Annotated in this window: 46 protein-coding genes and 2 pseudogenes (1 of these 48 running past the window's edge); 8 read left to right on the forward strand and 40 right to left on the reverse strand. The window is 34.5% G+C overall.

Annotated features, from left to right (window positions below; translation table 11 throughout):
- From GKP30_RS14960 to GKP30_RS14990, 7 genes and pseudogenes are all read right to left on the reverse strand, one after another.
- Nucleotides 1–774 (reverse strand): annotated as a pseudogene (locus GKP30_RS14960) (hypothetical protein); the annotation flags it as partial.
- 142 nt (nucleotides 775–916) lie between these two features.
- On the reverse strand, nucleotides 917–2077 hold the full coding sequence (locus GKP30_RS14965) for a YhgE/Pip domain-containing protein (protein WP_216830264.1): 1161 nt from the start codon (nucleotides 2075–2077) through the stop codon (nucleotides 917–919).
- A 78-nt stretch (nucleotides 2078–2155) separates the two neighbouring features.
- Nucleotides 2156–2791, reverse strand: coding sequence for a TetR/AcrR family transcriptional regulator (locus tag GKP30_RS14970; RefSeq protein ID WP_216830265.1), 636 nt, complete (start codon nucleotides 2789–2791; stop codon nucleotides 2156–2158).
- Between the two features lie 93 nt (nucleotides 2792–2884).
- Entirely contained in the window at nucleotides 2885–3424 is a 540-nt protein-coding gene (locus tag GKP30_RS14975) for a hypothetical protein (protein ID WP_216830266.1), read from the reverse strand.
- A gap of 316 nt (nucleotides 3425–3740) precedes the next feature.
- Nucleotides 3741–3953 (reverse strand): hypothetical protein, encoded by a 213-nt coding sequence (locus GKP30_RS14980; RefSeq protein ID WP_216830267.1) that lies wholly within the window; start codon nucleotides 3951–3953, stop codon nucleotides 3741–3743.
- Between the two features lie 154 nt (nucleotides 3954–4107).
- Entirely contained in the window at nucleotides 4108–5532 is a 1425-nt protein-coding gene (locus GKP30_RS14985; protein ID WP_216830268.1) for an OmpA family protein, read from the reverse strand.
- A gap of 469 nt (nucleotides 5533–6001) precedes the next feature.
- Nucleotides 6002–6142, reverse strand: a complete 141-nt coding sequence (locus GKP30_RS14990; RefSeq protein WP_216830269.1) for a hypothetical protein — start codon at nucleotides 6140–6142, stop codon at nucleotides 6002–6004.
- Nucleotides 6143–6548: 406 nt separating this feature from the next.
- Here GKP30_RS14990 and GKP30_RS14995 point away from each other — a divergent pair, with 406 nt between their 5' ends.
- Both GKP30_RS14995 and GKP30_RS15000 read left to right on the forward strand, forming a co-directional pair.
- Complete coding sequence (locus tag GKP30_RS14995; protein ID WP_216830270.1) at nucleotides 6549–7106, forward strand: DedA family protein; 558 nt, start codon at nucleotides 6549–6551, stop codon at nucleotides 7104–7106.
- A gap of 275 nt (nucleotides 7107–7381) precedes the next feature.
- On the forward strand, nucleotides 7382–7537 hold the full coding sequence (locus tag GKP30_RS15000; protein ID WP_216830271.1) for a hypothetical protein: 156 nt from the start codon (nucleotides 7382–7384) through the stop codon (nucleotides 7535–7537).
- 124 nt (nucleotides 7538–7661) lie between these two features.
- Here GKP30_RS15000 and GKP30_RS15005 read toward each other — a convergent pair whose 3' ends face one another.
- The 4 genes from GKP30_RS15005 to GKP30_RS15020 all read right to left on the reverse strand — a co-directional run bounded on the left by GKP30_RS15005 (nucleotide 7662) and on the right by GKP30_RS15020 (nucleotide 12591).
- Nucleotides 7662–7862: a hypothetical protein gene (locus tag GKP30_RS15005; RefSeq protein ID WP_216830272.1), complete on the reverse strand. Its 201-nt coding sequence runs from the start codon at nucleotides 7860–7862 to the stop codon at nucleotides 7662–7664.
- Between the two features lie 150 nt (nucleotides 7863–8012).
- Nucleotides 8013–8534 (reverse strand): GNAT family N-acetyltransferase, encoded by a 522-nt coding sequence (locus GKP30_RS15010; protein WP_216830273.1) that lies wholly within the window; start codon nucleotides 8532–8534, stop codon nucleotides 8013–8015.
- Between the two features lie 506 nt (nucleotides 8535–9040).
- Nucleotides 9041–10963 (reverse strand): ribosomal protection-like ABC-F family protein, encoded by a 1923-nt coding sequence (gene abc-f / locus GKP30_RS15015; RefSeq protein WP_216830274.1) that lies wholly within the window; start codon nucleotides 10961–10963, stop codon nucleotides 9041–9043.
- A gap of 1157 nt (nucleotides 10964–12120) precedes the next feature.
- Nucleotides 12121–12591: a hypothetical protein gene (locus GKP30_RS15020; RefSeq protein WP_236035118.1), complete on the reverse strand. Its 471-nt coding sequence runs from the start codon at nucleotides 12589–12591 to the stop codon at nucleotides 12121–12123.
- Between the two features lie 488 nt (nucleotides 12592–13079).
- Between GKP30_RS15020 and GKP30_RS15025 the strand changes: the two genes are divergently transcribed.
- On the forward strand, nucleotides 13080–13898 hold the full coding sequence (locus tag GKP30_RS15025; RefSeq protein ID WP_216830275.1) for an ATP-grasp fold amidoligase family protein: 819 nt from the start codon (nucleotides 13080–13082) through the stop codon (nucleotides 13896–13898).
- A gap of 165 nt (nucleotides 13899–14063) precedes the next feature.
- Nucleotides 14064–14885: an ATP-grasp fold amidoligase family protein gene (locus GKP30_RS15030; RefSeq protein ID WP_216830276.1), complete on the forward strand. Its 822-nt coding sequence runs from the start codon at nucleotides 14064–14066 to the stop codon at nucleotides 14883–14885.
- 791 nt (nucleotides 14886–15676) lie between these two features.
- Here GKP30_RS15030 and namA read toward each other — a convergent pair.
- The 19 genes and pseudogenes from namA to GKP30_RS15125 all read right to left on the reverse strand — a co-directional run.
- Nucleotides 15677–16684, reverse strand: a pseudogene (gene namA / locus GKP30_RS15035) (NADPH dehydrogenase NamA); the annotation flags it as partial.
- Between the two features lie 108 nt (nucleotides 16685–16792).
- Complete coding sequence (locus GKP30_RS15040; protein WP_216830277.1) at nucleotides 16793–18109, reverse strand: TRAP transporter large permease; 1317 nt, start codon at nucleotides 18107–18109, stop codon at nucleotides 16793–16795.
- On the reverse strand, nucleotides 18106–18618 hold the full coding sequence (locus GKP30_RS15045) for a TRAP transporter small permease subunit (protein ID WP_216830278.1): 513 nt from the start codon (nucleotides 18616–18618) through the stop codon (nucleotides 18106–18108). The genes GKP30_RS15040 and GKP30_RS15045 overlap by 4 nt, the downstream gene beginning before the upstream one ends.
- Nucleotides 18619–18716: 98 nt before the next feature.
- Nucleotides 18717–19853 (reverse strand): TRAP transporter substrate-binding protein DctP, encoded by a 1137-nt coding sequence (gene dctP / locus GKP30_RS15050; protein WP_216830279.1) that lies wholly within the window; start codon nucleotides 19851–19853, stop codon nucleotides 18717–18719.
- A gap of 397 nt (nucleotides 19854–20250) precedes the next feature.
- Nucleotides 20251–20934, reverse strand: coding sequence for an EthD domain-containing protein (locus GKP30_RS15055; RefSeq protein WP_216830280.1), 684 nt, complete (start codon nucleotides 20932–20934; stop codon nucleotides 20251–20253).
- Between the two features lie 42 nt (nucleotides 20935–20976).
- Nucleotides 20977–21723, reverse strand: coding sequence for an SDR family NAD(P)-dependent oxidoreductase (locus GKP30_RS15060; protein WP_216830281.1), 747 nt, complete (start codon nucleotides 21721–21723; stop codon nucleotides 20977–20979).
- Between the two features lie 105 nt (nucleotides 21724–21828).
- The gene (locus GKP30_RS15065) at nucleotides 21829–22284 is read right to left on the reverse strand and encodes a MaoC/PaaZ C-terminal domain-containing protein (RefSeq protein WP_216830282.1); all 456 of its coding nucleotides are present in this window, start codon (nucleotides 22282–22284) and stop codon (nucleotides 21829–21831) included.
- 183 nt (nucleotides 22285–22467) lie between these two features.
- A complete protein-coding gene (locus GKP30_RS15070; protein ID WP_216830283.1) occupies nucleotides 22468–23256 on the reverse strand; it encodes an enoyl-CoA hydratase/isomerase family protein in 789 nt (262 codons plus the stop codon).
- A 177-nt stretch (nucleotides 23257–23433) separates the two neighbouring features.
- Complete coding sequence (locus tag GKP30_RS15075) at nucleotides 23434–25152, reverse strand: class I adenylate-forming enzyme family protein (protein WP_216830284.1); 1719 nt, start codon at nucleotides 25150–25152, stop codon at nucleotides 23434–23436.
- A 39-nt stretch (nucleotides 25153–25191) separates the two neighbouring features.
- Complete coding sequence (locus GKP30_RS15080) at nucleotides 25192–26739, reverse strand: acyl-CoA carboxylase subunit beta (RefSeq protein WP_216830285.1); 1548 nt, start codon at nucleotides 26737–26739, stop codon at nucleotides 25192–25194.
- Between the two features lie 198 nt (nucleotides 26740–26937).
- Nucleotides 26938–27894 carry a hydroxymethylglutaryl-CoA lyase gene (locus GKP30_RS15085; protein ID WP_216830286.1) on the reverse strand — a complete coding sequence of 319 codons (957 nt, stop codon included), beginning with the start codon at nucleotides 27892–27894 and terminating at the stop codon, nucleotides 26938–26940.
- 108 nt (nucleotides 27895–28002) lie between these two features.
- On the reverse strand, nucleotides 28003–28788 hold the full coding sequence (locus tag GKP30_RS15090) for a cupin domain-containing protein (protein ID WP_216830287.1): 786 nt from the start codon (nucleotides 28786–28788) through the stop codon (nucleotides 28003–28005).
- A 54-nt stretch (nucleotides 28789–28842) separates the two neighbouring features.
- Nucleotides 28843–29712 (reverse strand): fumarylacetoacetate hydrolase family protein, encoded by an 870-nt coding sequence (locus tag GKP30_RS15095; protein ID WP_216830288.1) that lies wholly within the window; start codon nucleotides 29710–29712, stop codon nucleotides 28843–28845.
- A 54-nt stretch (nucleotides 29713–29766) separates the two neighbouring features.
- Nucleotides 29767–30477 (reverse strand): GntR family transcriptional regulator, encoded by a 711-nt coding sequence (locus tag GKP30_RS15100; RefSeq protein WP_216830289.1) that lies wholly within the window; start codon nucleotides 30475–30477, stop codon nucleotides 29767–29769.
- A 1328-nt stretch (nucleotides 30478–31805) separates the two neighbouring features.
- The gene (locus tag GKP30_RS15105; protein WP_216830290.1) at nucleotides 31806–32981 is read right to left on the reverse strand and encodes an acyl-CoA dehydrogenase family protein; all 1176 of its coding nucleotides are present in this window, start codon (nucleotides 32979–32981) and stop codon (nucleotides 31806–31808) included.
- A 102-nt stretch (nucleotides 32982–33083) separates the two neighbouring features.
- On the reverse strand, nucleotides 33084–34223 hold the full coding sequence (locus GKP30_RS15110; protein WP_216830291.1) for a type 2 periplasmic-binding domain-containing protein: 1140 nt from the start codon (nucleotides 34221–34223) through the stop codon (nucleotides 33084–33086).
- Between the two features lie 41 nt (nucleotides 34224–34264).
- Complete coding sequence (locus GKP30_RS15115) at nucleotides 34265–35032, reverse strand: enoyl-CoA hydratase-related protein (RefSeq protein WP_216830292.1); 768 nt, start codon at nucleotides 35030–35032, stop codon at nucleotides 34265–34267.
- Nucleotides 35033–35353: 321 nt separating this feature from the next.
- On the reverse strand, nucleotides 35354–36973 hold the full coding sequence (locus GKP30_RS15120; RefSeq protein ID WP_216830293.1) for an AMP-binding protein: 1620 nt from the start codon (nucleotides 36971–36973) through the stop codon (nucleotides 35354–35356).
- A gap of 164 nt (nucleotides 36974–37137) precedes the next feature.
- Nucleotides 37138–37755, reverse strand: coding sequence for a TetR/AcrR family transcriptional regulator (locus tag GKP30_RS15125; protein WP_216830294.1), 618 nt, complete (start codon nucleotides 37753–37755; stop codon nucleotides 37138–37140).
- A gap of 355 nt (nucleotides 37756–38110) precedes the next feature.
- Here GKP30_RS15125 and GKP30_RS15130 point away from each other — a divergent pair, with 355 nt between their 5' ends.
- Nucleotides 38111–38860, forward strand: coding sequence for an SDR family NAD(P)-dependent oxidoreductase (locus GKP30_RS15130; protein WP_216830295.1), 750 nt, complete (start codon nucleotides 38111–38113; stop codon nucleotides 38858–38860).
- A gap of 462 nt (nucleotides 38861–39322) precedes the next feature.
- On the opposite strand, the gene GKP30_RS15135 is transcribed toward GKP30_RS15130, so the two are convergent.
- The 5 genes from GKP30_RS15135 to GKP30_RS15155 all read right to left on the reverse strand — a co-directional run bounded on the left by GKP30_RS15135 (nucleotide 39323) and on the right by GKP30_RS15155 (nucleotide 45271).
- On the reverse strand, nucleotides 39323–40102 hold the full coding sequence (locus tag GKP30_RS15135; RefSeq protein ID WP_216830296.1) for a hypothetical protein: 780 nt from the start codon (nucleotides 40100–40102) through the stop codon (nucleotides 39323–39325).
- Nucleotides 40103–40886: 784 nt separating this feature from the next.
- Nucleotides 40887–42503: an amidohydrolase gene (locus GKP30_RS15140; protein WP_216830336.1), complete on the reverse strand. Its 1617-nt coding sequence runs from the start codon at nucleotides 42501–42503 to the stop codon at nucleotides 40887–40889.
- An 81-nt stretch (nucleotides 42504–42584) separates the two neighbouring features.
- Complete coding sequence (locus GKP30_RS15145) at nucleotides 42585–44084, reverse strand: sodium:solute symporter family protein (protein WP_216830297.1); 1500 nt, start codon at nucleotides 44082–44084, stop codon at nucleotides 42585–42587.
- Nucleotides 44085–44300: a hypothetical protein gene (locus GKP30_RS15150; RefSeq protein WP_216830298.1), complete on the reverse strand. Its 216-nt coding sequence runs from the start codon at nucleotides 44298–44300 to the stop codon at nucleotides 44085–44087.
- Between the two features lie 95 nt (nucleotides 44301–44395).
- Entirely contained in the window at nucleotides 44396–45271 is an 876-nt protein-coding gene (locus GKP30_RS15155) for a nitrilase-related carbon-nitrogen hydrolase (protein WP_216830299.1), read from the reverse strand.
- 368 nt (nucleotides 45272–45639) lie between these two features.
- Here GKP30_RS15155 and GKP30_RS15160 point away from each other — a divergent pair, with 368 nt between their 5' ends.
- Nucleotides 45640–46929 (forward strand): hypothetical protein, encoded by a 1290-nt coding sequence (locus GKP30_RS15160; protein WP_216830300.1) that lies wholly within the window; start codon nucleotides 45640–45642, stop codon nucleotides 46927–46929.
- A gap of 719 nt (nucleotides 46930–47648) precedes the next feature.
- Here GKP30_RS15160 and GKP30_RS15165 read toward each other — a convergent pair.
- Together GKP30_RS15165 and GKP30_RS15170 are read right to left on the reverse strand one after the other, a co-directional pair.
- Complete coding sequence (locus GKP30_RS15165) at nucleotides 47649–49436, reverse strand: methyl-accepting chemotaxis protein (RefSeq protein ID WP_216830301.1); 1788 nt, start codon at nucleotides 49434–49436, stop codon at nucleotides 47649–47651.
- Nucleotides 49433–51496 carry an efflux RND transporter permease subunit gene (locus tag GKP30_RS15170; RefSeq protein ID WP_216830302.1) on the reverse strand — a complete coding sequence of 688 codons (2064 nt, stop codon included), beginning with the start codon at nucleotides 51494–51496 and terminating at the stop codon, nucleotides 49433–49435. The genes GKP30_RS15165 and GKP30_RS15170 overlap by 4 nt, the downstream gene beginning before the upstream one ends.
- A 157-nt stretch (nucleotides 51497–51653) precedes the next feature.
- On the opposite strand from GKP30_RS15170, the gene GKP30_RS15175 reads away from it, so the two are divergent.
- On the forward strand, nucleotides 51654–52223 hold the full coding sequence (locus tag GKP30_RS15175; protein WP_216830303.1) for a TetR/AcrR family transcriptional regulator: 570 nt from the start codon (nucleotides 51654–51656) through the stop codon (nucleotides 52221–52223).
- A gap of 501 nt (nucleotides 52224–52724) precedes the next feature.
- Here the strand turns inward: GKP30_RS15175 and GKP30_RS23550 are convergent.
- Nucleotides 52725–54047 (reverse strand): hypothetical protein, encoded by a 1323-nt coding sequence (locus GKP30_RS23550; protein ID WP_236035122.1) that lies wholly within the window; start codon nucleotides 54045–54047, stop codon nucleotides 52725–52727.
- Between the two features lie 244 nt (nucleotides 54048–54291).
- Entirely contained in the window at nucleotides 54292–54888 is a 597-nt protein-coding gene (locus tag GKP30_RS15185) for a hypothetical protein (RefSeq protein ID WP_216830304.1), read from the reverse strand.
- Between the two features lie 618 nt (nucleotides 54889–55506).
- Between GKP30_RS15185 and GKP30_RS15190 the strand changes: the two genes are divergently transcribed.
- Nucleotides 55507–56877, forward strand: a complete 1371-nt coding sequence (locus GKP30_RS15190; protein ID WP_216830305.1) for an MFS transporter — start codon at nucleotides 55507–55509, stop codon at nucleotides 56875–56877.
- 192 nt (nucleotides 56878–57069) lie between these two features.
- Here GKP30_RS15190 and GKP30_RS15195 read toward each other — a convergent pair whose 3' ends face one another.
- On the reverse strand, nucleotides 57070–57671 hold the end of the coding sequence (locus GKP30_RS15195) for a DNA cytosine methyltransferase (RefSeq protein WP_216830306.1). 700 nt of this gene lie beyond the right edge of the window; 602 of the gene's 1302 nt are visible here — the last part of the coding sequence; its start codon lies beyond the right edge, outside the window; the stop codon is at nucleotides 57070–57072.

Raw genomic sequence — 57671 nt, forward strand, 5'->3', positions numbered from 1 at the left:
AATGCTTTTGATTACTTGTTGCGGACCATTCTCATAATACTTGAATTGTACCGCGTCATTGGTGTTTAGGTTTTGTACTTGTTTTTGCGCCTCTTCTGTTAATTGATATGCCTCATAGCCTTTGCTCGTTTTGATTTCAACGGTGTGTGGATCGGCTAACCCGATATATGTCCCTGTTTCCGTTTTAGTTTCTTCTTTTTGTTGATTCTGCTTCTGTTTTGTAATGCTTTTGATTACTTGTTGCGGACCATTCTCATAATACTTGAATTGTACCGCGTCATTGGTGTTTAGGTTTTGTATTTGTTTTTGCGCCTCTTCTGTTAATTGATACGCCTCATAGCCTTTGCTCGTTTTGATTTCAACGGTGTGCGGATCGGCTAACCCGATAAATGTTCCCGTTTCCGTTTTAGTTTCTCCTTTGTCTTGATCCTGCTTCTGTTTTGTAATGCTTTTGATTACTTGTTGCAGACCCTTATCATAATACTTAAATTGTACCGCGTCATTGTTGTTTAGGGATTTTACTTGTTTTTGCGCCTCTTCTGTTAGTTGATATGCCTCATAGCCTTTGCTTGTTTTGATTTCAACGGTGTGCGGATCGGCTAACCCGATATATGTCCCCGTTTCTTGATGTAAATCCATCTCCTGTTTTTCTTGTTCTATATGGTGCGGTTGGTCACTTCCTGAAAATATATTACTTGAAGCGTTTACCACTCCTATTCCCCCAATAATTACTGCAGCACTAACACCTATAACAATGGATCTTATTTTTTTCATCTTCATGACCTCCTGTTGTTTTATGTCAACAACTATAGTGTAAGATTTCATTGTATCGGTGGAATTGTCGCTCTGTAACAATTTTGTTACTAAAAAAACGGGGTCTGACCCCCGCTGCGCTAACGCGTTAACACAATGGGGGTCAGACCCCCTGATTATCCATTCGCTTTTTCAAAGGACTCTTTGTTAAATCCTTTTGTCTTAAGGAAAAAATAGAAAGGGTAATAACTAGAAGAAAAGCTATCCCAATTCCCATAACAACACTTAACGATTGCTTAAACGTGCCCCCTCCATTAAAGAAGAGAATATCCTTAAACCCCTCCACATGAAAACGAATTGGAATCCAGGAATAAACTCCATAATAATAGCCATTAGATAACATTTCAGGCGGAACTTGAACTAAGGCGGGTCCAAAAAGCCAAATGATGATAAGAATTGGCCACCCTTTAAATCCAAACCAATTTAAAACTGAGCTTTGAATTAAGAAAAAAACGAATGCTGTCAATAAAATGAAAAATAAAAGAAGTCCTGCATTTGTCACCTCAAGTCCCATAAACACATTTACAATAATATAGGCTAAGATTGTTTGAAAGATTGATAGCACAAGACCAGAAACCAATTGTGTACTTACAAAAGAGCCAGGCTTTTGTGCAGGACGATGCATCCCAAGCCATACCATTAAAGCACCTATTAAACTACCAAGCCAAATCAATACAGTAAATATCATTGGAAGCTGCCCTTCTTTACTGCTGCTTGGAGCATGGATTTGAGTGGTGTTTGCTGTTACTAAGTTACCTATTAATAGAACATCATCTGGTGATACTTGAATGTCATTCGCAGCGTAACGAACAAGTAATTCATTTCTTATCTCGGCATTTTGTTTTGAAACAACGCCTTCAAGGATGGAACTAACTATCTGTGCTCCTTGAAGATTCATTCCTTCATTTATAAAAATGTCCATCGTTACAGGATGAAATGTTCCCTCCATTAAAGAACTTAAACTTGAAGTGAAATCCACTGGAATATGAAGAGCACCGTATACTTCTTTTTTCTCTAAGCCTTCCATCATCTCTTCATAGTTGGAATATAAGACCCATTCTACCTCTTTCATTTCTGTCGACATAATTTCAGACTCCACTTGCTCAAACATCTCTCCAGTGTCACTTGAAATAAATCCTATTGGTAAATTCTTAACTTCAGTAAATATGACTGGACCAAAGCTGGCATACGCTAACAACATTTGAATGACAAAGACAAATATAATCACACCAATAAAATTTTTACTTAAAATAAATTTTTTCATTTTCCTTCCTCCCTTTAGAGAATATATTTCATTGAACAATCAATGAATTAAACAAGTAAAATAATTGGTCTCCTCCTTTTATGACGGAGACCAAGTTTTTACTGTATGATCCACTAACATACGAATGTAATCTTCCTCTTCTTCCAATCCAAATATAAAATCTTTGTTCATAATTAATATTTGAACAATATATATGGTAATCGAGTTGGAAAATTGCATAAGCATCATTCTTGGATCGAGGTCCTTTACTTTATTTTCCGCAATATAATGGTTCAAAATGTCCACTGCAAAATCGATCGTCTCTTTAAATTGGTTAAAGAAGCTATTAACAGTATCTGACTCCAAAATATGACTTTCTCTAAATAGGATAAGAATGTATTCTTTGTCTTTCGTTGCATATTTAAATATAATTTTCGCGATATTAAACAAAAATTCGTCTACAGGCATTTCCTTATGAAGGGTAGACACAGCTTGTTGCATGCCAATAAGCTTTCTTTCGGATTCCTCTTCAATAAGAGTAAACAGGATTTGTTTTTTACCTTCAGGGAAGTAATGGTATATCAATCCGTCAGCCATACCGATAGATTGATTAATCGATCTTGTTGTAGTTGCATGATAGCCTTTTTCTGCAAACAATCGTTTGGCAGATTGAAGAAGCTCATTTCTCCGTTGTTGAGCCTGCTTTGCACGTTCTGTCATTTTCTTATCTGTCATTTCATTCACCGCCTGTTCAATGAAATAATATCACAAGAAAAAAATAAGTGCAATAAACGATCCTTACGCGTAGTCCAGTAACATTATACATCCCTATTCAAATACTACTTTAATCTCTGAAGCATTATATGTGTCTCTTTTAAGCTCAACCATGACATGCCACTCTGCCATATCATCTGTTGTGTATTGGGGGACAATTCTTTTGACACTAATATCAACAAGGCTTTTATTACGTTTGATGTCAGTAATAATATGGCGAATAGAACCGCTATCTTCTTGTAATAACACAAACACAACAACATTATCTCTGAAAAAAACATCGTCATATTTATCTACTGCATCCAAAAAACCAATGGTTGAATCAGAATATACTACTTCCTTTTTTTCTAAATCGTAGGCATCCTTGTTGTCGATATAATACGTGCTTAATTCTTCGGTTGAAGTAACCAAAGAAATGGTGGGATAGCTCTTTCCGTCTGTAAATGCATTTGTACGAATATACTGAACTTCAAAATCCAAATTTACTTCTTCATCCAAGTAATTTTGTTCATTTGTATCATGAGAGCAACCCGTAACTGTAATAGTGAATAATAATACTAACATTAACCCAAGAAAATAAATATTAAATTTCATTTAGCGTACCACCATTATTTTTTATTTTTTCACTACAATGTTTAAACGTTCATTCCTGTCTTCGCATGAATAATCTCTTTTTCTAAATCTTCATGAGTGATTTTAGTTCCATTATTACTAGAAATAGAGTTTTTGCACTAAAAGTTTGTTCATTACCCCTAAAATGACCGTCATAAAAATTCTAAATATTGCATGATCAGTATACACTTTAAAAATAAAAAAGTTTTACAAGTTGAACTCACCTTGCTCACAGTGAAAAAGCGTCCCTGCAACATTGCAGAAACGCCTTCAGAGGCCACCTCTAATTTAATTACACTTATACATTTCTATCTTTTTTCAGTCCTTCAATTTCTTTTTTCAACTCTTCAATTTCATTGTGTAATTCTTCGATTTTCAAGTCTTTTTCTTGGCTGGATTGTTTTCCTACAAACTTAATTACGTTGACAACCAATGCAATAACAAACATTAAAAAAAATAAAATAACTAAAAAAGTAACTAATAATCCGATATCTCCGTTAACAAATGACATAACAAATACTCCTATGACTTAAATTAGGGTCTCTCCCTTAGTATGCAAAATGAATTTGTTAATCTGATAGTACCATAACTTCATCATAAATTGAACGGGGTCTGACCCCCGCTGCGTTAACGCGTTAACACAATGGGGGTCAACACAATGGGGGTCAGACCCCCTGCGGATTAATAACCAATTCAACTCGACGGTTTTGCGCTCGACCTTTTTCATCTTCATTCGAAGCGATTGGTTTCGTTTCACCGTAACCTTCTACACGATACTCCAAATGATTGGTATCACCATTTTCCAAAATATAATTCATGACTGCAGATGCTCTTTCTTTTGATAAATTAAGGTTATAAGATGGATCTCCTTGACTATCCGTATGTCCTCTAATTTCAACTACAGTCCCAGCTTCCAGTGTCGCAAGTGTTTCTAGTAGACTATTTAGTACTTCTTTGGCTTCGGACTTTAATTCACTTTCATCAAAATCAAACAACATCTCATCTGAAACCGTCATCATCGTTTCTTCTTTGTCTGTCGTTAACGAGATATCTTCTGGCACATCTAATTCAGGGGTTTCTGGATATAAGATTAACTCAACACTATTGCTACCATCACGCCGCTGAACAACATAATCACCTTCTATGTTTTCAAATTTCTCTCCATAGACATTTATTAGTTGTGTTGTGAGTTTTGATCTCTCTGTATCTAAAGTGTAGATCTGTAAAAATCCTTCTTTTCTTAACGTGTTATAGTGAACCATAAAATCAAAACTACCATCTGGATTTACAAATGCATAAGGTCTTATGATTTGATTTTGTGACATATGATGTCTTTCTGAAGACCAGTATTCAGCTGAAAGTCTTGTTCCTTCTATAAGATTCGAACGACCCTTAACATAAATATATCGATGATCATTCGTTACGTCGGCTTCGATCCATATGTTTGTATCACCGTAATCTTCTGGCTTCTCTGCCCGTATTGGTACATCAAAAGAGTATTCAGTAACATCATCCTGCAGGAATACAGCTGTTTCAATTCTTGCTTCCTTAATAATGTCGCCATGGTAGCTTTCTTCAGTGTAAATGAGTGGTCCTTCCAATTTTGAATTGAATTCACCGTAATGTTCCTGTATATCGTCCTGCTGATTTGCTTCTAAACTAATAATTAACCTTAGATTATTATACCTTCCTGGCTTAAGTTCAGCGCGGAAGTTTCCATTCTCATCTACCGTTACCCGTTCACCTAATGGAACCTGGGTAATCGTACGTTGTATCGTTTCTGCATATAAACGAACCGCTGCACCAGGTATAATGTTACTACTTCCCTCAACAACAATATGATCACCTTCGATAAACGCATTTGCATTCATTTCAATCTGTAGATTTACGTTTTCTTGCTCCTTAACTTCTTCCGTAAATTGTGGTTCTTCCACAGTCTCTTCTATCTTTTCATCTATATTAGTACCTTCTTGTTGGGTCGTTTCCTCAAGCATGACTTCTTCCTCATCAATAGCATTGCATCCACTAACAATTAGTAGCAATACCAAACCTACCAATAATAGATGAAACGGCATAAGTGTTCGCATCATTCTCTTTCCTCCTGTATAACTTTGTTAGAATTATTCAGCTAGTACTAGAACATTACTAGGTACATTGAAAAAACTCAGTTACTAGTCCCGCTGAGTACAGGAATATCAAATGAATCATCCTATAACATCCTGCACAATAAACTTTACATCCTCGTTGCCCTTCCTCTTCCACCTGGCTCCAGATGACCACTTCACTTAAATACTTAAGGCAAGAAGAAACTTGTCGAATACCTCCTATCAATCTAAATTTGCAAAACTTCTAAAATTTCATGTACATGATTTGGGTTATGTAAAAGGCTAAGAGAATGTATTTAATACGTTATGTTCAAAACTAGTCTCGTTAATTATTATTAAAATTGTATTTATTGTCAATCAGTGGAATATCTCTAAAAATAGTTTTATAGATATTTGAGGTCATTTCATTAAATTCACGCCTGAAGACCTAGGAAAAATAGTACACCTTTCATTATTAAAGAAAATCCGATCCTCCATCCACTTGTTTCAATGATTGTGGGATGGATTGAAGACTATTATAGATGTCAAAAGTAAAGTGCGTTGAATGTGTTGCAGGGTATTTAGCAGTATTACTTCTTTGTTGGTAAAAAATCAAGAGACCTTCTCCTTTCTCTCCTATCTTAAACACTTTTTAAAATTCCTTAAGGAAATCTTAAGATTTATCCTTTCTTTTTATTAAGAAATTTCCCCTAAAATGAAGTCAAAGCAGAAATAAATAGCTTTAGGTGGGAATAGGCGAATTTACTAATGTGATTGTAAAAAATGAATTGTATTTGTGACGTGCTTATTTTAAAAAAGATGCCGCCCAGATTATAGAGCTCAACATGCTAGTAGGCTTTACTTGAAAATAAATGTGCTTGAAAAAACAAGTAATGTTATTACTTTCCAATAATAACTCCACTTGAGTTCATTATTAATAAGTAATTTTTCCAAGCGTACAAATTCAATTTGTTGGTCGGAATTTATTGTAAATACCTTTCTTAGTAGGAGGAGAGAAAAATATGTTTTTCATATTTCTTTGGTTTTGGTTAGGAGGATTTATAGCCCCCGTGCCGAATGAAGTTATGATATTAACCATTAGTAGTACCAATAACAATGAAGCTTATCCCGTATTGCTTTTCATCGTTATTTTTTGTGGACTCATAGCAGGAAATACTACCTGTTACCTTGTAGGTAGATACTTCGGATCATATATTTTATCGCGACTAAATCAAACAAAATATTTCCATACAGCAAAATCACTTCTTGATATTTTTAACGAAAAAGTTCTATTGGTAACCTATTTCATGCCTGGTATTCGTAATGCAGCTGCGGTAATATGCGGAACAAAGAGGCTTCCTTTTGCTAGGTATGCAATATACTCATATTCAAGTATTTTTATTTGGGCAGTATTATATTTTACACTCGGTCAGCTTGTACCTAATCCTGTTGTATTATGGGAAAAAGTTGATGGCGTTCCCCTTCTAGCAGGTACAATTATATTGGTTTGTTTTGCGCTCGTGAAAATCTATTTACCAAGGAGGAAATCGGTTGAACTCATCTCGAATCCTCGTCATTGATGACAAGAAAGATATTCGGAAATCCGTAAAAATATATTTAAAAAAAATGAAGGATACTCAGTCGAAACAGGCAAAGTGGCCTAGAAGCCATAAAAAACTGGAAGAGATGAATATCGATTGCATCATTCTAGATATGTGATGCCAAAAATTGACGGCATGGACTTCACAATCCTGTAAAAGAGGAACTTTCCCTTAATGTTAATTGAAATTATTGGATATACCGACTGTTTAGTGTAAATAATAACAGTGTTATAAAAAAATAAGGAGGGACTTGTATGCAAAACCAAAATCCGAAACAGAACTTGGGTGCTATGATGAATTCAAATTCTGCTGGAACTGATCCTCAAAAAGTAAAACAGGAAATTCAAAAAGATGTAAGCCAAGGACAAGGCGCAATCACTTCTCGTGAAGCAGGAGCAATGCGAAAATAGAAAATCCCCTCTACTTAAGCAATAAAAAAACACACCAATTATTGTGCTAATTGGTGTGTTTCAAGTATTTATTTGTCACCATTTCATAGTTCCTGTTTTATATCATTTATTTCCTTTCTTTCGGCTAATTCTTCGTTGGAAGAATACAAATAGGTAGTGGAATAGTAATCCACCCTAAACTTTTAACAAAGCTATTTACAGCACGTTGTTTATTATTTTCAATTTGCTGCTCAACCATCGCATCATATTGTCTTCTTAGTTCACTTTCACTGAGTTCTTCTTTTTTACCTTCACTATTTTTGAATTTTGGGTGATATTCTCTCATATTTTAATAATCTTCAAATGACTTTTTCAAAAAGTACCACATATAATTAATGTCGTCTGAATGAGCAGTCTCGTTGTACTTTGCAACAAATATTTTTTTATTAGTTGATCTTCTTCAACACTAGTTCCAGATTGCAGAAGGTCGAAAATCTTATGTGATACTATACAAATACTTATAAACTTCGTGTTGTTCTCCTTTATAATCTTCGATACTTCTATTATGCAGTTTAAATGAACATTTTTCTAAAACCTTACGAGAAGCAATATTATCACCACGGCAGATACCCCAAATATGAGTGATACCAAGCAGTTTGGTGATATCTGCAACAAAAGCCATTACCGCTTCTGTTGCATAACCGTTTCGTGTATAATTTTCAGCTATATGGTAACCAATTTCCCATTCATTATTTTCCAATGGAACAGCCTGAACATATCCTATATTCTCACCGGTTTTAAGAATAATTGGATAAACTAGGGGGCCATCATTTTCACTATCATAACACTTCATTAAAAACAATATGGTTTCTCGTGTTTCCTCTAAAGTCTCAAACACTTCGTCTGGTACAAATTTACGATTATTTTCATCCAAAGAATTATGGTGTACACTTTCAACCATACTTTCATCGAATATAGTAATAACTAATCTACCTGTATCTATTTTTAAATTTCTCATTTATAATTCCCCCTAATATAAATAATGTATAATCTGAACAACCCAAGTTAGGTTAAAAGCTTCTTGCACTATCACACTCATTAATTTAAGTACAACTCTTCACATATAATGAACTTTTTACTTATTTTCATTCTTGAAATTACTTCAAGAATGTTCTGCTCTAAGCCCCAAAAATTCTTGCTTTCTACCGACCTTCTAAGGGCTTTTATTAACTAACTTTTTTTGTTGCTATCCTAGTATTTCTGACTTATAAATCCTTGAACTTTCACCCCAAGGACGATACCCTATCCCATTAGAAGTAAATCCATATTTTTCATAATATCCAATGTGATTTGTACACAGATACAAATGAGAAAAACCTCCCTTTTCGTATCCTCTTTTGCCTTCTGTAGTAGTAACGTATTATCATTTCAACTCGCCTTAAAAGATAAAATATTAATATTTCGTAAAAGAATACATTTACCTTTTTAACATTCACCGTCGCTTTGTCATTTTAGCACTTTAAATTAGCTACTAAGTTTTAACCATAAATCCATGTACCTATTTAGTTGATTACTTAGATTAGCCTTTTTCAAGTACAACTCATTTAAATCTTCATAAGCTAACCCTTGCTTAAGCATTATCGAGTCAATCTGTGCTATTTCTTTTTCAAGTTCTTCAATCTTATTTTCACATTCAGCTATTTCATGTCTTTTCTTAATTTCTTTATCATCACTTTTAGCTAGTATCACTTTATCTGTTTTTACAGCTATTTCTTTACTAGTCTTTAGGTTAAACTTAACTTTTTCAGTTTTATAATACTCATAATTACCTAGATAACTTTTAAAGTTTTTATTTTCAACCGCAACAACCTGATCACAAATTTTATTTATAAAATAGCGATCATGAGAAATAATAAAAATTGTTCCACCAAAATGCTCTAATGCTTCCTCAAACGTTTCGATTGATTCAATGTCGAGATGATTGGTAGGTTCATCAAGAATTAGTAAATTTACATCATTATATAAAAGCATACTTAGTTTAAGTCTAATTCTCTCGCCACCTGATAAATGCTTTACTTTTTTAAAGACACTACTACCATAAAACATAAATTTTGAAAGATACTCCCGAGCTTTCCCTTCTAGAATATAAAAATTTTCTCTAAAGCATTCAAGAACAGTTTGTTCCTCATTATTAAAAATAATTTTTTGTGGTAAATAAGCTGGCATCACATTTGCACCTAACTCAACCGTGCCTAAATCTGGACTTTCCTCACCTAATAGTAATTTTAAGAAGGTTGTTTTACCACTTCCATTTGGACCAATTAACGCTGAGCGTTCACCATATCTAATTAGTAAATTAGCATTCTGAAAAAGAACTTTATCAGCATAATTTTTTGATAGATCACAGGCCTTAATCGTTTCTTCCCCTGATCGCTCGTTAACCTTCAAGTCTAGTTTCATATTTTGCTTTACAAATTTAGGTTTTGAAATTCGATCCATTTTTTCGAGCTTTTTTTGAATACTTGCTGCCCGCTTAAAAAACTTATTGTTATCAGCTCTTTGTGCCCAATCCCTTAAATCTTTAATAGACTTTTCCATTGCCTTAATTTGCTTTTGCTGTTCTTTAAAATCTTCAAATTGAAGAAGCATTCTTTCTTCTTTTTCTTTAGTAAAAGTAGAATAATTACCTTTATAAACTTCACATTCCATGTCCTCAATTTCAATTATTTTCGTTACTACCTTATCTAGAAAGTAACGATCATGGGATACGAGTATGACAATCCCTTTATAACTGTTAAGATAGTTTTCTAACCACTCTACCGAATCCATGTCTAAGTGGTTTGTTGGCTCATCTAGTAATAAAATATCTGGGTTCTCAATCAAGATTTTCCCTAAACCAACAATCGTTTTTTCTCCACCACTCAAAAAACGAAATTCTTTGTTTAAAAGGCTGTCAGTAAACTTCAACCCTTTACATACTTTGTTCAATTTTTCTTCGACTTCATATCCTCCCTTAAATTCATATAACTGCATTAGTTCACTATAACGCTTCATCACTTTCTCTAATTCTGCGCCTTCTAAAGCACGCATTTTCTTCTCTAATTGTCGCAACTCATTTTCAATGAGGTGAACTTCTTCAAAAGCTAAATGTAATATATCTATTACTCTTAACTCTGAAGGATATTCAGGTATTTGTTCAAGATAAGCCTTTGTTGCAGATTTTGGCACGGAAATCCACCCTTCATCATAACCAAGGTTTGATGTTAAGCCCGCGTAACAATTAAGCTTTTCTATTCCAGCTATTAACTTTAAAATCGTACTCTTTCCACTTCCGTTTGCACCAATAACCCCAACTTTTTCTCCTTCATATATATGAAAGGTAATATTCTTCAAAATAAGATTTGCACCCATATATTTTTTTACACCGTTTAATGATAGCTCTAACATTTTCATTCCCTCTTTCACTAATCTTTGAAATTATGCCCGTACGAAAAGGCAGAAAAAGGTACTTGTGTTTTTCTTTTAATTACCATAAAAAAAGACCATAAGAAGATAATCTCTTCTTACAGTCCATAACATTATATTATCAAGCAAAATAGTACATACGGGATGTATAAAACCCTCCGAATGCTTAAGTTTTTTTACAGAACCTAAAAGCCGAACATATTCTGTAAAAAATAATATATAGTATGATAAAGTAAGTTACCTTCTAAATGCCTAATTCTATAAGAGCACAACAAATAACCTAAATAATATTAGGCAAATTTCGCTCATTACAAAATTGATATTAATTTCAAAAAATTAATATTAGCAATTAGATGGTGTCATAACTTACTTTCCCCCTTCAATAATTTCCTTTATTGTACTACCTTTTCTATTCATTGTATATATTTTTTCTTGTTTCATTTTATAGCTTAATAAAATCCCCAGCAAGTAAAACCCCTTAGGCCCCTGCTTCTTTTAAAACCCTGCGATACGCACTCTACATAACCTCACTATAGGATTTAGAAGGAAGACCTCCCCTATTATTTTTGTTCATCACTAATGTACCCTTTAATAATAGAATTCACACGATAACAAACACCAGGATAATTGCGATAACTTTCCTCCCCATCGTTATGACAATAGGCCTCACATTAATAATCCCGTAAAATATGCGAAGGATAGAGAAAACAAAATCTTCATTTCAATTCGTCTTTCTTTTTATATTTTTTCTAAAGGTACACCACTAAACCCACAAATAATTGCTGCAACAGTAGTATCCATTATTTTTTGTCCCTCCTCCTTAAATCTACTTCTAGCATACAAGAGGTGGCAAATATGGTGAAATTTTTCTGAACACTTTGTGACGTTGTTGGAAGGGGCTTTGTCGTGAAGTTGTGATAAAATCACAGGCTAAATCATAAAAAAATTCAAATTTGAAATTGCTTGTAGCACAGAATCCGTCTACTACACAGTAATCAATGAAGGTTTTATTGATATTTATTCCTCTCCAAATAATGAACTCGTTACTCTGATACAGCAATAAAAAACACACCAATTATAATGCTAATTGGTGTGTTTCAAGTATTTATTTGTCACCATTTCATAGTTCCTCTTTTATATCATTTATACCCTTTTTCTCGGCTAATTCTTCGTTGGAAGAATACAAAGATAGGTAGTGGAATAATAATCCATCCTAAACTTTTAACAAAGCTATTTAAAGCACGTTGTTTATTATTTTCAATTTGCTGTTCAACCATCAAATCATATTGTCTTCTTAGTTCTTCCTCACTGAGTTCTTCTCTTTTAACTTCACTATTTTCGTATTTTGGGTGATAATCTCTCATATTTTTGTAATCTTCAAATGACTCGACATAAGTGTTCGGTGAAACATAGTCAGCCACCGCCATGAAAGCAAAGACACCCCCACCAATCACCATTATTAAAGTAATGAACGCCACAGCATAATGATATACTTGCCTAATCACATCTTCCCGCTCCTCATTATTCAATTTGTATAGCTGCTTGCCACCTACACCGAGTAATAAGACAAATGACCCAACTAACAAAACACCGAAAATAATAAACGCCATTTCCTCACCTAACTTTACTAAAAGAAATATTGAACTTAACATGAGGGTAAACGAGGTCTTTCCCGACTTCATCTTGTTAAAATTACATCCCTTACTTGCAATTTTCCATCGGTACTTAATTCAAATTTACCATTTTTTATCATTACAATCTACATAATTTTTTCGTTATTTAGTCAGCTTTGTTAATTAATTTTTAAAGATGATATTCTAATCCTTCCCACTTTAACAACTTACTTCTAACCACTAACTACTTAATTAAAATCCACCAAACCCAATGAGGCTGTCCACCGTAAAATCTACCCACAACGAAACATTTACTACTTCCCGAATGTGGTATTGGAGACGAGAACAGTCTGTTTCATACATTTCAGTGTGCTGCAAAACCGTTATTTCGTCCAAACACATTAAAAATGTAAACATATGTTGAAATAAAGGTTTTTTAACCATTAATTTAACAAGTGAAGTTGTAGAAAGGACGGGTCTAATTCATGAACGATAATCTACCTAGGCTGATCAAAAAGTATAAGAAAGTACTAGGGTATGAGCCTAATATAAACAATCCACAAACCTTATCCGAGAAACTCCTATGGATTAGAATAAACGGAAACCTGGAACGCTTTGCTAATTACACAGACAAATATGCAGTACGTCAGTTTATTAAGAAAAGAATTGGAAAACAGTACCTTGTTCCACTCTACGGTGTATATAACCACGTAGATCAAATAAATTTTCGCTCACTCCCTAGAAGTTTTGTACTGAAGGCTACCCATGGCTGCGGTTGGAATATCCTCGTGAAAGATAAGTTTAAATTAGATTGGCTTAATGCAAAAAAGCAAATGAATGAGTGGATGAATACGAATTATTTTAACAAGACTGGAGAACGTCATTATAAACCTCTAAAAGGGCGAGCCATTATTGAAAAGTACTTACAGGACCCTACTGGTGACTTAAAAGATTACAAATTTCATTGCTTCCATGGAAAACCAATGGTTGTGAGAGTTATGGGAGATCGTTTTGGTACACTTAAGGATCAAGTTTACGATATGGAATGGAAAGAACTACCTTTTGAATCACTAGAGCGAAACCCATATTCCGCCCCCCTCGAACGGCCAATACGATTTACAGAAATGGTAGATGTAGCACAAAAACTTTCTCGAGATTTTGCGTATGTTCGTGTTGACCTCTACCATACAAATAATAAAGTTTACTTTGGTGAATTGACATTTCTACCAAGTGGCGGTGTCTCCAAAAATCCATATGAATATCAGAAATGGTTAGGTTCGCATCTTGATTTAAGTCGGTATTGAGTTTTCTAACTAGGTTGGTGTTACTTATGAATATTGAAAATGACATGGTAAAAACAAATTCAAGCTACTCCTTCGTTATGAGCTTAAAATAAATAACTTTTAGACTAGCTCGGTTCATTTTTGGAATTGAGTCGTTATTAAAATTTTAATAAAGGTTGGGTTTATATGGAGGATGAACTTTTTAAAGTAAAAAAGAGATTTAGGAGGATGTTTGGATACGAACCTAACATTCACAACCCTAAAATCATCTCTGAAAAATTACTTTGGGTTAGACTTAATGGAAAATTAGAACGGTTTGCAATGTATACGGACAAATATGAGGTTCGAAAATATATAAAAAAGAAAATCGGCAAAGAATATTTAGTTCCAATGTACGGAGTGTATAACCATATAAATCATCTGAATTTACGCATACTCCCTCGTACCTTTGTACTAAAAGCTACCCATGGCTGTGGTTGGAATATTCTGGTCAAAGATAAATATAAATTAGATTGGGACAAAGCAAAGAAACAAATGCATAAGTGGATAAAAATGAACTATTATAATAAGACTGGAGAACGTCATTATAAACCACTGGTAGGTCGTGCAATTGTTGAAAAGTATTTAAAGGATCCCTCTGGTGATTTAAAGGATTACAAATTTCATTGCTTTCATGGAGATCCCCTAGTTGTTAGAGTGATTGGAGATCGTTTTGCTTCTCGAAATGAAGGAGTATATGACATCAATTGGAAAGAACTCCCTTTTAACTTTAGAGGTAAACATTTATATTCTAAACCACCAGAAAAACCAAAACAATTTAATGAGATGATAGATATTGCTCGAGAGCTTTCCCAAGACTTTGCCTATGTTCGTGTTGACCTTTATAATACAAATAATAAAGTATACTTTGGAGAATTAACCTTTTTGCCCAGCGGTGGGGTGTTCCCAGAACCACTAGATTACCAAGAGTGGCTCGGAGCTTATCTAGATTTAAATCGTTATTTATAGAATTTTGTTTTTGCTAAATCCTTAATAACCTCAAGTACCTATTTGATGATTTTCTAGCATTCTAAGGTCGATGTAGCTTCATTAAATAAAATAATCTTTGGCTACATTGCTAGTGCCTAGAAATAGCGACTCTCTGTTGCTGTCCTCCGATAATTCATTCCATTCAGTTATTTTTTGCTTGTTCTGGAATACCTACTCTTTCTAGCAGCTCCATGGGCAGCTGTTTTACTTCTTTCTTCGGTTGTTTTCATACCAAAACCGGTGCCAAGGTGATATTTTGTATTACATTAATATGAGGAAAGAGGTTAAACGAATGAAAAACGAACAATCTTTATCTGAATTACTTCTTTTTTAACTCGATCATTTCTGCCCTTTACCCAATCCAAGTGTTTGTGCTAACTAATGGCTGTGAGGAAATAACTAAAAGTTACATTCTGCTTTATTTTTATGGGACCGTGGCGAATTTGCTTAAGAAAAGAAAAGGAATATGGTTGCTGAAGATACTATTTGGGCGCAGTGGTTGGAGGGATAAATATTGACGCATTTCTTTAGTTCTTGCGAAACTAAAGAAGCAAGAGAAACGTCCCCTTGCTTTTCATAAGATCTAACAGGTCTTTGCCATATAAAATTTCATATGCTCTAATTGGAAGTATTAAAACTCCTTAATAACTAAAGGAATTCCGCAAAAAAAATTCCCTCATTTCCAAATGCTAATTCCTTTTTGGGGCTAACGATTCCTTCCCCGGTACCCATCTCTGATTGAAAGCTTCCTTTTCCAATGGCAACGCTTCTCTCCACGCTCTATCATATTGTTTTGGCGCCTCTATATTAGCACCTAATGTGACTGCAGCCCTTAATGGCCAATAAGGATCGCGTAGTAATTCACGAGCTATAAAAATTAGGTCCGCTCTTTGATTTTGCAGAATTTCTTCTGCCTGAATTGCACTTGTTATTAATCCTACAGCACCAGTAGCAATGTCTGCATCATGCTTAATTTTTTCTGCAAGTGGAACTTGATACCCTGGAAATACATTAATATGTGCAGGTACTACTGCTCCAGAGCTACAATCGATTAGATCAACACCTTGCTCTTTCATTCGCTTAGAAAAGTAAATAAAATCATCCATAGTATTCCCTTTAGTGTTATATTCGTCTGCAGAAATACGAACAAATAGTGGTCCATCCCATTCACTATTGATAGCTTCAATAACTTCTTTTAAGAAACGGTAACGATTTTCTCTTGATCCTCCATACTCATCGGTTCTTTTATTTGATAACGGGGATAAAAATTGATTTATTAAATATCCATGAGCCCCATGAATTTCTATTAAATCAAATCCAGCTTCTTTAGCTCGCCGTGCCGCATTTTTAAAATCTATAACAGTTTGTATTATCGTATCAGTTTTCATCTCTTCGGGAATTTTTTGACCATCTTTATAAGCTAGAGCCGAAGGGCCAATCACAGGTCCTTCGATGTTAGCTTTTCGTCCTGCGTGGGAGAGTTGTATGCCTATTTTTGATCCATTTTCATGTACACTCTTCACAACTGACTTTAAACTATAGATATGTTCGTCACTCCATATACCTAAGTCTAGCATGGAAATTCTTCCTTGAGGGTTAACTGCTGTTGACTCAGTAATAATTAAACCCACTCCACCTATTGCCCTACTAGAGTAATGCACCTTGTGCCATTCTGTAGCTCTACCATCTTCATTAAAAGAGGAGTACATACACATTGGAGACATTACTAGTCGGTTTTTTAAAGTTATGTCCTTAATTTGATATGGCGAAAATAACATGCACAATATCATTCACTCCCAATAATTTTTTTTGTATTTAACCAATTAAAAATTCTAAAAGTTCAGACTATTTTTTAATCAAGAAGCCTTTTTATATTAATTTCATGGCTATTTAAAAGCATTAGGTAGCCATAATACTAAATCTGGGAAAATCATAATAATTGCTAAAACTAATATTATAATTGTTATGAATGGGATTACCCCTCTATAAATTTCCGCTGTACTCACTTTTTCAGAAACTATACCCTTTACATAAAAAAGTGCATGACCGAATGGAGGAGTTAAAAAAGATGTCTGTAAAAGTAAGGCAATACAAGTTACAACCCAAATCATGTTAAAATCATACGTCTGAATAAGAGGCATGAATATAGGGAATACAATCATTACAATACCAACCCAATCGATAAACATACCTAAAATGAAGACAAAGGCTAACATTAAGATAAAAACTCCCCATTGATTAAATCCTAATGTATTCACAAATTCCTGAATAAGTTGAACACCATTCAGGGCCATAAACATTGAAGCAAAGGCCGTAGCTCCTACCATAATTATTAAAACCATTGCTGTAGTTTTTGCAGTTTCATAAACTGCTTCACTTAAAACTTTTAAAGTAAACCTTCGATAAGCTATTGTCATTAACAGTGCGACAAAAGCTCCTACCCCAGAGGCTTCTGTAGGCGTAGCAACCCCTGTATATATCGAACCCAGTACAGCTATTATTAAAATTAATGGTGGAACTAAGTTTACAAAACTCCCTATTATTCTTTGTTTGACTGGCATCGCTGCAGCTTCTTCTAAAGAAAGGGCTGGTCCATATTCAGGCTTTCTCCAACAGATAAATAATACATAGATACAATAGGAGCCCGCTAGAAGTAATCCTGGAATTAACGTAGCTTTAAATAAATCACCTACAGAAACTGATGCCTGTGCCCCCATTACGATAAGCATAATACTTGGAGGTATTAATATTCCTAGTGTACCTCCAGCAGCTACAACTCCAGTCGATAAACTCTTATTATAACCATATTTTAATAATACTGGGATTGCTAATACACCCATTGTTACAACAGAGGCACCTACTACACCCGTAGTAGCAGCTAAAATTGTAGAAACAATTACAACCGCAAATGCAATCCCTCCCCGTAATCTACCAAACAAATAACGTAATGATTCAAATAATCCATCAGCAATTTTAGATCCTGCTAAAAGATTAGCCATAAAAGTAAATAACGGGATCGCCACCAATGTATAATTATTCATAATACCATTAATACCATTGATAAATATATTTAATGTTTGGGGTCCCCAGCCAATTAGTCCAAAAATTGTAGCTAATCCTCCTAACACAAATGCTAAAGGGTGTCCAGTGGCTAAACCGATTATTAAACCAAGAAATAGTAATATTGCCATTATTTCCATCATAAGGTTTCCCCCCTAACAAGAACATAAATTCTTTTTAAGACTTCAGAGAGACCTTGTAAAGCTAATAAACCAAATGCAATTGGTATTACTGTTTTTGATAAGTATACAGGCGCCCCAAATAAAGACGAGGATGTCTCATTTATAGACCAGGAAAACAAAGCATTTCCATAACTAACATAAAAAACCCCTAAAACAAAAGGAAAGAAAAAGATAAAGTATGTTATTAAATCTAAAATTGCTTTTGCCTTTAAGGAAAATCGTTCATATAATATATCAACTGAAACAATACTTTTGTGTAGTAGTGCATAAGCAGCTACAATCATAAAGTGAAATCCATATACCATTGTTATCGTTTCATAAGTCCAAATCGTTGGAGAATTAAAAACCCTACGGCTAATGACTTCAAAAACTACTAATAATGTTAAAATAATAATTGACCAAGCCCCTAGTTTACCAACCCATAAATTTATTGTGTCTATTCCTTTTATTATTTTTTTTAATACTTTCATTAACAACCTCTCCATTCATATTATTGAAAGTACTATTATTATAGATATATTAGGTGAGCATTGGAGCTCACCTAATAGAGTGTGATTGTTTCTTAACATTAATTTATATCAGAAAAAATTCCACTGTTGGTTCCGAATCCCCATTCACCTTGCATTTCACGATAAGTAGAATAATCCTCCATATATTTCTTTTGACTATTTAACACTTTTGCAAAATCAGGGTTTTCATCTGCTAACTCTTCCGCAAATTTCTTTGCTAATTCATGAATTTTTTCAAGGTCCTCGTTTGGATATTCGGTTACTGTGATATCTCCTTGTTCTAGCATTTCATTAGTTACAAGGGCATCTTTAAACATTTCATTTGTTGTAGTTTCTAACATAGTAGTTTTCGCAGCTACTTCAATAATTAATTTTATATCCTCAGGAAGAGTTTCCCACGCGTCCTGATTGATCATTACTCCTGTTACAGAAGCAGTTTGATGCCATGATGGAACTGCTACATAACTAGTAACTTCGTCAAAGTTCATGGCTTTATCCCCAGCTGGTGAACTAAATTCAATAGCATCTAGGACGCCCCTTTGGAGAGCTTCATAAAGTTCATTAGGTGCTACATTTGCAGGATTTCCACCAAATTCCTGTAGAATTTTTTCTTGAATTGTACCAACAAACCGGATGTTCATACCCTGTAAGTCTTCTACACTATTAATAGGCTTGTTAGATCGAATACCTGATTCAGTTCCAGGTGCATTGTAAGGGAAATATACTAGATTTTCTGCACCATAAATTTCATTATAGATAGAGTGACCGTCAGCTGCGTATATCCACATTAAGTAATCCCATGCAGTAAAGCCAACTGGAGTTGTACCTAGTAGATTAAAGGCTGTGTTTCTCCCCCTCCAAGAACCAGGCCAGTCTCCTCCCATTTCAATCGTTCCATTACTAACAGTATCTAAAAGTGACGCACCATCTGCCAATTCACCAACTTGATGTAATGAAATATTAAGTCGTCCATTACTTAAGGAATTTACAAGCTCAACAAATCTGACATCCCTTTCAAACTGAATTGAACCTTGAACATAGGTTGATGACATTCTCCAGTTAAAAGTTTGATTAGAGGATTCAGAATTTCCTTCTGGACTACTAGATGAAGGAGGTTGCTCCTTATTTAAACACCCAGTTAATAAAGCTACAAAAACAAGTATAATTATTGAAGTAAAAAATGATTTTCTCTTCATTCTTAAAACCCCCTACTATTATATTAGTCTTGTAAGCGCTATCATAATTATGAAATAAGACAATCTTAGGTATAATTTTCAATAAAGCTTTTAGAGAAACCCTAAATCTATCTTTTCATTATGGTCTGATAAAGTATACTATTAGACATTGTAATCTCTTATTGACTACAATGTGGGTTTACGTGCAGTTATAACTTTACGGGCTCTATACTTCTTTTAATGGTGTTTTATCTAGCTGACTACTTTAAACTATTTATATAATATACTTTCATCCATTCCCCCTTTCATTTTGCTTCATATTGTATATCCTATATGATATAAGATATACGGCCAGCGATTTATCATAATATTTTGAATATTAATTGTAAAAGTTTACTTTACACTGATATTTTGCTAATTAAATAATTTGATGTGTTTCTACTATGAATGTAGTAATTTCACCAATAAATGTTTTTGCATGAGCCATTGTCTTTTGTCCAGCTTCAGAAGCGAATGCTGCCTCTAAACTTTTAGTATCTTGGAACCAAAGTTCAACAATACCATCAATTGATTCATCCTCAAAATCTGATCTATTTCTTTTTATATTACGATCCAATATATAGTTCTGGTTATATCCTTCAACTTCAGGCATTGCTCTCACAAGTTGTGAATGGACTTCTTTCCATTCATGTTCAAAAGTTTCAATATCTATATCAGAACGACGTTTAATAAGTGACATTCTTTTTATAAGAGGTTTATCATTAGTAACTGGAATTACTTCATTTTGCTTCACGGCAATTAGTTCCACATTTCCAATAAAACGCTGTTCATCTTTTACAAGCATATCAACAGTATCCTCTGTAAAGCTTTTTTTCATGGCCGACAAATCTTTAAACCAAAGTTGAGAAAAACCATCAACATCTTGTGAACTTCGTGGAAAATCAATACCGAGTTGCTCAGAGTCAATGACATGATTTTGACAATATCTCTGTAACTCTGGAATCCTAGCAGCAATTGGGCCATGTACTTCAAGCCAATGTTTTTGGAATTCCTCTGTGGTGAGTCTTTGTGATTTTCTCAAAATCCCAATTCTTACGATCATATCGTTCCTCCCTACTAGATTATCACTATACTCGTCAAATATTTATTGAGCAGTATATCCACCATCAATTATTAGCTCGCTACCTGTCACAAACTTAGATTCGTCTGATGCCAAATAGAGAGCGCCATAAGCAACATCTATTGGTTTCCCAAGCTCTGGCCAAGGAGTTATCTTCTTTAGTAGATGTCCTTTATCTGATACTATATTGCTAGTCATGGGAGTTTCAATAACACCAGGGTGTATAGAATTTACTCTAATATAGCTTTTACTTAAATCAACGGCAGCAGATTTAGTCATCAACCTTACTGCACCTTTTGAAGCGTGATAGGCTAAAGATCCTTTACTGCCTACTAAACCATAAATAGAAGATATATTTATAATAGATCCTCCTCCTGATTTTTTCATTAGTGGTACAGCATGTTTCATACCAAGGAAGGTTCCGTGGGTATTTACAGATTGAATCCTTTCAAATTCCTCTAATGAAGTTTCTTCCAATCTATGCCTTGAAAGAATACCAGCATTATTGATAAGTATATTTAGTTTCCCGTAATTTTCTGATGTAGAAGCTATAACATGTTCCCAATCTTTTTCAGAAGAGACATTATGTTTAATAGCAACTACTTCTCCACCAAGTTCTTTTATTTCAGATTCAGTTATACTAAGGGAGGTTTCTTCAATATCAGTTATTACGACCTTTGCTCCATGTTGAGAAAATAGCTGTGCTTCAGCTTTTCCTTGGCCACTACCAGCACCTGTTATAATAGCAACTTTACCTTCTAATCGCTTCATTAAGTTGTCTCCTTCGTTCCATTTTACGATACTTTATTTAAGAGTTTTTATACATTACTTTGATTGCTCATAAATTATGCTAGTTTGTTACGGTTATCTGATCGATTATAAAGTGGTAGTAGGTGTTTTTCTTTTCATTAATAGAATAATTTCACCTTCTGAAACAATTTGTTGATGCTGGTTGTAGACATAAACACTACGTATTAAAACACCCCGGTCATTTTTTGAAGTCTCTTTCTTATCTTTAACAACAAATTTTGCATAGATAGTATCTCCTGGAATAACTCCTTTTTTAAACTTCCAATTAATTTCCAAAAGACCCAAGGTTGAGCTATTAATATTACCCATCATAGATTGCAATCCTGTTACTACTGAGACAGATAATAAACCATGAGCAACTCTTGTTTTATAAGGGGTTTCTTTAGCAAATTCTTCATCAATATGCAATGCATTGAAATCACCAGACAGACCTGTAAAATTAACAACATCTGCTTCAGTAATTGTTCTTCGTGAAGAAATCATTTCATCTCCTAGAGAAAAGTCATCAAAGAACAGTTCCATATATTCCACTCCTTTTAAATTATTGTTTCCAGTATCAGTTCCAATGTAAAACCAAAATTTAGACAAAGTAATAGAATTAATTTTTTTATTAATAGATAAATTAATTCTATGCCGACTTAATATTAGTTACAAAAAGCGGTATACAGTGGAAGGGTTAAATAATATTATTTGAAATTTTCATTGTTAACGCCCAGTCCATACAGGGTCTCTTTTTTCTTTGAACGCTGTGAGACCCTCTTTGTAATCTTTTGTTCGGCTCAATACCACGACTTGATCACGTAAATATGTTAGAGATTTCTCATAGTCCATATCATGTATCATATTTATTGCTTCTCTTCCATGAATAAGAGCTATCGGGTTTTTGGTTGCTAATTTTTCTGCAATATTGTGTACATTTTCTTCAAATTCTTCGTGAGAAAATACCTCATTAATTAACCCCAGTTTTTTGGCCTTCTCCGCTCCTATTCGATCACCTGTATACATTAGTTCAAAAGTTTTTTTGCTTCCAATAGCTTTTATCAATGGAGCACTAATCATCATCCCCCATAAACCTACATTTATTTCTGGAGCACCAAATTGAGCAGATTCCTTTGCATAAGCAAGATCGCACGCAACTGCCAAACCCAATCCTCCAGCTAAGGCATATCCGTTTATTGCAGCAATGATAGGTTTATTTATTTTATTTATAGCACTCAAACAATTCTTAAATTTTGTAACATGATTTTTGAATTCTACTACACTATCTTCATCACTATTCATTCCACCGAGGTCTGCACCCGAACAAAAAGACTTTTCACCTGCCCCTGTTAATACTACAACTGTTACTTCATCATCCTTCGAAAGCTCCTCACAAACACGTACGAACTCAACCATCATCTCACCAGATAGCGCATTATGGACTTCTGGACGATTTAATACTACGGTAGCTACACCCTTATTCTTTTTTAAAATAATGCCATTATTTTCATGCATAGAAACACTCCTAAACTTAAACTTATTTAAATATATAATTCTACGACACACTTCATCTTAGAAACATGCAAATAGTTGAAACAATTCAATTATCGAGTAATAAAATAACGCTACTTCTATCTTCTTCAACCCCTGATTTGTGACGAATATTTTCTACCTATTAAACTCACTAATTGATTAAAATAACGATTGAACTTTTCCTTGAAGGTACCATTCTTTCAATTTAAACTTTTGCACCTTTCCATTTGAAGTCATAGGGAGTTCAGCGTGTTGGATAAACTTTATATATTTTGGTACCTTAAATTTAGCCAAATGTTTTGAAGCGTAGTCAAATACTTCATTTTCACTCAATGCTACTTGTGGTTCAAGCACAATCCATGCCATGCCTACTTCACCCATTACCTCATCAGGTACACCAATTACATATGCTTGATTAACTTTGTCATGCCTTGTAAGGATATCTTCAATTTCTTTAGGTGCAACATTTTCTGCACCTATTCGATAGATCTCTTTAATTCTTCCAGTCAGAGAAATATATCCATTTTCATCCAGAACAGCTAAATCTCCCGTCTTAAACCATCCTTCTTCATCTAGTGACTTCTCTGTTTCTTCAGACTTCTTATAGTATCCACTTGTGACTAAAGGGCCTTTACACACCAATTCTCCCTCTATTCCATAAGGTTGGTATTCACCAGTCCCTATATCTTTGACATTAAATTGAATGTTGTTACCATTCAATTTACTTAATCCGATATGACCGCCTGGAATAGTTCGGCCAACGTATTTGCTGAGATAAGAAATATCATCACTCGGATCAGTTTGTAAAACTCCAGCTGCACACTCTGTCATGCCATAACCTGTAATTAGTTCTGCAATGTTTAAAACTTCTTTTATTTCTTTCCACATTTTTGTAGATACTTCGGCACCTGCACAATACATTGCTCTTAAACTAGAAAGATTACGAGACTTCTTTCTCTGTGCTTCTAATAACTTTAAACCAATAGTTGGTACACAAAGAATATCATTCGCTTTATGTGTCTCTATTAAACCCAGTGCTTGAAATTCATCAAAATTTATTTGTGGAATTATCGCACCGCCCACCATACTAACAGCAATAATCCCTTCAATATAACCAAAGCAATGATAGAATGGTATTGGTACAAAAATTTTCCTCCCCTCTTGAAAACCGCGATTAATGCAACTGCCTAACGCGCTCCTCCAGATCATATCATGAGTAATAAGAGCACCTTTCGGAAAAGAAGTAGTTCCAGATGTATACATAATATCTGTAACATCTCCTACATGCCCTTTTGGCACACTGCTTAGTATCCCTTCTATATGAGCAGTATCTATAGAGGATAATAAGTCGTAAAAGTCTGTTGTACCTGGATATTTATTTCCTTCTGGGGAATATACAATTATTTCTTTAAGGTTTGGGAATACTTCAGAACTTGCTCCTTCGAAAACCTCAGGACATAGTTCTTTTAACAATGAAACATAGTTTATTGAATTCCATACATCTAATGTAATAATGTAAGAAGAATCAGACTGGTTAATTAAATATTTAAAGTCCTCCTTTTTTAAACGATAATTTAATGGGACTAAAATTCCTCCAGCTGCTGCTACACCAAATTTTGAAAGGATAAATTCAGGGTGGTTCGGGAAAATTAACGCAACATGTTCATGATTTTCAAGTCCCAATTTAATTAATCCTGCAGCTAACTGTTTGCTTTGTTTCATCACATCCGAATAGGTCCATGTTTTTTTCTGACTAATAATATATTCATTTTCTTTGTACTCTTCCGCCATACGAAAGAAAAATTCATGAACAGGTTCGGGAGTCCACTCTTTACTTTTTTTTTCGAATGCAAGCCTTCTATTTTTAAGAGAAACCATTCTACACCCAACCCCAATTAATTCTTTTTATGTTTTAACCTAACCCCTTCTAATAACTGTTTTCTTTTCAGCAATACCTTCTAACGTATTTCTATTTTCACAATAAAGTTCGAAACGATTGATTAGATCATTTCGCAGTCGATCACCTGGGACCACATCATCAATATATAATTGAGAAGCGGGACCCCACACATTGATATCACTATTATACTTTTCACGTTGTTCTATAATAAATTTTTGACGTTCTTCAGGATCTTCAATAGACTGAATTTTATTAAAGTACATAGCGTTAACTGCTGCTTCAGGACCCATTACAGCAGGTTGGGCTTGTGGAAGTGCTATGCACGCATCTGGCTGCATAGAGGCCCCTGACATTACTACATACCCAGCACCGTAAGCTTTTCTTACAATTACTGATATTCTTGGTACTGTTGCATTAGCAACTGTTGATAGCATCCTTGCACCTCTTCGGATAATTGCTTCTTTTTCCACCTTGCTCCCAACCATAAAGCCTGGAAGATCTACTAGGAATAATAAAGGTACATTATATGCATCACACAAAGAGATAAAGTGAGCAGCCTTCTCTGCTGATGCAGGAAAGATAACTCCACCTTTTGTTTTTGATTGATTTGCTACAATTCCAACTGCTCTCCCACCAATCCGACAAAACCCTGTAATTATCTCTTTAGCGTAAAGTTTTTTAAATTCAAAAAAAGAATCTGCGTCCACAATACGAGAAATCACCTCATACATATCCATTGGAACACGCTGGTTTTCTGGTACAATCTCTTCAATTTTTCTTCCTGGTACTGGATCAACAGATTCTTTTAAAGAAACATTACATTTCCAATTTTGAGGCATATATTCTAAGTAACTCTTTGCAGCATTTAAAGCTTCTTGTTCCGTTTCAACTAACATATCCCCTAATCCGCTAACTTGATTATGCATTCGAGCCCCGCCCATTTCTTCCATAGTTACCTTTTCACCAGTCGCCATTTCTGCCATCCGTGGAGAACCTAGGTAAACACTTGCGTTTTTATCTACCATTACAACAAAATCACATAATGCTGGGAGGTAGGCACTACCTGCAGGAGAAGCACCAAAAACAAGTGAAACTTGCGGAACCACGCCAGACAATCGTGCTGTATTATAAAAGATTTTTCCTGCGTGTCTTCTGTCAATAAATGTATCAAATTGCTCATTAAGTCTGGCACCAGCAGAATCAATCATATAAATAAGGGGGATTTTTCTTTTTTCTGCCAGTTCTTGCATTCTCATAATTTTTTCTATAGTCTTAGTGCCCCAAGTTCCAGCTTTTACAGTTAAATCATTAGCAATAATTGCTACTGAGCGGCCATCTATTTTTGCAACTAGAGTAACTACAGCATCTCCTGGTAGGAACTGTTCATCATTACAACGAGCAAATACTCCATCTTCAATTTCAGCACTATCCTTATCAATTAAATATTTGATTCTATCACGAACAAACATTTTATCCTGCTGTTTTAATTTCTCATAGTAAGGACGGTTTGATGAGGTTTTTATTTCTCCTAATCTATCATATACAGTACTGTCAATTTTACCCATTTCTTTACATACCTCCTAAAACATTCTAATTCAATTTTTATCGCTCTTTTCAACTCTATATCTCAAGATGTCAAGCCTGAAGCAAAATAGGGGGGCATGATATCCTAAATTAATAGAAATTCTCTTAATAACTAATCCTACAGAACTCTAAACAAAGTGACTTATATTTCCAGTATTAATATTTCTATATTTCTTAAGTTAAATATTGAAATTACGTCTATAAGAGGATAAGGTTTTTCCTTTAGATACCTTACCTGGAAGTTCGCGACCGAGTATTTTTTCTGCTTCTCTAGTTACTTCTAATAGCCTTTCCAAGTCTATTCCAGTTTCAATCCCTAGTTCATGACACATATGAACCATATCTTCTGTGGCGATATTTCCAGCAGCACCCTTAAATCCACCAAATGGGCACCCACCTAACCCTCCGACTGAAGTATCAAAGTAGTCTACCCCCATTTTTAACCCTACAAAGGCATTTACTAACCCCATCCCTCTAGTATCATGTAAGTGCAAGTTAATTTTTTTGTTCGGCCACCTATCTTGGACCTGCCCAACAAGATTTTCGACAGAAACAGGATTGGCCCATCCTACTGTATCACCTAGAAGTATATATTCAGGATCTATACCATTGTCATTGGCTTTTTTTATCGCTCGGTCAATTAACTTAACTACATGCTTTAAATCACTATCCCCTTCATAGTTACAGCCAAAGGCAGTCATTACTGTAAGTGTACTGATTGGAACATTATAATGTTCCAGAACCGAAATACGCCTATCCATTTCTTCAAAGGTTTCTTCTATTGATCGATTGGTATTCTTTCTGGAAAAGGTTTCACTTGCAGTTATACTGATAACGCCTTCTAGGTCAAATTTCCCTGTGGCTTGAGCTCTTTCAATTCCTTTAGAATTAAGATACACACATTGATATTCTGTACCAGGATGTCTTTTAAATCCTGCAGCTACTAGCTCTGCATCAGCCATCTCTGGAACCCATTTAGGACTTACAAAAGAAGTAACTTCAATTACAGGAAAGTTACATTCAGACAATAAATCAACTAATCTGATCTTATCCTCCGTAGCTATTGATGCCTTTTCAATTTGCATACCTTCACGAGGCCCCACCTCACGTATCTTTACTTTTTTAGGAAATGCCAACTATATTCCCTCCCACGTAATATAATCTATTTGCTGATTTAAGTGATTTAAGTCAGCTTCCAATAGATGAAAAAAACTATTAATTTATGTCAAACCTGCTAGGTAATATTAACTTTCTAAATTGACTACAATGTTTTTGGGATTACGTGCAGTCAAAAACTCCACCGGTTCGGAAGCGCTTACATTACGTTCTATGTGAGGTAAAAAAGTAGGTACTCTTAGGAAGTCTCCAGGGTTGAAGTCTTCATATTTTCCATAATTATCACCATATAAGATCCGAGTTGTACCGCTAATGATAAATCCAGCTGTCTCAGCATCACCATGATGATGCGCACCTGAATCCTTTGAAGGTTCCCCAGTTACACGTCCAATCCAAAGATTAGTTGCCTGAATTGCTGTTTTTCGAGGCATATTTTTCGTTTGATTAGTTAAATCAGTTAAGTTTGAACCTCTTACAACTGAAACTCTATCTTCCTGCGCAAAACCTTTGGGTATTTCAATTTTTTCATTTTTGCTCACATATACTACTTGGTGTTCTGGCGCCATTGTAGTGACCATATCAAGTAAATCAGTGTGGCTTGCATTTTTATAAGTGTATTTTTGATAAGGTGGAATATAAATGAAATCTCCATCACTAATTTCTACAGAATTTTCAAAATTTTCTCCGTAAAAAAAGATACCCTTTCCTTTTAATACATAATGAACGGTATCGGATTGTTGGTGATGGTGTGCGTTAGATACACCACCTGGCTCAACTAAGGTATGCCCCATCCATATTTTTTCTCCTACGACACCTGTTTTGTTAAAAATATTCAAACTTTTTGTTTCTTTCGATATTAATTCATTCTTTTTTGTGAATCCAAGTCTACTGTTATCTAATTGAGGAACAGACATATTTACACCTCATCAAAAAGTAATTTTTAAAAAGAGAGTACTAAAGTCAACAATTCATCGGATCTTTTCCGTGATAATCTTGTTATTAATCCTTCCAATTTCCGAAATAGATACCTCTATGATATCTCCTTCTTTCAACAAAATTGGTGGTTCACGTTTCGATCCAATCCCTGATGGTGTCCCAGTAAGAATAATATCACCTGGCATTATGGTCATTGCTTTTGAAATTTCAGCGATAATTTTATTTATAGGAAAGATCATGAGGCTAGTGTTACTCGATTGAACAATTTGGCCGTTAACTTTACAATGTATATCTAATCTTTGTGCGTCTTTTATCTCATCTTTTGTTACTAACCACGGCCCTAAAGGACAAGACTTATCCATACTTTTCCCCATAAACCATTGACCGCCATGTAATTGCTGTACATCTCTTGCAGATATATCATTTGCACACATATATCCGAAAATATATTCTGAAGCATTTTCTTCAGAGATTTGTTTCCCTTCCCGTCCAATTACTACTGCAAGCTCTGCTTCGTAGTCTAATTTATTAGTAAATTTTTTGGGATATGGAATGTCTTCATATGGTCCAGCAACAGTAGTTGTCGCTTTTGTGAAAATTGTTGGTTTGTTAGGAAGTTCAATATCCTGCTGGGCACGTTCGTTAAAATGTTCTAAATAGTTCCATCCAACACAAATAATATTTCGTTCTAATTTAGTAATTGGTGGTAGTAAATCTTCATTTTTTAAAACCATTTGTTCAGGCTTAGAACTTAAGAATTTATTAATCTCCTCTATTCCTTCACGTCCAGCTTTAATTATTGATAAGACATTGGGAAATACATTACTAATATCAATTACTGATTTATCTTGGATAACACCCACACTCATTCGATTTTCTTTTAGGTAAGAAATTATCTTCATTAAGAAATATCCATCCTCCTATTTTTTCTCCATATGTTAAAGGGTCATTTTTTGCTAGTTTTCTAAAGTTGTAATTCTTTGTGTCTTACTTACATCTGACTCATCTAACCCCTTATAAAAATCTTGTTGTGTAAGGCTTAAAATTCCTTTTCCAGCTCGAGCCTTATGCTTCAACATATTCATTTCAGCCAATACACCGTTTTTTTGCAATAAAGCAGTATAAATATCTTCATGTTCCTGAATTGAAAGTTTAATGTGATTGTCATTTTCTTTAAACAATGATGGATAACGATTTGTATTCCTCCATAAATCTTCAATGTTCTTAGTAAGTAAATGATTTTCACATGCGTTGTATATTTTCATATGGAACTTCACATTTTGTTTTTCAAAATGTTCATAGTCTTTTTCTTTATAACTTTTTATAGAGATATCCAATATATTACGGATTTCTTCAAGATCTTTTTCATCAAGTCTATCTACAGCTAATCTTGTTGCAAGCCCTTCCAATTCAATGCGTAACTCAAAAATGTTACGAATGTCTTTTGGAGACAAAGTACTTACAATCGCTCCAACATGTGGTTTGAATTCAATAAGGCTTTCAGATTTTAGCTGATTCATAGCCTCCCTAACTGGAATTTCACTACTTTTAAATCGTTTAGCCAGTTGACTAATAACTAATTTTTCTCCGAATTCATAAATACCCTCGTATATCTCTTTCTTTAAGGTACTATAAATTATTTCTTTCTTAGTTTGATATACTTTCATGCTTTACCCTCCTTTCGTGGTGCTCAATATCATATATCATATATGATATATAAATAGTCAGTTTTTTTAGAGATTATTCCAATTTTCAAATATTTTTAAAATAAATTAATTCAGGTCGATATACTTAGCGAGTGGGCCTTGACCAGATATCTGTTTTCAAGTCATGCGATCGTCATATTCGGTATAAATTTCGGAGAATTACTCAATGTCCACCACTTTCATCGTGCAACTTTGTAGTTGCTTGCTTGATTTGATACGCATACTGAGTTACCAATTATTCCACCAGGTTCCTCCTTTATTATCAAGATGATCTGAAAGACGGACAACAGCGACTTGAGGAATCACGAGATTAAACTGATAATGACAGGAACTCGAACTTAACTGTCATAAAGTCAAGACTGAACTGGATTGGCTTGTAGTAGAATAACACCAGATTTACAAGGAATTGAGAAGTGACAAAATAGGGTACAAAGTGACCAAGTATATTGTTCAGCATGTTGACGATAAGATATCAGCCTTGAATAAGAGAGTTTTGAAGTGGAGACTGTGCAGCGGATGAAAAGTCAGTAGTCTATTTTTCACATTTATCTTATGGAGATTTTTATGTCTAGGAGTTCCAAGAAATATACTGTTTAAGACAGTTTAAACTTAAAGTTTGAAACCTATAGACAAAATATTAGACCAACTGACATTATACATAGAAGCAACATGATTGCATTGTAAGAAACTAAAAATAGCTGCAGTACATGATAACTTATCTAGGCAAAAAAACACATCTTAACCTCTTGCTATATAAAGTTTCAATATCATAAATGCTTAATTCCTATCGCCTAAACGTGAGGAACAGGGACAGTTATACTGCATCAATCGTTTAGCGAACAAAAGAAGCAAGAAAACCGTCCCCTTACTTCCAGATTACCAAAAACGGCTCTGAGACTATCTAAATTTAATTCGTTAATTATAGAATTTTCGACAAAAAACGTTTCGTTCGATTATTGGAGTAGTGGTTTTTTCCACTTAGTATATTCCTTTTTCTTTGTTGAACAGGTTACACATTTGTAAACTCCTCATAAAAAGTTCCGAAGTATCAGCTAACTCACCCAAAACATTTAATACTAGTTTAAGTATTTCTTTCCGAACTCCTCATTTGCAATTACACCTACGTTATAAATTTAAACTAAAGCGATTTAACAATTGATTTATATCATCAACAGATTTTATTAATTCCTTTTCATACAATAGTATCTCTGTTTTTAATATTTGTTTTCAATTATATTAAAACACCTCAATTGTTAAGAGATTCTTAACAATTGAGGTGTTAGTTTTATTTAAAGATTTATATTTTTGGAAATGATTGTTTTCATTATTTCATTTGCACCAGCAAAAATAGAATACACAGGTATATCCCTATACCGACGAGCAATCTTATATTCCTCCATATAACCATAGCCACCGTGAAGTTGCATACAAATTCCAGAAGTTCGTTTTGCCATTTCCGTAATCCAGTATTTCGCCATTGATACTTCTGTAACAATATTTTCTCCCGCTATATGCCTTACTACTAAATCATCAACAAATGTTCGGCCTAACTGTATTTCGGTTGCCATTTCTGCCACTTTAAATTGAGTATTTTGAAACTGGCTAATTTTCTTCCCGAATGCCTCACGTTCTTTAATATATTCCATTGTTATCTTCAACATATCTTCTGCAGCAACTTGAGCAGTAATCGCTGTAATTAATCGTTCTTGTTGAAGTTTTTCCATTAAATAAGGAAACCCTTGACCCTCTTCACCTAATAAATTTTCGATTGGAACAATTGCGTTATCAAAAAATAGCTCGGCAGTATCGGAAGATCTCATCCCTACTTTATCAAGTTTTCTGGCAACAGAAAATCCAGGTGTATCTTTATCAACCAATATTAAGCTTACCCCTTTATGAGCAGGTTCTGCTTTTGGGTCAGTTTTGCAAGCCACAACAAAAAGATCAGCTTGAGTACCATTCGTAATAAATGTTTTTGAGCCATTTAAGATATAATGATCGCCATCTTTGATAGCCGTTGTTTTTATTTTCACTAAATCTGATCCTGCCCCAGGTTCCGTCATTGCTATGGATGATATTAATTCGCCAGTTGAAAATTTTTCCAAATATTTTTCCTTTTGTTTCTCTGTTCCAAACGATGAAATATAAGGGGCAACTATATCACAGTGTGTTGTTATCCCAATTAATCCTGCTCCAATTCTTTCACATTCCTCTGCTAATATAACAGAGAAACCAAAGTCAATTTCCATACCCCCATATTTCTCTTCAAACCACTGACATAGGAACCCGCCTTTTCCAAGTTTCTTCCAGAACTCTCTTGGGACCCTTCCTTCTTCCTCCCATTGATTAAAATATGGTTCAGCCTCTTTTTGAAGAAACTTTCTTAATGACTTTTGAAAAAGTTCATGTTCTTCAGTAAAGAAAGTACGAGTTTTATTTGAATGTAATGTAGACGTTTTGGACATTATTATTCCTCCTATTATGATTTGAACAAAGCCGATGTTTATTTAACGAAATTACCATTCACATAGTTATCATTAAATCTTTACTCCAAAATGTTAAAGTTCTTATTTAAGTTCCATAATTTCATCTGGTAAAGTTGCACCTGCTTCTACTAACATATCTCTCCACAGGATTGCCATCTCTTTTCCAGCAAGATTTTCACTTTCTAAGTTTTCAATCCAGTCATGCCATGTATCTACAACAGCTGAATTAATAATATCTCTGGCTTCTGAATTTAATTCGTTTATGTGGATAAATTCTCCACCTTTCTCGATATTATTTTCTTTATTTTCAACCATTTCGTTCATTGTAAGTTGTGCACCATCATATATAATTTCATTTGCTGCATTTCTAAATTTTTCCTGTATATCCTTAGGTATTTTATCCCATGTCTCTTGAGTCATTGCAATTTGGTTAACAAAATGGCCTAAATTTACTCCTTCTATTGTATATTTAATTAATTCATCTAAGCCGATTGCTTTCCAATCAGGAACATTATAAAACAACCCATCTAATGCATTACGACTTAGTGCATCATAAGCGTCTGTTATTGGCATTGAGAGAGAAGTTAATCCTAAGTTACTTGCTAAAATTTCATGAACTCGAGAAGGAGTACGCATTCTGATACTTGCATTAAAATCTTCTACTGTATCAAATTTGTGTTTAGTTGTTGAAATTACATAAGGTTCTGTTGGTGGAAGGAAAAATACAACTAAATCTTTATCCCCAAACTCTAACTCATAATAAGTTTTACCATCACTAATTTCACGATCACTTTCAGCCATTTTTTGAACTGCATTCGCTATTATATTTGAATTAGATTCTAATAAAGGTAACATTACAACTTCTGAGTATGGGAATCTTTGAGGATCATATACTGCTGATAAGGTAAGTCCGATGTCAATTGTTCCTTGTCGTAGTGCATCATATTCACTCCCGAGTGGGACAAGTTCTCCAGCTGAAAATACTTCAAAGCTTAAAGCTCCATCTGTTTCATTTTCAAGTCGCTCGAATAAAGGAGTTATAAACCCTCTGTGGAAAAAGTGTTGCTCGGAAATTCCAGATGAAGCTCTGAAATGAATTGGTTCTGCCTCTTCTACATTAACTTTATTTTCGCTTACTGTTTGATCATTTCCACATGCAGTTATAATAAATATTGAAATTAAAATGCTTAGATATAACAATCCTTTTATATATATTTTCATAACTTTATCCTCCTTAAAATTTTGATAAATACTTTTTTTTATTATTTTTTCTTAAAGATAGGTTTCCTTTTTTCCATAACAGCTCTAACAGCTTCTTTTGATTCATTGTCCCCTGATAGTTTACAAGTATATCCTTGTTCAAATTCGTATCCGTCTTTTAAATTCATGAATTCACTACCATTCAGACTTTCTTTTGCCATTTTCAGTGCAACTGAACTTTTAGTAGCTATTTTCTTAGCCCATGCGATGGCGGTATTTAATAAATTTTCTGGAGGAGTTATTTCACTTATAGCTCCATAGGAAGCAACCTCCTTAGCTGTCATTGATTCCCCAGTAAAATACATTCTTCTCATTACCATTTCTGGTAGAATTCGAGAACCAAATTTGGCGCCTCCTAGAACTCCCACATTTATTTCCGGTAATCCAAACTGTGCCTTTTCAGAAGCGATAATAATATCACAACAACTCACAAATCCAAACCCACTCCCTAAGGCATACCCGTTTACAGCTGCTATAACTGGTATTTTACAATCATATACTGCCCAAAAAGCCTCTCTAACAATTTTCATTTGTTCTGGTGCATTCTCTGGAGTCATCTCAATAAACTCCTGTAAATCATTCCCCGCTAGAAAAGCCTTTCCTTTCCCTGTAAGAATTACTACATCGCAGTCATCTCTATCACCAATTTCTAAGAAGATAGAAGTGATTTCTTGGTACATTTTGCGATTTGCTGCATTCATTGGTGGCCTATTAATCTCAACAATAGCTATCCGATTTTTTACTCTAACTTCTAGGAATTGATAACTCAAATTTTTCACCCTTTTTATTTCTGTTGAATTTTAAATTTTCTGAATATATTCTTTGGACTTTTCTTGTTAGCTTATTATTTTAAAAGAATTGAGCCACATAATTTGTTATACTGAACATATCTTGATATACTTATTTCATAGCTTATTTATCTTCTTGACTAGTCATATGTAAAACCACTTTGACTAGTCCTTTTTATTTAATTTATCTTTCCATTTCTGTTAATTTCCCTTTGGTAGCGCTTTCACCGAAAGCAATTTTTAAAAAAGTATCGCCTTCAATCCAGCCTTCTTAAGACTCGTAATCTATTTTCACCTCCTAAGCTAATTTAAATTTTCGACTCCCTGCTTCAATACGAATTTTTGAATTTTCCCACTTGCTGTCTTTGGCAATTCAGTAATGATTTCTAAATATTCAGGATATTTTTGCTTTGCCAATTCTTTAGTATTTAAAAATTGTGTCATTTCTTCAAAAGTAATAACATTTTGTTCCTCACAAACAACGAATGCACAAGCTCTTTCAACCATTACAGGATCTGGAATACCCACTATTGCGATTTCTTTTACTTTTGGGTGTTCGAGCAATACATCTTCTACTTCCTTTGCACTTATTTTTTCACCTCCTCGATTAATAATATCTTTCTTCCTACCAGTAATATAGATATACCCATCTTCGTCAGATTTTGCTAAATCCCCTGTTTTAAACCAACCATCCTTTGTGAAACTATCTTCATTCAATGACTGGTCTAGATATCCTAAGAACATTTCAGGACCTCTCCATTGAACTTCTCCAACTTCACCTGGATTACATATTTCGTTATTCTCATTAACTATTCTTCCTTCTGTTGGAGACATCCATCTCCCGTCGGAACTATATCTTTTGTCAGGACTATCTTCTATATTTGTACATGTAGCAGAGGGAAGCTCTGTTGCTCCGTATTGTCTAACAACGGTACAACCTAATTCTTCTGATGCCTTTTTAATAAATAAAGGATTCATATCTGCCCCACCACAACAAATATATCGGATTGAACGTAAATCATATAAACTTCTTAAAGGTGACGATAAAATCCCTTGTAAAAACGGTGTAGCAAAGATCATGAAAGAACACTTATTATCTGATATATTTTTAATTGCTTGATCTGGATCCCATTTATCTTGAAGTACGACTGTACATCCAATTAAAAACGGGATATTTAGCGCACATAGAATTCCTGTTATATGTGATATAGGTGAAGGATTAAAAATACAGTCTCTTTCATTAAGCCGGAACCATTTAGTTAAATAATCTACGTCATATAATAATGTATTATGGCTATGTAAAGCCCCCTTAGGATTAGATGTTGTCCCAGATGTATATAATAAAAGAACGATATCATCACCTGTTGGTAAACTGTATTCTTGAATATTTTCATCAATGTTTACATCAGAGTACAGAAACTCATTAAATGTTAAAAATGCTGTTTCCTTTTCTTCATTAACTATAATGATTTTTTCTAAGTGAGGAAGTTCACTCGAAATTTCTTGGTACATTTCTGGATAATCATGGCCTCTATATTTACCTGGAATAAATACAAGCTTTGATTTTGCTTGATTTAATATAAAACGTAATTCTTTCCCTCTATAAATAGGAACAATCGGATTGGCCACTGCACCCAATCTTGTAATTCCATGATAAAGTATGACTGCCTCTAATATGTTTGGAAGTTGGAATGAGACAACATCCCCTTTTCTAATCCCATATCTATACAACCCTGTAGCACATTTAATTGATAGTTCTTCTATTTCTTTAAATGTTGCACTTCTTTGACCATCAACCACCGCAATTTTGTAAGGAAACTCCAAGGCACATTTTTGTACATAGTCTGATGTAACCTTATTTTTCCAATAGCCATTTTCAAAATATAATGCTGTTTGTGATTTATCCAAATCTCTAACTCTCATAAATACACCTCCGAAAAAAAATTCTATAGTTAAATTATTTGCTTATACTAGTATTACTTCATGCTTTCGTTTAGTAACATACAGTTAGTTACGTACACCAAGCAATCTTCCTAAAAACAGTAGAAAAATAATTAACATTTTTTTATCTATTTTTTATATGAAATTTAGTCATCTACTCTTGTTTTAACAATGCCGTATTTAATAAACGACATAATTTCATCAATAAAATCATCATTTACTTCGCGACCTTCCCATAAAACCCATTTCATTCCTACATAATCCATAATCCCCATAAAACTATAGACTAGAATAATAGGATTGATATTCCTAATTTGTTCAGTTTCCATCGCTTTTGACAGTCCTTCGATATATCCTTTTGAGAAAGTTTCATAAAATTGTCGATGTAATTCTTCATCAACAAATTCTGCTTGTCGAAATAATCGAAATAGGTATTTATGTTTTTGTAAAAAATTAAAGAATATCTTTAATCCTTCTCTTTCTAACTCAATTCGATCAGTTATACCATCTGTTTTTTCAACTATTTCTTTTCTAAGTATCTTTTGCATATGCATAACTAAGTCGCGAAAAATATCCTCTTTAGATTGAAAATAAGTATAAAATGTTCCTAAAGAAACATTAGCTTCCCTTGTTATATCTGTTATCCCAGCTTGATAATATCCCATTTCTCCGAAAACTAGCTCTGAAGCATCTAAAAGCTTCTGTTTAGTTTTTAAACCCCTATCAGTTTTAGGTACTACACTTTTTGATTTATAGTTTTCCAATTATTTCACAACCTCATTGTTTGATAATTGTAAAGCTCTCACTCTACTTATTGCTAACACTCACAAAATTGAAAGTTGAATTAGGTTTCAAGTTGATAATATCCATAATTTTCTGAATTGTCAATCCCTCTTTGTTTTAATTTGACTACTTATTCATTTTTCTGACTATTGACAACATTTATAATTGGGTGTAATATCTTATTGAAAACTGATTCATGTTTAAAGTAGATTGTAATAGGTTGATTATACAAAGTAATTCTAATGTAAGGTATTGTTTTACTAACTTTTATTTTCCCTACATTTTTCTCTCTTTGTACTAACATACCTTGTTTTGAAAGTAGAATTTTAAAGGAGGTTGATTTTTATTAAAGGAAAAGTTGTTATAATCACTGGTGCTGCATCTGGTATTGGTCGAAAAACGGCTAAGTTATTTGCTGAACGCAATGCTAAACTAATTATTAATGATATCAATGAAGAAAATATTAATCAGTTAAAAGAAGAATTACTCAATGAGGGCGCTACAGTTAAAGCAATATGCGGAGATGTTTCAAACTCAAATGTTGTTAAAGGTATAATGAAAACTGCCATAGATACTTATGGTGAAATAAATATTCTATGTAATAATGCTGGAGTTTGGTGGCCAAACCAAGATAGTAATGTAGAAAATTTGGAAGAAGATGTATGGGACAAAATACTATCCATCAATTTAAAAAGCGTATTTTTATGTACAAAATATGCAATTCCTCATATGAAAGAAGGTAAAGGCGGGTCGATTATAAATATTTCCTCTATGGCCGCCTTAAGAGGATGGATTAACATGGATGCTTATACGGCAAGTAAAGGTGGAATTATTTCTCTTACAAAATCATTAGCAGCTGAATATGGTTCTTATGGTATTCGTGTAAATGCAATTTGTCCTGGTTCAATCAAGACTCCTCTTACTGAAAAAATTCAGCTTAAAACTGGTTATCCTAAAAACCCCCTAGGAAGGGTTGGCTACCCAGAAGATATCGGAAAATTGATTTTATTTCTAGCTTCATCAGATTCTGATTTCATAACTGGTGGTGTTTTCCCAGTAGATGGTGGGAGATCTATTCGTCAATAAATATACAAAACACAAATTATAGGTATACAATAATAAATAATTGAACACTTATTGTTAATATTATTTATTTTTTAAGCCCTAAGTGTTAGTTGATCTCTTTTATTTAATGCACTATCCTCGTGTAAACTTAACAGATTAAGCAAATGTTCCAATCTTTTTCTTTTACCATCACTGGGATTATCCCCTAACTAGGATGCTACCGTTCACCAAAGGTCAGATACTTCCTTCCACCATAATTGTTAATAGCTCTTTTTGGGTCTTTTTAAGGACATAAAGATCATTTTGTGAGCTTACGTTCCTCAAGGTAAGGAACCTTGTACTCCAAAATTCATACAATACTTTTACATCCTTAAAAAGTGGCAAACAACTTTGCTCTAATACATTCTAGGAGTGCAATTTAGTTTACCTGTTTGTTTCTAAGGCTTTGTACAAGCACTTATGTAACGTATTTTATGTTGTCCATTAAATCACCCTTAACAATTTCTCTATTCTCGTAATAGAATCCAAGAAGTCATTAAAATCATCATATACATATTCTTGAGAATGGGCTGTATTGTTTCTTAACTCTTCAATAGAGCTAAAGAAACGATCCACCTCTTTTTTTGATTGAAATTCCAGCTGTTCTAACAGTTGCGGTGTTTTTCGGATGATTGTTCCTTTATCAGATAGCTGGATACATTCAATTAGGCCTAGCCCCTCATTTTTTTGCTTTCTTTTTTCGTATACTTCAAATGCTTTTTCTATTCTTCCATCACTTAAACACTGTGTCCAACCATCGTCTGGGTAATTTTTTTTAATTAACTCTAATAAATTCATTTCTAATAGAGAAATTAAGCCAAATACTAACATACGGATTGGTTGTTTTTGTAAATCTGCTAATGTTAGTAATTTCTTTACTTGGTTTTTTTCTAGTACAAACACTGGATTTTTATCTTTAAATATTTGCAGTAGTTCTATGAGAGATGTTGATTCTGAAATAAGATCATCCATTTCGAAAGGATGAACATATTCCGAGATCAAACCATCTTTCAGTTCAGTCCTGACAATATAGCCAATTATCTTTCCATTACTTTCAACACCATAAAAGTCAAAGTCTGATTCCTCCATGTACTGTTTTACTTCTAGTGCATCACCGTCCAAAGGACAAGCCAATAAATCTTCTGCAATTAAAGGCACAGACAGATTGTCAGAATATATTTCCCTTAATGTCTCGAGACTTTTTTTAAAGTGTACAATTGCCATAATAAACGAAACCCCCAACTATGAATGATCTTGAAGTAAATTTAGTAAAACAAACTTAAATGACTACCGCTCTTTTTGCTAAAAATAAATCATGTACATAGTAATATTATAACTGTTCTAGGTGTAATGATGGTCTAATATATCTAATTGATTAGACCATCACTAGTACTTTCTAAAAAAATGTAGCTCTATAATTTTAATCTGACGTTGAACTTTTGGCTTTTCCTAGCTCACAGCTGTCTGAAACTCCATAACCAATTAATCTATCAGGTTTACAATAAAAATCACAGTATAAGTTTTCTTTTATTTAAATTCATTATATTAATTTAACATCTTTACTCTGTGAATTTAGGTGGAACAGTAACATAACTCCATATACTTTTTTGATCTATAATATTTCATTAAGCCATGCATCTCTAGTTTCATAACCAGTTAACGGATCTACAATTTTTTTAGAACCAAAACAATTTCCATTTTCATAGATATCTACTTATCGACTGCAAACGAAAAAAGATGTCTTAGAAAAAACCATGCAATTGCTCAACTAATAATTCATTTTCCTGTTAATCAGTATTATTCAGTATTCTTGTCATATGAGCAGGGGCTAAAAGAGTCAGTTCAATACATATATAAAAATTAATAAACCGCCTTTTTATATAAGGCGGTTCTTTTGGTTTAACACATATTTTATATCTTTAATTAACAAATTTTCAACACTACTTAAACCTGTTTATTTTAGCAAAAAGGGCAATTAACCATGTATTACCCTCGAATTAAATGATATTTAAATATGAACTGCCTCACTTTCATAGACGATTTCTCCGTCAATGATTGTCATTTCAACTTTAATATCTTTGATTTTTTCGACGTCAACCTCAGTAATTGGACAATCTAATACAACTAGGTCTGCTAATTTGCCTATTTCTATACTCCCTTTGAATTTTTCCTCAAAACTAGCATATGCCCCGTTCCATGTGTATAATCGAATAGCTTCTAAGATATCAACTTTTTGCCCTATACCAACTACTTGTTCTGTTTGACTTTTTCGATTAACAGCAACATGAATACCTAATAATGGGTTATAATGGGCTACAGGATTATCAGAAGCACCAGCCGCGATAATTCCACTTTCGATAAAATCTTTTACAGGATACATATGGTTAACTCTCTCTCCATAATTTTTAATATATCCATCTCCATACTCGTAAAAGAATGGTGGATTAGGAATAGGAACAACTCCTAGTTTTTTAATTCTAGTCACAAGATCAGGCATTGTGATACCAGAATGCTCAATACGGTGGCGGTGATCTTGACGGGGATTTTTCTCTAGTGCTTTTTCTATACAGTTTAATAACATTTCAATTGCCCGATCACCTTGAGCATGTGCAGTAATTTGGAAACCTTTCTCATGCGCTTCCCCTAAAATTTGATTTAGCTCTTCCTGCGTGTAGTAAAGTATGCCATAATTTTCTTCATCACTTGTGTATGGCTGTCTTGTTGCAACTGTTGGACCACTACTACTACCATCAATAAATACTTTCGCAGGACCAATACGGAACTTCTCATCCCCTAATCCTGTAGTAATACCAGAATCAATTGCTTTTCGGATAAATTCCTCTGATTGATTTAGCGAACAGATCATAGCATATATTCTTGTCTTTACTCCTCCACTCTTAACTGCTTGTTGTAAGACTCTTAGATTATCAGGTCCATAGCCACCCGCATCATGAATGCTTGTAATTCCAGCTTCAACAAAATCTCTTGATGCTGCCTCTACTGCTTTTGTAAGCTCCTCTTGAGAAAATTGAGCGGTTTCAAATATATTCATATGCGCTTGCTCTACTAGTACTCCTGTCGGTACTCCATTTTCATCCCTGATAATTTCTCCACCCTCGGGGTCTGGCGTATCATTTTCAATTCCCTCTATTTCAAGGGCCATGCTGTTTGCTACTGAAATATGTCCACAGGCACGAATAACTAGTACTGGATGCTCTGTTGAAACTTGATCCAATTCATAACGTGTAGGGTAGCGACCTTCGGCAATTTTTGTATTATTAAATCCCCACGCTCTTACCCACTGACCCTTTGGAGTATTTGCTGCTTTATCTTTTAATGCGATAATAAGATCATCTAGTGACCCAATACTAGGATCCTTACAACTAACGGCTAACTTATTCGTCCCATACATCGTAATGTGCAGGTGAGAATCAATAAACCCTGGTAATAAGCTCTTTCCTTTTAAATCTATAACTTTCGTATTTTCTGATATCAACTGTTTTACCTCTTCATTTCTACCTACCGCAACTATCTTATTCCCCTCTACCGCTACAGCTTCCGTAATTGTATCGTGTTTATTGACCGTTAATACTTGCCCGTTAATAAAAATAGTATCTGCCACTATCAATCACTCCTACTATTTGTAATCGCTTACATATTAATATCTAACAAAACTTAATAAAAGAAAGTGAACCGTTGCATAATATTAATTAGAGATTGGACGGCCTGTATTCGAATCAACAGGAACATCATATACTTCATCTACCATATCTGGGAAGAAATTTTGAATAGAATCATATGAAGCTGGTTTTGTCAGTAAGCTAACAATTATAAAGATTGGGAAGTTAGCCATCAGACCCCAAATTCCAGCATGAACTCCAAGTGGGTGCGGTATCCATACCGAGAAGATTATTGTCACTATAAACCCAACTAACAGCCCCCAGAATGCTCCATGCTTAGTAGCTCTCGGCCAAAAGAACATACCTACAATAACAGGGAAAGATTGGCCGATAAATCCATAACCTATTAATAAAATATATACTAGACTAGCAGGCTCCATAATTGAAATAGGAGCAATGATAAAAAGCATAATTGGGAAAATCAACTTACGCGTAAGCTTAGCTACTTTTTCATCACTCAATTTAAATGCGGGTTGAATGATATCCTTACTATAACTTAGCGCTACTCCGTGAATACAAGGTTCACTAGAGGACATCGCCGCAGCTAACGTCCCAGCTCCAAGAAGTCCTGCAACAATTACTGGCATATAATCCATCGCCATTTGAATAGCTACTGTATCTGCACGTTGTAAATCAGGAAGGACGAAGATGCCAATAAAGCCTACAACTAACATTGGTAGAATTACGACATAATAGGTAGGTAACATCATTGCTGCATTACGTACAGCTTTTTGCGACCTTGCCCCCATCCATTGTATCCAGTGTGTCTGCCATATAGAGAACATTGAAATTAAGATTGAAGTCGTCCAGAACATAAAGCCCATATCATTAAGCGCACCAGGGAGGGTTAGAAATTCAGGTGCTTCAGCTCTTACTTTTTCAAAGACTTCTGTAAATCTAAAAGTTCCAGTATATTGTTTTGTGATCCAGAGTCCAACAAACCAGGCCACAACCAACATCAATGCCCCCTGAAACGCATTAGTTAAACCAATCGCTCGTAGCCCACTACGATACAAATAAATCGAGATAACCCCTAATGATATAAAAACACCAACCCAGACAGGAATTACCCCTTTACTCATAACATGAAGAATATACGCTGCCCCCGTCGTTTGAAGTACTGCAAATGCTAATATACCAATTGATGTCACAAGTGCTGTTAATCCACCAAGGGCTTTACTTTCATATCTGTGTGAAACAGCTGCCGCCTGTGTAACGTGACCAAATTTTCTACCGAGTTCCCATACTCTTGGTCCTAAATACCAAGCCATTATTGCCATGTACGTCAAATACACAACTACATATAGTACTGGTACACCTTTGGAGTACGCCCATCCAGGAGCCCCCATAAACGTATACGCACTTATCCCAGCAGAACCGATGAGAAGGTACATAACGATACCACTCATACTTCTGCCAGCTACTCCCCATTCTTCAACTGTGTCCATCTTTTTTCCTTTACCTGCAATTAACCCTAAATAAATGGCTACAACCATATAAGCAATTGTAATTAGAAATGGGATCATTTAATACACCCCCATCTTCGTTGACAACCACATAGTTAAGGTAGTTGAAAAAACAATTAAGTACGTCCAAAACATGAGAAACGGTATACCAAAAACAATCGTTTCCGTATTAAATAACAGAATGACAGGCCAACATCCAAGGACTACATTTAACACAATAAGAAATAAAAATAACCATCCTTTTGGCGTTTTAGGTAATCGAAATGTCGCTTTCAAATTCCATCCTCCTCAATGTTTTTGATAGTGAAAATAAGACCCCCTACAAATTTTTTTATAACCACCCCCAAAGTAGAATTTCAAAAGAAAATTTATTATTCATAACGGTAAGGTTCATATTTTCTATACAATTCTTCACGACGCTTTCGATCATTGAATGTAGTTGTAGCTCCAGATTCTCTATTATTAGCTAGTTCATCAATGTTTACAGTTCCAGTGATGGTCATGGATTTATTCATTTCACCTTCTACCACAATTCCTTTTTTCGACCATGGTTCATCACAAGGGCTTAATATTGAGGCTTTTCCAATTCCTTTTGGAATAATGCCACCTGGAGTTCCAATCGTTGAACAATGAACTACATACACTTGATTTTCAATACAGCGTGAATGAGCACAATGTCTTACACGCCAAAAACCATATTCACTGAAGGTATATGATGGAGAAAAAATAATTTCAGCTCCCTGAACAGCTAAAATACGAGATACTTCTGGTATTTGCATTTCATAACAGTTTGCTATCCCAACCTTTGCAGGACCAATATCAAATACATTGATTTCATCACCTTCATTTGTTCCCCATTGAGCTTCAGCAGGAAAAATATGTGTTTTTTTATGTTCAACGTATGTCCCGTTCTTATCAAAAAGATAAGTAATATTGAATAGATTGTTATTTTTATACTCTAAATGGGAACCCGCAATAATGACTTGGTTACGTTCTTTTGCAGTTTTAATAAAAAATTCTTTAAATTGGTCTGTGAATTGATTCAGAAGAGTCATTTCTTTCACACTAAAGTTTTCAAATTGAGGTAAAGTCGTAAGTAAACCAGTGGTAAATAATTCGGGGAAAATAACATAGTCACTATCTGAAGGAACTTGAATTAGTTGTTCTTGAATTTGTTGCACAAAATCCTCAAAATTTCTAAGTTTCTTTAGCTCAAATTGACAAGCTGATATCTTCACACTTCTCATTTCATTTACCCCCTCGGATACTAAAAACATTTAAGGACATATTAAAGACCTTTAATGAGAATATAGATTATAACATATTAATTGTCAATATATTTTGAAAATTTAAATAGCATTTTGATTAACTTTAACCGTTAGGGTTTATATGTGTTTTGGCTTTCACTTTAAAAAAATTGTGCTTTAATCAAATTTATATTTCTTTAGTTTTTGATGAAATAAGGATATATTAAAGACATGTTATAAAATATTCAGGACTACCATATCAAATGCACACAAATTAATTTTTTAAAGCGATAGACCAGATTAATCTACATTCGTTATATTAAAGATAGATTACTAAAGTCATAGTACTTTACTATGGAGGGGGACTTATGAAATTAAAAATTGCTATTATCGGTTCTAAAATTCCAGTTAATGCTATTGAAGAAGTTATAAATGAATATGATCAACAACTAGAGGTTGTTTCTTTTGTATGTAAAACCTTAAAAGAAGCTCCTATGCACACGATTGAAGCACAAAAGTTTGCTGATGTTATTGTTTATGGCGGTCCTATCCCCTACTTCTTTTCTAAAGATGTTCTAAATAAAACAACACGAACTGTTTTTCTACCTTACAAAGGAGTTACGATCTACAATACATTAATGCGCATCTATATGACCTACAACTTCTTTCCTATTATTAGCTTTGAAGCATTAAAAACAGCAGATATCGATGAAGTATATGAAGATTTAGGATTATCACACATCGATAGATATATTACCGTATTAGGTCAAGATTTTGATACCGAGAAAACGATTGAAGAACATTTAAAATTATGGCGAAAAAATAAAGTGCAAGTTATTGTCACCGCTACACAATCTACGTTTGAGCGTATTAAGGAAATGAAAATTCCAGTTTTCTTGTTAAAGAACACAAAGCAAACGATCCGAGAAACTCTAGACCATGGAATACTAATGGCAATTGAAAAAAAGAAACATCTATCACAAATTACCGTTCTAAAATGCCAAATTGACCATTACGATAAAGATGCAAGTAAGGAAATAAAAGGAGAATACGAGGCTATTAAAGATGAAGTTTTGACGTATGGACAACAATTTTTCTCAGTTTCTGGTGAAAGTAGCGAAAACATTATAACTTTATATATGACGAGAGGGATATTAGAGAAAGCAACAAATCATCTTAGAAACTTCTCCATTATTAATAGCATCAAATCTATGTACTCCCAGTCGATTAGTTTGGGTGTCGGTATGGGTGATACAGCCGAAGATGCAACATTTAATGCTAGTAAAGCACTTGTTTTTGCAAAAGAACATGGCGGTGATTGTGTTTTTCTAATTAACGAAGATAAAAAAATAATTGGACCACTCGGCTCTTCAAATTCTATTGAATATCAATTAACACAAACCGATGGCTTAGATAATGCTTCTTCGTTAACTATTCGTAAATTTTACGCTTGGATGAAAATGTTCAACAAAAACCAAATCACAACTAGAGATGTCAAGATAGGTATGAACACGAGTGCGCGTCATGCGACAAGAATACTAAAGTCCCTACAAGACAAAGGAATTGTTCAAGTAATCGGTAAAGAAACAATGAGTCATAAAGGAAGACCCCGTCAAATATACGAAGTGAATTTAGCAAAATTAGAAAATGAAGTTTAAAGTTTATATCAGATATGAAGAATTACCTTTAGACAAATGAATAGATAAAAACACAAATTTATCCCCATTTAAAGCTTAAAAGCAAATGAAGGTACAACTACTTTCTTCACATGGAGCATTGCTTACGTTAACTTATTGAATAACTACTACGTATGCAGCTCGATACGCCCTTGAACCAAGATGTGCTCCATGTGATGTGAAGTTTCGGTCATAGTAGGTGCAATGAATTCTATGGACTAACTTTGCAAATCCACTAAAAAATAATTCCTCCATCTGCGTTGCTATAAATTATTATATACACTTAACGTATAGTCTTCTTACAATATTTAAAATCAATAAAATTAGGTCCAAATTAGTAATTCCTCTCAATCATATAATTTAGCTCTTCACTATAACTTGATTTGTACTAACAATAACCAACACTCATAATTCGTCACTGTGACAACCAACTGTTGTGCAGGCCTTCAAACGAACCATTTATCTTTATTAACAAAAACGGATAAACTAGCTTTATGCCTTATCTTTACGGAATATGGCGAACCTACTAACTGTGGAGAGACGAAAGGTTGCTGAAGATACTCAGTGGGGGCAATGGTTTGAGGGATAATGTGTCTTCTTTTATTTTCATTTCAATTAAAAATAAAAGAGGTTGTCACCAAAATCTTGATTTTGGGACACCCTCTTTACGAATGTTCGTCTAGTGCTTTTAGTTTTTATTACTAAGAAAACAAACGCTTTAAACGTTCCCAAAAGCCAATGTTCTCTTCTTCTTCAACTAAAGTCGGTTCTTCCTCTTGTTCTAATTCAATCGGTTCTGTTTTAAGAACAAATTGAACAGAAGCAATGTTTGTATTTCTTGGAGATACAAACGAAACAGGCTCGAAATCAGATTTATCAAATTCGTCCATCATTGCATCGATCTCTTCTTGCATTTTTTCTGGTAAATCATTTGTAGCATCAGCTAACTCTGCTGTGCCATCATTAAGTTCTCTCACACCAGAACTTAATTCTGACGTCCCTTTTGCTACTTCATTAAATCCAGAAGCAATCTCAGAGTAGGAGTTTGCCAGCTGCGCAACACCCTCTGTGTAAGAAGTAAGGCCCGCATGAAACTCACCATAATTTTCAGCAAGTAATCCGATACCTGCTTCTAATTCACCTAATGCGTCTAACCCTTCCATGCTTTCAAAAGCGACGGACAACTCACTTGCCATCGTACGTAATTGATTGCCTATTTCATTAGCGGCACCGCTTGTTCCTTCCAATGTTGGTCCTACCGCAACAAAAGCTGCTTTAACATTGTCATACGTTCCTTTTGCTGTTTGCGCAGCAACAAAAACTTCCATTAAATGCTCAATCGTTTCTGGATTAGCTCCGCTTGCATACAATAGTTGAATTTCTTCTTCAGGCAATGACGAACCAGGAATATTATTCATTGCTTCATCCAAAACGGAAAACGCGATTGCGTAGTTTTCTTGCAATTGGTTTAATCCATCAGCTACCTCACCAAGGCCATTTGCAATCAGGGACAACCCTTCTGGCAATTGGGTTAAATCACTCAAATCCATCTCATCAGATGAGCCGCTAAGTCCCTTATATAACTTCGCTAGTGATTCGTCAATCGTACGTGATGCAGCTACGATTTCATTCGAAGCACCTTTTATTTCGATCATCCCTGTCTCGTATTGACGTGATCCAGTGTTCAAGCTTTGAACACCATCATTCAATTCCGACACACCTGTGTTTAAATCAGAAACCCCTTTATTGATTTCTTGAATAGCATCACTTAAGGTCCGCATTTCACTCGTCATCTCGTCTGTTTCTAGATGATCAAGCGCCATTGATAGTGGAATTGCTGCTATGTCAATCCCTTCCATTTCAAAATCAACTACATCAGCAAGTAAACTGATATCACCTTCGCTATCAGGCATGACCGTATACGATAATTTCCTCTTTTTCCCAAAATTTGCAATTGTTGCGTCAGGTGCCTGGATAATGCTGATTTTCTCAGTATTAAGAGTCAGAGAGATTTGCATTGTATAATTTTCAAAAAATGCAGGGTCTGCTTGCTCATTTTCTGAAGTATTGATCGTTAGCAGTAAACGACCCTCTTGACCTGCTAGATTTTCTGGTAGAATTTCTTCTCCATCGAGCATGTAAGAAATGTCTATATGCCATGGTAATTCACGATCTACCATATTTCCTTGATAGTAGAACCAACCTGGTGATGCAGCTTCAAACTGTACCTCATCTCCGACTTGCTCTATAACGGAAAGGTCCGTTAAATTACGAATCTCTGTGTATTCTCCATAATCGAAAATGGCGCCAGGTCGCGTAATGTCCAATATGTTAACCACATATAATTCGTTCAGTGAGCCATCTCCACGTAAGCTTCCATAGACAACCTCATCCTTGGAAGATGCCTTCCCATTTGTATTGGCATTCCCTATTGAATATGGAAAGACGAGAAGCACCGCTACAAAAATGAACATTATTTTCTGTTTCATTGTTTGTCCTCCCCAAGAAAGTTTGCATTTAAAGTTGTTTTCCCTATCACTTTATCGAACACGAAGAGTAAGGCTGGCAAGAAGAAAAGAACCATAATAAAGGCAAGTAATGCCCCTCTTCCAAGAAGTAATCCAATTGATCCTACAATCGGATTACTAGACGTAATCCATAAGATAAAGCCGACACACGATAAAATAGCTGCAGAAATCGAAATAGAGAATGTCTTCTCATTTAACGTTTTCATAATCGATTGCTTTGCAGGCATTTTTTTACGATTTTCAAGATAATTTTCAGTAAAAAGGATCGCATAATCGACCGTTGCGGCAAGCTGTACGGTACTAACGACTAAATAGCCGACAAAGACTAAAGGTGTATCTGTAAAATACGGCATAGATAAATTGAGCCATACCGCCACTTGGATCGTCAATAGTAAGATGATTGGTAGAGAAATTGATTTAAATGTTAAGGTCAAGATAAGCCCAATGGCAACAACTGTTAAAATGTTTACCACTATATTGTCTCTTGTAATCACTGTTTTCATATCATACAAGGCAACGCTCTCTCCAAAAGACAGTGCTTCATCACCGTAATAAGATTCTGCAATTTCTCGAACAGATTCAACGACTTGGAATGCAATATCTCCTTCATTTGCAGTTTCCGTATAAAGAATAATTTGACTATAGTTCTCCGAATGAAACTGTTCGGTAATCGATGGATCTAGATATTCAGGCGGGATCGCTGGACTAACTGCTTGATTATAAGAAATCACATTTGTCACATATTGAACCTCTTCTAGATCTTGTTCCATTCTTACTTCTCTGGCAACATCCCCTTTTGGCACGAGCAACACAATCGGGGTAGTCTTACCGAATACCTCATCAACTGCTATGATATCACTACCGAGACGAGTTGACTCTGGGTGTTCACCGCTACCGTAAATAAACGTCGTTTGTTGTTGCGCCAAGAAACTTGGAACAAGGAGAACGAACACAACGACTAAGCTAATTATTCTTACCTTCATCACTCCGTTGCCAATGGAAAAGGTGCTTGGTATGAAAGGCTTATGTTGTGTTTTATCAATCCATTTATAAAAAACAACAGTTAATGCTGGTAGAAAAACCATTACACTAATAAAACTCAAAACAATCCCTTTAACTAAATTAACTCCTAAATCTGCTCCAATTTCAAACTGCATAAACGTGAGTGCCAGGAACCCAAAGAACGTGGTAGCAGCACTCGCTGCAATTGCCGGAAACGAGTTTTTCATTGCTAACTTCATCGCCTCTTCAGGGGTTGCTGTCTTATCTCGGTAATGTGCAAAACTATGAAGAAGGAACACCGCATAATCAAGGGATACCGCTAATTGTAAAATGGGACTGACCGATTGCGTAACGAAAGAAATTTCGCCAATGAATATATTTGTGCCTAAGTTAATCAGTACAGATACACCAATCGCTGTAAGGAAAAACACTGGCTCAATCCATGAAGTTGTTGAGATAACGAGAATGATAATAATAAGTGGGACTAACAACAGAGCTGCATATATCGCTTCGCTCGCCGCCATACTTTGAGCAACTGCTGCATCGGCAGCTTCTCCTGTCAATGCATTTTCCTCACCAATCAGTTCATAAATCGCATCTGTAATCTCTACCTCATCCCCTTCTCGTATCGTTAACGAAAAGAGTGCATTATTATCCTTATAATAAGTCTCAACTAATTCCTTTTCTGCCATTTCTAAAGGTGTTTTCAAATCCATCACTTGATCAAGCCAGACAACATCTGAAACACCATCAATCTCCTCTAGCATGTCTTTATATAAGAGCGCCTCTTGCACAGACACATCCCGGATCATGACTTGTGCGTTCGAAAGAGGGACATCAAACTCCTCTTCCATCACCTCCATCGCTTTTGTCGATGGCGTATCCTCTGGCATGTATTCACTCATATTGTAGTTAATTGAAACAAAAAACTGAGCAATGGCACTCAGCACAGTTAGGAGCATAAAAACAACTACAATTGATTTTTTGTATTTCATTATTATTCCAGCGATGTCTCTCATCCTATGAACAACTCCTTGAACCGTAACTAATGTCTAAGTATAATGACACTATGTATGATATTCAACAATCAGTTTAGTATCTTATGTTTATTATCCGACATCTAGTTATAATGTGTTGGATATTTAACAAATTTTTCATTAAAAAAGGGTGACAACTGTGAGTTCAAAATTAGATAGACGTATTAAATATACACAACTCGCATTGAAAGAAAGCTTAATGAAAGTAATGCAAGAAAAACCTTTAACTAAAATTACTATTAAAGAAGTGTGCGAATTAGCCGACATTAACCGGTCGACATTTTATTCTCATTACACAGATTTATACGATCTATTAAACCAAATTGAGAATACGATCATTGAAGACATGAACAAAACCTTGTCCCTATACAACTACACTAAAAATGAAGAAGCCATCGAAATGACGGAAAAATTGTTAGAATACATTGTCCAAAATCGAGAAAGCTGTCAAATGTTATTCAGTGAATATGGAAATCCAAATTTCCAAAAAAAAGTCATGATGGTTGCTCATAAGCATTTATTAAAATCATTAATTGCTGACAACAAAGATTTCCCCTTTAACCCTGAATACTTAAGTATGTTTATCGCTAATGGCAGTATTCATATTGTCCAACACTGGCTGAAAAACGGGTTAAAAGAATCACCAAAAGAGATGGCTAAATTAATGATTACTCTTGCCACCGAAGGACTTTCCCCTTTTCAACAGTAACTACTTTGCTATATTGCTTTGTTCCAGTTTTTGATATTGATCATGTAGGTTAATGTCATTATTCTTTTGTCTGAACACAAAATAGACTTTATTCGGAATGGAGATCTCCACTCCGAATTATTATTATCTTTTCTTTAATTAATGACCTAGCGAATATTTTTTTAGCATGAGTATTAAATACAAATGTGTATCAAATCATCCTTATTCCTTCACTCATTCATAACCCTGGGGCAACGACTTCATTCTTCTTGGGCAATCAAATTATGTATAAAGAGTAAATCACAAAAAAATGTGCTAAGGCACAGCTAGCGTTTAATCGCTACCTGTGCCTATTTTCGTGCAAAACTTCGGATTGTCGCCTTTAAGAGGTCCCCTTGTTTCACACCTTTATCCCATTGATTAATTTAATTAAAGGTTTTGTTGGACCAAGAGGGGCTCCATGTGATGTAAAATTTCGGTCATAGTGGGTGCTAGGAATTCTATGGATTAACTTTACAACCACTAAAAAATAATTCCTCCATCTGCCGTTGCAATACATTTTTTATTGACACTTAACGTATAGTCTCCTTTGCTAAAAATGTGCTCGTATCGATTAAATGTAACTACTCCAATATCGTTTATTGTATGAAAAATTACAACTGGATTTCCTTCTGTATTGTAATAGAAATGGGGTTCGATGATCTTAGGTTCCTCCTCTTCCATCTCCCACTCGTATTCAGACAGTATATTGTTATGGGGCAAAATCATATCTCTTCCCCATGAAACACCATGCCACATTGCACCGTACTCATGTAGTTCATGATAAACGATCGATGCTTGTAAATATGATAAAGGGCTTTTATCACCGTCAATGACTGCCATAAAATCACTTAATGCAAACTCTGGTTTAGGCGGCGACAAAAAGAAATCTTCTAATATTTCACATTCTCTTGGATCTGGCAATTCTTTTTCAGATGGAATCGCCCATACAATTCCGTTACCATTACCACCTTCCGTATATTGATAGGCCCTTAATTTATAGCCTTCTTTAATCCGAAGTTGTGAGAAACCTAGTATTACCATCTCTGGATTGCCTATTGACTTACTCCAACCAAAATTTTGTTCATATTCGACTTCCATCTCATTATTATCATCAACAATCAAGTTTGGTTTAGTAGCATATACGGGAAACCGTTGTATCTTTTTGTAAGTGTTTGTACTTTCTTTATAGATAGTAATAAGTTGTTTTAATATGGTGGGTCTATTAGTCGGTATGAGTGGACATGGATGGTAGTAATCCTCTCTCTTTTTATGTCTTTTTCCAAAAGAAATGACCCCAGAATTCTCGATTAAATTGAGCCATCTCTTCTTAATTAATTTGAGATTTTTCCAGTAAGCCCTATATTCGACACCCCACCCTAATAGTATCCAAGGGTGTTCCTTTAGCTCTTCTATAGGGACCAACGATTCACAGGTTTCATAATCTCCCGAAGCACATAACTCTTCAAACTTTTCAATAGATTTTATATTATTCGTACCTCGTAGATTAAAAAGATTGTATATATGTAGCCTCCCTTCGAGATTATCTTTTGTTGTAATACTTTCAACGAATTGAATTAATTGTCCCATAGTAGGATCTTCTGTCTTTATTTGCCCAGTAACAGTCTCCTCTGTATTAAGTAAAGAGGACAGCTTCTCATTTAATGTTGCTGATCCAGGATTTTGTAATAAACAAGCTCCAAGCGATTTATCAGAGTCACCCCATTGAATATAAGCCGATTTCCGATAGATATTTCCGTTTCTTTTAGTAAAAGTACCGTATGCCCTTATTTTAGGTTGCTTCATATTTAACATCCCTTCTTTAATAAAGTCGAAAGATAAAAAAATATCTATCAGCGACACTAACAAATGAACTCTGATAGCATGACTTAGCCAATCTTTCTAAGGAAACTCAACCTTAATCATTTAAGAAAGTAATTCGTACTTAGTAAGTTAGTTTTTATTTAACGAATCTATTGATTTCCTTACAAGCATTTATGATATATGTAAATACCATTTTTTCTTTATTAATGGATAGTCGAAAGCCCCTCTATACGAAGTACATAAACCAATAACCGACTTCATCCTGTTTACAATTGGCTTCTCTTACTTCCTCTGTTCCATTTGGACTGAAATGATAGCCCCTTACTCTCTCAACATCTAAATCTCTATCATAGAAACGATAAATCATTAGAACGTTGGATTGTTGAGCTTTGTTCTTGGTAACAACTAAGGAATTAAGAGCTTCGATCCGATCTTCTGATTTTATATTCTGTATTCCAATTACATTATGCGGAATGTAATCTGGCTTTGTCTCGGCGAACAACTTTTCTATCGTCTCTTCAGCTTTATCCCATTGATTTTCTCTTTCCAAATGCAGTGCCAGATAGATATAATTTTCTTTATCTATCCGCTCATCCCACTTCCACCAAGAAAGATCCATCGGCCTTGACCTACCTGAGGCCTTATCAAACTTGGAATCTTCAATAAAAGCATCAAAACCAAGCATTTCTCCTAAGTTAGCAAAATAATCAATTTCTCTTTTCGAAAACATTGAACGATTATGTGCAACTGATAAGTTCATCCTCCGATAATTTCGAATGTATCCTTCAAAGAATTGCATTAAGTCAAGGTATTGTTTTTTCAAATTGACCACCAGCTTTCGGATCTATGTAAATACGGATTTTATAGCTAATGAATTTACTAGAAACATATTAGTACCAATTCAAATTTACCATTATTTATCATTACTTTCTACCTAATTCTTCCTCTGTTTTGGAGCTATACTAACATAGAACGCATCTCCTCTAAATTCTTCTTAAAAATCAATATACATAACTTTTAAAGATGCCTCCCATTGAATTACAAATCTATTTTTGAACAAGTAGTCAGAATATTCTTTACTATTCATTAAATTAGTGGTACGATTTGTGGTAGATGGTTAAAAATGGCAAGGTATAAAGGACTTATTCTGGGGTTTTTGCTCAAGACAATGGTGTTATTTTGGATATATGGATATGAAAAACTTTGATTTAAAATTATGTACATTGAAAAAAGGCTCTTCTCTAAACGATTGTTGTTTTAGCTATTTGCATCTTCAGCCGTGTGATCGCTGGGGTTGTTTCTTCAAGCTTTTGGGTGAAGCATTGAACATAATTACCAAAAGAACAAGTGAATTTGCGCCTTAGTGATGGGTGTTCTCAATACGGGCTAATAGCAACACAACAAAAGGTAGATAACAGCCTTATTAAAAAGGTGGTGTCAAATGCCTTCTACTATATCTGCTCATTCCAAAACAGAAAATAATGTACTTTTAGAAGAAAATAAACTCATTTTAGTATGGACTATAACCACTTTGCTCGTAGTAATGAATACGACAATGTTTAATGTTGCCTTACCCTTTATTTTTACAGACTTTTCCTTGAGTTCATCAACTGCGTCATGGCTTGTTTCTGGTTATTCAATCACGTTCGCTATTTCAACGCTGACTTTTAGTAGATTATCAGACTTCATTCCAATTTCAAGACTGCTTCTCATTGGGATCAGTATATTAGCAATAGCATCAATAATTGGTTTCTTCTCAACCAACTTTGGAGTATTATTAGTTTCCCGAATTCTCCAAGCGGCTGGTGGGGGCCCTGTTATGGCATTAAGCATAGTATTGGCTGGCCGTTATATTCCTATAGTAAGGCGTGGGAAAGCGATGGCATATATCGCTTCATCAGCTTCATTGGGATTTGGGTTAGGTCCAGTAATAGGGGGACTGATTACTCAATACTTAGGATGGAACTACCTTTTTGTTATCACTGGACTATCTGTTCTTTCCATTCCTTTCTTCCTAAAATTATTACCTAAAGAGGTGATTGGTAAAGGCCATTTTGATCTTTTCGGCGCTATTCTCACTGGGCTTAGCGTTATCGGACTTTTACTTTTTTTATCTACCTTTTCGTATAGTATTTTATTCGGATCTGTTCTTCTTATTGCGATATGGTGGAAATACCTGAATAAGGTAGAAGCTCCGTTTATACCGCCAATCCTTCTTAAAAATACGCAATATACTAAAATACTGTTTATTGGCAGTGTAGGGTTTTTTATAAACTTTTCGAATTTGTTTTTAATACCCATTATGCTTACAACGGTATTCGAAAAAGGACCAGTCGAAGTAGGAATGTTTATTTTCCCTGGAGCGGTTATCGCCATGATGGCTGGACAAATTATTGGAAGATTAATTGATCGTTATGGCAATGGTCTATTATTAATAATAGGTCTCCTATTATTATTCTGTGCGACAATTTCATTTGCAATGTTATCTACTTTTCAACCTTATTTTATAATTATCATTTACATGTTTGCTAGTATAGGATTTACCTCATTGGCTACTAGTATTTCCAATGAGGTAACAAGGCTATTGCCAACAACCCAGATTGGAACTGGGATCGGTGTTGTTCAATTAACACAACTTTTCGGTGGAGGGCTCGGGGTTACAATTTCGGGATTGTTACTTACTGTTCAAGAAAGTTTCCCTTCCGAAGTAATATATAGAAATATTTATATTTCTTTTTCCTTTGTCATTCTTGCAGCTGTCGTAGTATACGTTTTATATTATCGTAGAGCTAAGTTAAATCAACAGACATAGAGGATATGGGTGGTTCCTGTACTTTTCGGAACAAAAAGGCAGAAAAATAGCCCCTGGCTTCACTATTGCTTCACCTGGTTTACACCCTATCTTACGCACAACTAGAACAGCCTATTACTTCTAGGTAACACATCTCACCTTGTAGTTTGTTAAATGATAAATGTTATTTAAAAAACAAAATTAACCGAGTGCTTATACATTAGCACTCGGTTTTTTCTCTAAATTTATAACGTCTAGTGTTTTAATTATTTGCTCACCTAATCTAAACGCTAACAACGGTGGAACAGCATCTCCTACTTGCTTATATTTATCTTGAATTTTACCATTATTTGATGATGCTCTTTTTGGCCCACCAAAAATATACCAATCTGGGAAACTTTGAAGTCTAGCTGCCTCTCTTCCAGTTATTGCTCTATCCAGTGAATAATGAAGTATTTCCTCGTTACAATGAGCCGTTACTGTATGACTTGGTTCACTGTCTATCAACCTTCTATTTCGTTGTGCATAAGGCCTTTTAGGAAAATACATATTTCTATTTTCTTCTTGACCAGTTGCCATTAACCTTTCAGCCGCTTGTTTCATATTTTCACCTTGCTTAATTAACTGAAATCTTACTATTTGGCTTTCCTTATGCCTTGTTGCCAAATGATCATTTATTTTATTAGTTTCAAAATCTATATAAGGAGGAACATTGATGCTTCCCCTTACAAAATCTAAAAATTCTTTCCTATGTTTTTCACTCACCATTGCCATGTCAAATGTGTAATCACTACTATTATGCTCTGTTTTGATAA

The sequence above is a fragment of the Alkalihalobacterium elongatum genome (genome assembly GCF_019024285.1).
GTDB lineage: Bacteria > Bacillota > Bacilli > Bacillales > Bacillaceae_F > Alkalihalobacterium > Alkalihalobacterium elongatum.

What these genes read in the sequence shown, in the direction of transcription:
- GKP30_RS15120 (WP_216830293.1), bottom strand. Translation starts at nt 36,973, where the DNA reads ATGAGAGTTAGAGATTTGGATAAATCACAAACAGCATTATATTTTGAA.
- GKP30_RS14995 (WP_216830270.1), top strand. Translation starts at nt 6,549, where the DNA reads ATGTTTTTCATATTTCTTTGGTTTTGGTTAGGAGGATTTATAGCCCCC.
- GKP30_RS15065 (WP_216830282.1), bottom strand. Translation starts at nt 22,284, where the DNA reads ATGGAACTGTTCTTTGATGACTTTTCTCTAGGAGATGAAATGATTTCT.
- GKP30_RS15135 (WP_216830296.1), bottom strand. Translation starts at nt 40,102, where the DNA reads ATGGCAATTGTACACTTTAAAAAAAGTCTCGAGACATTAAGGGAAATA.
- GKP30_RS14975 (WP_216830266.1), bottom strand. Translation starts at nt 3,424, where the DNA reads ATGAAATTTAATATTTATTTTCTTGGGTTAATGTTAGTATTATTATTC.
- GKP30_RS15090 (WP_216830287.1), bottom strand. Translation starts at nt 28,788, where the DNA reads ATGTCTGTTCCTCAATTAGATAACAGTAGACTTGGATTCACAAAAAAG.
- GKP30_RS15110 (WP_216830291.1), bottom strand. Translation starts at nt 34,223, where the DNA reads ATGAAAATATATATAAAAGGATTGTTATATCTAAGCATTTTAATTTCA.
- GKP30_RS15060 (WP_216830281.1), bottom strand. Translation starts at nt 21,723, where the DNA reads ATGAAGCGATTAGAAGGTAAAGTTGCTATTATAACAGGTGCTGGTAGT.
- GKP30_RS15100 (WP_216830289.1), bottom strand. Translation starts at nt 30,477, where the DNA reads ATGAAAGTATATCAAACTAAGAAAGAAATAATTTATAGTACCTTAAAG.
- GKP30_RS15010 (WP_216830273.1), bottom strand. Translation starts at nt 8,534, where the DNA reads ATGAGAAATTTAAAAATAGATACAGGTAGATTAGTTATTACTATATTC.
- GKP30_RS15160 (WP_216830300.1), top strand. Translation starts at nt 45,640, where the DNA reads ATGAAATTAAAAATTGCTATTATCGGTTCTAAAATTCCAGTTAATGCT.
- GKP30_RS15105 (WP_216830290.1), bottom strand. Translation starts at nt 32,981, where the DNA reads ATGTCCAAAACGTCTACATTACATTCAAATAAAACTCGTACTTTCTTT.
- dctP (WP_216830279.1), bottom strand. Translation starts at nt 19,853, where the DNA reads ATGAAGAGAAAATCATTTTTTACTTCAATAATTATACTTGTTTTTGTA.
- GKP30_RS15095 (WP_216830288.1), bottom strand. Translation starts at nt 29,712, where the DNA reads ATGAAGATAATTTCTTACCTAAAAGAAAATCGAATGAGTGTGGGTGTT.
- GKP30_RS15075 (WP_216830284.1), bottom strand. Translation starts at nt 25,152, where the DNA reads ATGGTTTCTCTTAAAAATAGAAGGCTTGCATTCGAAAAAAAAAGTAAA.
- GKP30_RS15155 (WP_216830299.1), bottom strand. Translation starts at nt 45,271, where the DNA reads ATGAGAAGTGTGAAGATATCAGCTTGTCAATTTGAGCTAAAGAAACTT.
- GKP30_RS15080 (WP_216830285.1), bottom strand. Translation starts at nt 26,739, where the DNA reads ATGGGTAAAATTGACAGTACTGTATATGATAGATTAGGAGAAATAAAA.
- GKP30_RS15045 (WP_216830278.1), bottom strand. Translation starts at nt 18,618, where the DNA reads ATGAAAGTATTAAAAAAAATAATAAAAGGAATAGACACAATAAATTTA.
- GKP30_RS15020 (WP_236035118.1), bottom strand. Translation starts at nt 12,591, where the DNA reads ATGGCGTTTATTATTTTCGGTGTTTTGTTAGTTGGGTCATTTGTCTTA.
- GKP30_RS15055 (WP_216830280.1), bottom strand. Translation starts at nt 20,934, where the DNA reads ATGATCGTAAGAATTGGGATTTTGAGAAAATCACAAAGACTCACCACA.
- GKP30_RS15145 (WP_216830297.1), bottom strand. Translation starts at nt 44,084, where the DNA reads ATGATCCCATTTCTAATTACAATTGCTTATATGGTTGTAGCCATTTAT.
- abc-f (WP_216830274.1), bottom strand. Translation starts at nt 10,963, where the DNA reads ATGTTAGAGCTATCATTAAACGGTGTAAAAAAATATATGGGTGCAAAT.
- GKP30_RS23550 (WP_236035122.1), bottom strand. Translation starts at nt 54,047, where the DNA reads ATGAAGCAACCTAAAATAAGGGCATACGGTACTTTTACTAAAAGAAAC.
- GKP30_RS15170 (WP_216830302.1), bottom strand. Translation starts at nt 51,496, where the DNA reads ATGAGAGACATCGCTGGAATAATAATGAAATACAAAAAATCAATTGTA.
- GKP30_RS14980 (WP_216830267.1), bottom strand. Translation starts at nt 3,953, where the DNA reads ATGTCATTTGTTAACGGAGATATCGGATTATTAGTTACTTTTTTAGTT.
- GKP30_RS14985 (WP_216830268.1), bottom strand. Translation starts at nt 5,532, where the DNA reads ATGATGCGAACACTTATGCCGTTTCATCTATTATTGGTAGGTTTGGTA.
- GKP30_RS14970 (WP_216830265.1), bottom strand. Translation starts at nt 2,791, where the DNA reads ATGACAGATAAGAAAATGACAGAACGTGCAAAGCAGGCTCAACAACGG.
- GKP30_RS15025 (WP_216830275.1), top strand. Translation starts at nt 13,080, where the DNA reads ATGAACGATAATCTACCTAGGCTGATCAAAAAGTATAAGAAAGTACTA.
- GKP30_RS14965 (WP_216830264.1), bottom strand. Translation starts at nt 2,077, where the DNA reads ATGAAAAAATTTATTTTAAGTAAAAATTTTATTGGTGTGATTATATTT.
- GKP30_RS15005 (WP_216830272.1), bottom strand. Translation starts at nt 7,862, where the DNA reads ATGAGAGAATATCACCCAAAATTCAAAAATAGTGAAGGTAAAAAAGAA.
- GKP30_RS15165 (WP_216830301.1), bottom strand. Translation starts at nt 49,436, where the DNA reads ATGAAACAGAAAATAATGTTCATTTTTGTAGCGGTGCTTCTCGTCTTT.
- GKP30_RS15190 (WP_216830305.1), top strand. Translation starts at nt 55,507, where the DNA reads ATGCCTTCTACTATATCTGCTCATTCCAAAACAGAAAATAATGTACTT.
- GKP30_RS15030 (WP_216830276.1), top strand. Translation starts at nt 14,064, where the DNA reads ATGGAGGATGAACTTTTTAAAGTAAAAAAGAGATTTAGGAGGATGTTT.
- GKP30_RS15070 (WP_216830283.1), bottom strand. Translation starts at nt 23,256, where the DNA reads ATGCATGAAAATAATGGCATTATTTTAAAAAAGAATAAGGGTGTAGCT.
- GKP30_RS15000 (WP_216830271.1), top strand. Translation starts at nt 7,382, where the DNA reads ATGCAAAACCAAAATCCGAAACAGAACTTGGGTGCTATGATGAATTCA.
- GKP30_RS15040 (WP_216830277.1), bottom strand. Translation starts at nt 18,109, where the DNA reads ATGATGGAAATAATGGCAATATTACTATTTCTTGGTTTAATAATCGGT.